At 74.0% G+C, this 54,722-nt stretch carries 59 protein-coding genes (2 of these 59 cut by a window edge); 27 read left to right on the top strand and 32 right to left on the bottom strand.

All coding sequences use genetic code 11. The annotated features are described in order from the left end of the window. On the top strand, nt 1–432 hold the 3' portion of the coding sequence (locus SHK17_RS20515) for a hypothetical protein (protein ID WP_322423580.1). The gene continues 201 nt to the left of window position 1, outside the view; 432 of the gene's 633 nt are visible here — the last part of the coding sequence; the start codon falls outside the window, past its left edge; it ends in the stop codon at nt 430–432. 1 nt (nt 433) lies between these two features. On the opposite strand, the gene SHK17_RS20520 is transcribed toward SHK17_RS20515, so the two are convergent. The 9 genes from SHK17_RS20520 to SHK17_RS20560 form a co-directional block, all read right to left on the bottom strand. Continuing rightward, nucleotides 434–1,651: a VWA domain-containing protein gene (locus SHK17_RS20520; protein WP_322920568.1), complete on the bottom strand. Its 1,218-nt coding sequence runs from the start codon at nt 1,649–1,651 to the stop codon at nt 434–436. Next, nucleotides 1,635–3,995: a DUF5682 family protein gene (locus SHK17_RS20525; RefSeq protein ID WP_322920569.1), complete on the bottom strand. Its 2,361-nt coding sequence runs from the start codon at nt 3,993–3,995 to the stop codon at nt 1,635–1,637. Before SHK17_RS20525 ends, SHK17_RS20520 begins: the two co-directional genes overlap by 17 nt. Before the next feature lie 10 nt (nt 3,996–4,005). After that, nucleotides 4,006–5,106: an ATP-binding protein gene (locus SHK17_RS20530; RefSeq protein WP_172267977.1), complete on the bottom strand. Its 1,101-nt coding sequence runs from the start codon at nt 5,104–5,106 to the stop codon at nt 4,006–4,008. Then, complete coding sequence (locus tag SHK17_RS20535) at nt 5,103–6,602, bottom strand: DUF5691 domain-containing protein (protein ID WP_322920570.1); 1,500 nt, start codon at nt 6,600–6,602, stop codon at nt 5,103–5,105. The genes SHK17_RS20530 and SHK17_RS20535 overlap by 4 nt, the downstream gene beginning before the upstream one ends. Further along, nucleotides 6,599–7,912, bottom strand: a complete 1,314-nt coding sequence (locus SHK17_RS20540) for an SWIM zinc finger family protein (RefSeq protein WP_322920571.1) — start codon at nt 7,910–7,912, stop codon at nt 6,599–6,601. Before SHK17_RS20540 ends, SHK17_RS20535 begins: the two co-directional genes overlap by 4 nt. Before the next feature lie 76 nt (nt 7,913–7,988). Then, a complete protein-coding gene (locus SHK17_RS20545; RefSeq protein ID WP_322920572.1) occupies nt 7,989–9,278 on the bottom strand; it encodes an HNH endonuclease signature motif containing protein in 1,290 nt (429 codons plus the stop codon). Between the two features lie 241 nt (nt 9,279–9,519). Then, nucleotides 9,520–10,041 (bottom strand): VanZ family protein, encoded by a 522-nt coding sequence (locus SHK17_RS20550; RefSeq protein ID WP_322920573.1) that lies wholly within the window; start codon nt 10,039–10,041, stop codon nt 9,520–9,522. Nucleotides 10,042–10,171: 130 nt separating this feature from the next. After that, nucleotides 10,172–10,441, bottom strand: a complete 270-nt coding sequence (locus tag SHK17_RS20555) for a hypothetical protein (protein WP_322920574.1) — start codon at nt 10,439–10,441, stop codon at nt 10,172–10,174. 48 nt (nt 10,442–10,489) lie between these two features. Beyond that, entirely contained in the window at nt 10,490–11,233 is a 744-nt protein-coding gene (locus SHK17_RS20560; RefSeq protein WP_322920575.1) for a thermonuclease family protein, read from the bottom strand. Between the two features lie 119 nt (nt 11,234–11,352). Here SHK17_RS20560 and SHK17_RS20565 point away from each other — a divergent pair, with 119 nt between their 5' ends. After that, complete coding sequence (locus SHK17_RS20565) at nt 11,353–11,628, top strand: excalibur calcium-binding domain-containing protein (protein ID WP_172268002.1); 276 nt, start codon at nt 11,353–11,355, stop codon at nt 11,626–11,628. A 29-nt stretch (nt 11,629–11,657) separates the two neighbouring features. Here SHK17_RS20565 and SHK17_RS20570 read toward each other — a convergent pair whose 3' ends face one another. Continuing rightward, a complete protein-coding gene (locus SHK17_RS20570) occupies nt 11,658–11,870 on the bottom strand; it encodes a hypothetical protein (protein ID WP_172268005.1) in 213 nt (70 codons plus the stop codon). A gap of 201 nt (nt 11,871–12,071) precedes the next feature. On the opposite strand from SHK17_RS20570, the gene SHK17_RS20575 reads away from it, so the two are divergent. Further along, nucleotides 12,072–12,425 (top strand): YciI family protein, encoded by a 354-nt coding sequence (locus tag SHK17_RS20575; RefSeq protein WP_253943032.1) that lies wholly within the window; start codon nt 12,072–12,074, stop codon nt 12,423–12,425. 23 nt (nt 12,426–12,448) lie between these two features. After that, entirely contained in the window at nt 12,449–13,735 is a 1,287-nt protein-coding gene (locus SHK17_RS20580; RefSeq protein ID WP_322920576.1) for an RNA polymerase sigma factor, read from the top strand. A 374-nt stretch (nt 13,736–14,109) separates the two neighbouring features. Here the strand turns inward: SHK17_RS20580 and SHK17_RS20585 are convergent, their stop codons facing one another. The 4 genes from SHK17_RS20585 to SHK17_RS20600 form a co-directional block, all read right to left on the bottom strand. Continuing rightward, nucleotides 14,110–14,535, bottom strand: a complete 426-nt coding sequence (locus tag SHK17_RS20585; RefSeq protein ID WP_322920577.1) for a VOC family protein — start codon at nt 14,533–14,535, stop codon at nt 14,110–14,112. A gap of 217 nt (nt 14,536–14,752) precedes the next feature. Next, nucleotides 14,753–15,169 carry a PRC-barrel domain-containing protein gene (locus SHK17_RS20590; protein WP_322423591.1) on the bottom strand — a complete coding sequence of 139 codons (417 nt, stop codon included), beginning with the start codon at nt 15,167–15,169 and terminating at the stop codon, nt 14,753–14,755. 90 nt (nt 15,170–15,259) lie between these two features. Then, on the bottom strand, nt 15,260–15,922 hold the full coding sequence (locus SHK17_RS20595) for an FMN reductase (protein WP_172268017.1): 663 nt from the start codon (nt 15,920–15,922) through the stop codon (nt 15,260–15,262). Beyond that, nucleotides 15,919–17,100 (bottom strand): LLM class flavin-dependent oxidoreductase, encoded by a 1,182-nt coding sequence (locus tag SHK17_RS20600; RefSeq protein ID WP_322423592.1) that lies wholly within the window; start codon nt 17,098–17,100, stop codon nt 15,919–15,921. Before SHK17_RS20600 ends, SHK17_RS20595 begins: the two co-directional genes overlap by 4 nt. 158 nt (nt 17,101–17,258) lie before the next feature. Here SHK17_RS20600 and SHK17_RS20605 point away from each other — a divergent pair, with 158 nt between their 5' ends. Together SHK17_RS20605 and SHK17_RS20610 are read left to right on the top strand one after the other, a co-directional pair. Then, nucleotides 17,259–17,645, top strand: a complete 387-nt coding sequence (locus SHK17_RS20605; RefSeq protein ID WP_172268046.1) for a tetratricopeptide repeat protein — start codon at nt 17,259–17,261, stop codon at nt 17,643–17,645. 2 nt (nt 17,646–17,647) lie between these two features. Then, on the top strand, nt 17,648–18,145 hold the full coding sequence (locus SHK17_RS20610) for a 4'-phosphopantetheinyl transferase family protein (protein ID WP_172268050.1): 498 nt from the start codon (nt 17,648–17,650) through the stop codon (nt 18,143–18,145). On the opposite strand, the gene SHK17_RS20615 is transcribed toward SHK17_RS20610, so the two are convergent. Then, nucleotides 18,111–19,430, bottom strand: coding sequence for a M1 family metallopeptidase (locus SHK17_RS20615; RefSeq protein WP_322920578.1), 1,320 nt, complete (start codon nt 19,428–19,430; stop codon nt 18,111–18,113). The genes SHK17_RS20610 and SHK17_RS20615 overlap by 35 nt on opposite strands. 1 nt (nt 19,431) lies before the next feature. Further along, complete coding sequence (locus SHK17_RS20620) at nt 19,432–23,316, bottom strand: Pls/PosA family non-ribosomal peptide synthetase (RefSeq protein WP_322423594.1); 3,885 nt, start codon at nt 23,314–23,316, stop codon at nt 19,432–19,434. Between the two features lie 141 nt (nt 23,317–23,457). Between SHK17_RS20620 and SHK17_RS20625 the strand changes: the two genes are divergently transcribed. Then, entirely contained in the window at nt 23,458–24,255 is a 798-nt protein-coding gene (locus SHK17_RS20625) for a glycerophosphodiester phosphodiesterase family protein (protein ID WP_216652064.1), read from the top strand. Between the two features lie 60 nt (nt 24,256–24,315). Here SHK17_RS20625 and SHK17_RS20630 read toward each other — a convergent pair whose 3' ends face one another. Continuing rightward, entirely contained in the window at nt 24,316–24,933 is a 618-nt protein-coding gene (locus tag SHK17_RS20630; RefSeq protein WP_172268059.1) for a response regulator transcription factor, read from the bottom strand. A 199-nt stretch (nt 24,934–25,132) separates the two neighbouring features. Here SHK17_RS20630 and SHK17_RS20635 point away from each other — a divergent pair, with 199 nt between their 5' ends. Genes SHK17_RS20635 through SHK17_RS20660 form a run of 6 tightly spaced genes read left to right on the top strand, consistent with a single transcriptional unit; the run spans nt 25,133 to nt 29,748 of the window. Then, entirely contained in the window at nt 25,133–25,435 is a 303-nt protein-coding gene (locus SHK17_RS20635; RefSeq protein WP_322423595.1) for a metal-sensitive transcriptional regulator, read from the top strand. Between the two features lie 44 nt (nt 25,436–25,479). Beyond that, nucleotides 25,480–25,686 (top strand): heavy-metal-associated domain-containing protein, encoded by a 207-nt coding sequence (locus SHK17_RS20640; RefSeq protein ID WP_322423596.1) that lies wholly within the window; start codon nt 25,480–25,482, stop codon nt 25,684–25,686. Further along, nucleotides 25,683–26,693, top strand: a complete 1,011-nt coding sequence (locus tag SHK17_RS20645; RefSeq protein ID WP_322423597.1) for a hypothetical protein — start codon at nt 25,683–25,685, stop codon at nt 26,691–26,693. The genes SHK17_RS20640 and SHK17_RS20645 overlap by 4 nt, the downstream gene beginning before the upstream one ends. Beyond that, a complete protein-coding gene (locus SHK17_RS20650) occupies nt 26,683–28,938 on the top strand; it encodes a heavy metal translocating P-type ATPase (protein WP_322423598.1) in 2,256 nt (751 codons plus the stop codon). Before SHK17_RS20645 ends, SHK17_RS20650 begins: the two co-directional genes overlap by 11 nt. A gap of 31 nt (nt 28,939–28,969) precedes the next feature. Further along, nucleotides 28,970–29,329 carry a hypothetical protein gene (locus tag SHK17_RS20655; protein ID WP_172268071.1) on the top strand — a complete coding sequence of 120 codons (360 nt, stop codon included), beginning with the start codon at nt 28,970–28,972 and terminating at the stop codon, nt 29,327–29,329. After that, on the top strand, nt 29,326–29,748 hold the full coding sequence (locus SHK17_RS20660; RefSeq protein WP_322423599.1) for a hypothetical protein: 423 nt from the start codon (nt 29,326–29,328) through the stop codon (nt 29,746–29,748). The genes SHK17_RS20655 and SHK17_RS20660 overlap by 4 nt, the downstream gene beginning before the upstream one ends. Before the next feature lie 41 nt (nt 29,749–29,789). Here the strand turns inward: SHK17_RS20660 and SHK17_RS20665 are convergent, their stop codons facing one another. Continuing rightward, nucleotides 29,790–30,980 (bottom strand): RimK family alpha-L-glutamate ligase, encoded by a 1,191-nt coding sequence (locus SHK17_RS20665; RefSeq protein ID WP_322423600.1) that lies wholly within the window; start codon nt 30,978–30,980, stop codon nt 29,790–29,792. Nucleotides 30,981–31,036: 56 nt separating this feature from the next. On the opposite strand from SHK17_RS20665, the gene SHK17_RS20670 reads away from it, so the two are divergent. From SHK17_RS20670 to SHK17_RS20680, 3 genes are read left to right on the top strand one after another with little or no spacing between them, the layout of a single operon-like run. Beyond that, entirely contained in the window at nt 31,037–31,522 is a 486-nt protein-coding gene (locus SHK17_RS20670; protein ID WP_322423601.1) for an ATP-dependent zinc protease family protein, read from the top strand. Then, nucleotides 31,522–32,469, top strand: a complete 948-nt coding sequence (locus SHK17_RS20675) for a succinylglutamate desuccinylase/aspartoacylase domain-containing protein (RefSeq protein WP_172268083.1) — start codon at nt 31,522–31,524, stop codon at nt 32,467–32,469. Before SHK17_RS20670 ends, SHK17_RS20675 begins: the two co-directional genes overlap by 1 nt. 21 nt (nt 32,470–32,490) lie before the next feature. Next, on the top strand, nt 32,491–33,696 hold the full coding sequence (locus tag SHK17_RS20680) for a cysteine desulfurase-like protein (protein ID WP_322920579.1): 1,206 nt from the start codon (nt 32,491–32,493) through the stop codon (nt 33,694–33,696). A 17-nt stretch (nt 33,697–33,713) separates the two neighbouring features. On the opposite strand, the gene SHK17_RS20685 is transcribed toward SHK17_RS20680, so the two are convergent. Continuing rightward, entirely contained in the window at nt 33,714–33,947 is a 234-nt protein-coding gene (locus tag SHK17_RS20685; RefSeq protein WP_172268089.1) for a hypothetical protein, read from the bottom strand. 186 nt (nt 33,948–34,133) lie between these two features. After that, the gene (locus SHK17_RS20690; RefSeq protein ID WP_322920580.1) at nt 34,134–34,841 is read right to left on the bottom strand and encodes an SPFH domain-containing protein; all 708 of its coding nucleotides are present in this window, start codon (nt 34,839–34,841) and stop codon (nt 34,134–34,136) included. Between the two features lie 422 nt (nt 34,842–35,263). Here SHK17_RS20690 and SHK17_RS20695 point away from each other — a divergent pair, with 422 nt between their 5' ends. Beyond that, nucleotides 35,264–36,319: a DNA polymerase IV gene (locus SHK17_RS20695; RefSeq protein WP_322920581.1), complete on the top strand. Its 1,056-nt coding sequence runs from the start codon at nt 35,264–35,266 to the stop codon at nt 36,317–36,319. A 90-nt stretch (nt 36,320–36,409) separates the two neighbouring features. Here the strand turns inward: SHK17_RS20695 and SHK17_RS20700 are convergent, their stop codons facing one another. Both SHK17_RS20700 and SHK17_RS20705 read right to left on the bottom strand, forming a co-directional pair. Further along, nucleotides 36,410–38,953, bottom strand: coding sequence for an ABC transporter permease (locus tag SHK17_RS20700; RefSeq protein ID WP_322920582.1), 2,544 nt, complete (start codon nt 38,951–38,953; stop codon nt 36,410–36,412). A gap of 2 nt (nt 38,954–38,955) precedes the next feature. Further along, nucleotides 38,956–39,753, bottom strand: a complete 798-nt coding sequence (locus SHK17_RS20705; protein ID WP_172268098.1) for an ABC transporter ATP-binding protein — start codon at nt 39,751–39,753, stop codon at nt 38,956–38,958. 133 nt (nt 39,754–39,886) lie between these two features. On the opposite strand from SHK17_RS20705, the gene SHK17_RS20710 reads away from it, so the two are divergent. Then, a complete protein-coding gene (locus SHK17_RS20710; RefSeq protein WP_322423607.1) occupies nt 39,887–40,489 on the top strand; it encodes a LysE/ArgO family amino acid transporter in 603 nt (200 codons plus the stop codon). A gap of 25 nt (nt 40,490–40,514) precedes the next feature. Here SHK17_RS20710 and SHK17_RS20715 read toward each other — a convergent pair whose 3' ends face one another. Next, entirely contained in the window at nt 40,515–40,709 is a 195-nt protein-coding gene (locus tag SHK17_RS20715) for a hypothetical protein (protein ID WP_322423608.1), read from the bottom strand. 48 nt (nt 40,710–40,757) lie between these two features. Between SHK17_RS20715 and SHK17_RS20720 the strand changes: the two genes are divergently transcribed. Then, nucleotides 40,758–41,390, top strand: a complete 633-nt coding sequence (locus tag SHK17_RS20720; RefSeq protein WP_172268107.1) for a hypothetical protein — start codon at nt 40,758–40,760, stop codon at nt 41,388–41,390. Here SHK17_RS20720 and SHK17_RS20725 read toward each other — a convergent pair. Beyond that, nucleotides 41,387–42,340 carry a helix-turn-helix transcriptional regulator gene (locus tag SHK17_RS20725; protein WP_322920583.1) on the bottom strand — a complete coding sequence of 318 codons (954 nt, stop codon included), beginning with the start codon at nt 42,338–42,340 and terminating at the stop codon, nt 41,387–41,389. The two genes, SHK17_RS20720 and SHK17_RS20725, sit on opposite strands and share 4 nt — an antisense overlap. Nucleotides 42,341–42,418: 78 nt before the next feature. Here SHK17_RS20725 and SHK17_RS20730 point away from each other — a divergent pair, with 78 nt between their 5' ends. Then, the gene (locus SHK17_RS20730; protein ID WP_322920584.1) at nt 42,419–43,150 is read left to right on the top strand and encodes an alpha/beta fold hydrolase; all 732 of its coding nucleotides are present in this window, start codon (nt 42,419–42,421) and stop codon (nt 43,148–43,150) included. On the opposite strand, the gene SHK17_RS20735 is transcribed toward SHK17_RS20730, so the two are convergent. Beyond that, nucleotides 43,147–44,115: a serine/threonine-protein kinase gene (locus SHK17_RS20735; RefSeq protein ID WP_322423611.1), complete on the bottom strand. Its 969-nt coding sequence runs from the start codon at nt 44,113–44,115 to the stop codon at nt 43,147–43,149. The genes SHK17_RS20730 and SHK17_RS20735 overlap by 4 nt on opposite strands. Before the next feature lie 188 nt (nt 44,116–44,303). On the opposite strand from SHK17_RS20735, the gene SHK17_RS20740 reads away from it, so the two are divergent. The 5 genes from SHK17_RS20740 (at nt 44,304) to SHK17_RS20760 (ending at nt 49,423) form a co-directional block, all read left to right on the top strand. After that, on the top strand, nt 44,304–44,717 hold the full coding sequence (locus SHK17_RS20740; protein ID WP_172268116.1) for an ArsR/SmtB family transcription factor: 414 nt from the start codon (nt 44,304–44,306) through the stop codon (nt 44,715–44,717). A 3-nt stretch (nt 44,718–44,720) separates the two neighbouring features. After that, nucleotides 44,721–45,209 carry an SRPBCC family protein gene (locus tag SHK17_RS20745; RefSeq protein WP_322423612.1) on the top strand — a complete coding sequence of 163 codons (489 nt, stop codon included), beginning with the start codon at nt 44,721–44,723 and terminating at the stop codon, nt 45,207–45,209. Between the two features lie 32 nt (nt 45,210–45,241). Beyond that, complete coding sequence (locus tag SHK17_RS20750; protein ID WP_172268122.1) at nt 45,242–45,793, top strand: dihydrofolate reductase family protein; 552 nt, start codon at nt 45,242–45,244, stop codon at nt 45,791–45,793. A gap of 69 nt (nt 45,794–45,862) precedes the next feature. Further along, on the top strand, nt 45,863–47,701 hold the full coding sequence (locus SHK17_RS20755) for a Na+/H+ antiporter (RefSeq protein ID WP_322920585.1): 1,839 nt from the start codon (nt 45,863–45,865) through the stop codon (nt 47,699–47,701). Nucleotides 47,702–47,761: 60 nt separating this feature from the next. Then, a complete protein-coding gene (locus SHK17_RS20760) occupies nt 47,762–49,423 on the top strand; it encodes an FAD-dependent oxidoreductase (RefSeq protein WP_172268128.1) in 1,662 nt (553 codons plus the stop codon). Nucleotides 49,424–49,564: 141 nt separating this feature from the next. Here SHK17_RS20760 and SHK17_RS20765 read toward each other — a convergent pair whose 3' ends face one another. After that, the gene (locus tag SHK17_RS20765) at nt 49,565–49,942 is read right to left on the bottom strand and encodes a DUF1304 domain-containing protein (RefSeq protein WP_322920586.1); all 378 of its coding nucleotides are present in this window, start codon (nt 49,940–49,942) and stop codon (nt 49,565–49,567) included. A 108-nt stretch (nt 49,943–50,050) separates the two neighbouring features. Here SHK17_RS20765 and SHK17_RS20770 point away from each other — a divergent pair, with 108 nt between their 5' ends. Further along, nucleotides 50,051–50,266, top strand: coding sequence for a hypothetical protein (locus SHK17_RS20770; RefSeq protein WP_172268134.1), 216 nt, complete (start codon nt 50,051–50,053; stop codon nt 50,264–50,266). 3 nt (nt 50,267–50,269) lie between these two features. Here the strand turns inward: SHK17_RS20770 and SHK17_RS20775 are convergent, their stop codons facing one another. The 6 genes from SHK17_RS20775 to SHK17_RS20800 form a co-directional block, all read right to left on the bottom strand. Next, nucleotides 50,270–50,500 (bottom strand): hypothetical protein, encoded by a 231-nt coding sequence (locus tag SHK17_RS20775; protein WP_172268137.1) that lies wholly within the window; start codon nt 50,498–50,500, stop codon nt 50,270–50,272. 1 nt (nt 50,501) lies between these two features. Beyond that, the gene (locus SHK17_RS20780) at nt 50,502–51,545 is read right to left on the bottom strand and encodes a WD40 repeat domain-containing protein (protein ID WP_322920587.1); all 1,044 of its coding nucleotides are present in this window, start codon (nt 51,543–51,545) and stop codon (nt 50,502–50,504) included. Further along, entirely contained in the window at nt 51,542–52,066 is a 525-nt protein-coding gene (locus SHK17_RS20785; protein WP_322920588.1) for a DUF4919 domain-containing protein, read from the bottom strand. Before SHK17_RS20785 ends, SHK17_RS20780 begins: the two co-directional genes overlap by 4 nt. Further along, entirely contained in the window at nt 52,063–53,124 is a 1,062-nt protein-coding gene (locus SHK17_RS20790) for a hypothetical protein (RefSeq protein ID WP_322920589.1), read from the bottom strand. The genes SHK17_RS20785 and SHK17_RS20790 overlap by 4 nt, the downstream gene beginning before the upstream one ends. After that, on the bottom strand, nt 53,121–53,441 hold the full coding sequence (locus SHK17_RS20795; RefSeq protein WP_322920591.1) for a hypothetical protein: 321 nt from the start codon (nt 53,439–53,441) through the stop codon (nt 53,121–53,123). Before SHK17_RS20795 ends, SHK17_RS20790 begins: the two co-directional genes overlap by 4 nt. Before the next feature lie 64 nt (nt 53,442–53,505). Further along, nucleotides 53,506–54,117: a mycothiol transferase gene (locus SHK17_RS20800; RefSeq protein WP_322920592.1), complete on the bottom strand. Its 612-nt coding sequence runs from the start codon at nt 54,115–54,117 to the stop codon at nt 53,506–53,508. Between the two features lie 95 nt (nt 54,118–54,212). Between SHK17_RS20800 and SHK17_RS20805 the strand changes: the two genes are divergently transcribed. After that, nucleotides 54,213–54,722, top strand: the start of a protein-coding gene (locus SHK17_RS20805) for a beta propeller repeat protein (protein ID WP_322920593.1). The gene runs 573 nt beyond the window's last position; only the first 510 of its 1,083 coding nucleotides appear in the window; the start codon lies at nt 54,213–54,215; the stop codon falls past the right edge of the window.

Genomic DNA, 54,722 nt, shown 5'->3' on the forward strand with positions numbered 1-54,722 from the left:
CCGTGCCGCGGCCCGCTCGGTCCGGAGCACGCGGCGAAGGTGGCGTGGAGCAACGAGCGCTGGATGCTCGAGCTGCTCGACATGCGCCTCCCGGTCGCCTTCATCCTCAAGCCCCGCGACCACCACGACCTCGCGGACCTACCCGACGACCTCGCCTCGGAGATGGGCCGGCTCATGGTCGCGGTCACCGCCGCCGTCGAGGAGCTGCCCAGCGTGGGGCGGTGCCACGTGGGCCGCTACGGCGACGGTGGGGCCCACCTGCACCCGTTCTTCTTCGGCCGGCCCGCCCGGATGCCGCAGCTGCGCGGGTCGACGCTGCTGGACTGGGAGGAGAACCTGCCGACCGTGCCCGAGGACGTACGCCGCGCCAACGCCGCGCACGTCGGCCACCGCCTGGTGGAGAGGCTCGGGGGCGACGGACCGGGCTGGTGAGTCAAGCCGGGCCGCTCCCGGTGGTCTCGTGCGTGGTGACGATGTCGTTGCTCGCGGCCCACTCGCCGATGTCGCGCCGCTCGATCGCCGCGGCCATCAGCTCGGGGAAGAGGTCCGGCGTGCACGCGAACGACGGCACGCCGACCTCCGCGAGGGCGGCCGCGTGGTCGGCGTCGAAGGACGGCTGGCCGGAGTCGCTCAGCGCCAGCAGCGCGATCATCGTCGCGCCGGAGGCCACCACGGACCGCGCCCGGCCCACCATCTCCTCGGCGATGCCGCCCTCGTAGAGGTCGCTGATGAGGACGAGCACCGTGTCGGCCGGCTGGGTGATCGCACCCTGGCAGTAGGCCAGCGCCCGGTTGATGTCGGTGCCGCCACCGAGCTGCACCCCGAAGAGCACGTCGACCGGGTCGTCGATCTCGTCGGTGAGGTCGACCACCTCGGTGTCGAAGACCACCAGCCGCGTCTCGAGCGAGCGGATGGAGGCCAGCACCGCCCCGAAGACCGAGCTGTAGACGATCGACTCGGCCATCGACCCGGACTGGTCGATGCAGAGGATCACCTGGCGCTCCACCTGCGTCGAGCGGCGGGCGTAGCCCACCAGCCGCTCGGGCACGACGGTGCGGTGCTCGGGGAGGTAGTGCATGAGGTTGGCCGCGACCGTGCGTCGCCAGTCGACGTCGCGCATGCGCGGGCGGCGGGTGCGCGCGGAGCGGTCGAGGGCACCGGAGACGGCCTGGACGGTCCGCTGCCGCAGCCGCTCCTCGAGCTCGTCGGTCACCTGCCGTACGACGGCGCGCGCCGTCTCGCGGGAGTGCTCGGGGATGACGCGGCCCAGCCCGATCAGCGTGCTGACCAGCCCCACGTCAGGCTGGACCGCCCGCATCATCTCCGGCTCGAGCAGCATCTGCCGCAGCCCGAGGCGCTGCATCGCGTCGCCCTGCATCACCTGCACGACCGACGACGGGAAGTAGGTCCGGATGTCGCCGAGCCAGCGCGAGACCCGGGGCGCCGAGCCGCCGAGCCCGCCGCGGCGCTCGCCGTCGTAGAGGGCCTCGAGCGCCTCGTCGCGGCGCTGGTCGTCGGCGGTGAGGCTCACGCCGGCGCCGTCGGCGCCGGTCAGGCCGTCGGCCTCGCCGCCGCCGAGGACCAGGCGCCAGCGGGTGAGCCGGTCGCGCGGCTGTCCCTCAGCGGTCGTCGGGTCAGGCTGCCCCGTCATGGTCGACCTCCTTCCACCCGACCAGCCGGGCCACGGTGCGCAGCGCCGGCATCGCCCGCGCCAGGTCGAGGACATGGTCGTCGGGCCGGCGCTCCGGGCCGCCAATGCCGGCCACCTGCTCGCCGATCGTGCGGCGCTCGGCGCGGCTGAACTGCGAGAAGGTGCGGCGCACCAGCGGCAGCAGGTCCTCGAACGCCGTCTCGTCGAGGCCGCGCACCCAGTCGTCGACCAGCCCGAGCAGGACCGGGTCGTGGACGAGCAGCACCGCGTCGCCGGCGAGGAACCCCGCCAGCCAGGAGGCCGCCTGGGGTGCGGAGGCGGTCAGGGAGAGGCGTCGTCCCATCCGGTGGGCCGCCGCACCGGTGTCGAGGTGGCCGGCGTCGAGGAGGATGCGGGTCGCGCGCCCGGCGACGGCCCCGGCGACGTGGTCGGGCGCGGACACGGACTCGAGGGCGCTGACCCAGGCCGCGTCGAGCTCGGCGTCGGCGAGCAGCGAGAGCCCGCGGTGGGCCGCGGCGATGGCGGTGACCATCTCGTCGGCGGCGTCCTCGTCGAGGCTGGCGCAGGCCATCGGCAGCCCGACGCAGGCGCGCACCGCCGTCGCCGCGAGCACCGCGCGGACGCGGTCGGTGTCGACGCCGCGCACGTCTCCGTAGCGGCACGTCCGCGCCAGCGGCTCGACCGTCGAGAGCAGCGCGGGCACGTCGTGCTGCACGGCGGCCCGCGCGTCGAGCGCGTCGAGGACCGCGTCGACACCGTCGGGCAGGTCCGCGGTCAGGCAGGCGCTGACCAGCGTCGCGAGCTCGGTCAGGTCGGCGGACCGCGCGGCGCGGTCGGCGGCGCGAGCCGCGGCGGCGACCGCCACGGTCGTGCCCCACACGCTGGCCTCGACGAGGTCCACGGCCAGCTCGGGGCGCCACTCGAGGGTCCAGGTCTCCTTGAACGTGCCGGTGGTGCGCCCGCCCTCGGTCGGCTCGCCCCAGCCGATGCCGAGCAGGCTGAGGCGGTGCAGCAGCACCGAGCGGGCCAGCGGCCGCTCCAGCCGGAGGTCGAGCTCGAGCTGCTGGGCCGACGCCGACGGCTTGAGCCGCAGGGACCGCTGCTGCCGGGCGAGGTCGGCGGCGAGCGGCACGACGGGCGCGGACTCGGGCACCGATCCGAGCTCCTGGCCGACCACGAGCCGCTCGTGGACGAGGTCGAGCGGCAGCCGGGACCCCTCGCAGAGCACGGTCTGCGCGGCGTCGTCGAGCTCGCTGAGCCCGACCGAGGGACGCCCGCGCACGGTGGCCAGGGTCTCGGCGAGCCGGGCGGCCTCGACGATCGAGGCCGTCGAGGCGTCCAGCCGCTCCTCGCGCAGCGTGCGGGCGACCCGCACCAGCCATGACGTCGCCAGGTCGCGGGGGTCGGGGTCCGGCTGCGTCATGTGGTCGAAGAGGTGCTGGTACCACCCCGGGGCGCCGACCCCGGCGCCGTAGCCGGAGGCGTAGCTGAGCCGTCCCGCGGTCCAGGGTGTCCACGCCGCCGCCACCTTGGTGCGCGGCAGCCTGGTCACGAGCTCGCGGTCGCGGGACACCGGCGGGAAGTCGTCCGGCACCAGCGCCGGTGCGTGCCAGGCGCCGCACACCACCGCGATCCGCGCCTCGGGCGCGGACTTGATCTCGGCGCGCAGCACCTTGCGCATCCAGGCCTCGCGGCGGGCGTTGGCGTGCACGTCCGGGTCGTCCGCGGGCCGCCGGTCGGCCTCGCGGACCGCCGCCATCGCGTCGCGGATTGCCGCGAAGCGCTCCGCGGGAGAGTCGTGGCGCTGCTCGACCGCGTCCTCCCACCAGCGCTCGGCGTCGTCGTAGCCGGCCGTCGCGGCCAGCGTGCCGATGGGGTCGAGCCGCTCGGGCGGGAGGGGGGCGGTCGACTCCTCCGGGGACTCCTCCGGACCGTCCGCCTCCGAAACGTCCGCCGCTGTGTCGGGAAGGTCGTCCGGCTCCGCAGCGGCGCCGGTCCCGGCTCGCGACTCCCGCTCCTGCGCGGCGAGGGCGAACGCGTGGGTCGCGGGCAGGTCGAGGAAGCGCACCGGCACGCCGCGCGACAGCGCCCACCGGGCGGCGACCCACTCGGGCGAGAAGCGGGCCAGGGGGTAGAACGTCGCCTGCCGCGGCTCGTCGACGGCGTACACGAGGCCGGCGACCGGCGGCACCATGTCGGCCTCCCCGAGAAGGTCGACGATCGCGTCGAGCTCGGGACAGCCCTCGATCAGCACCAGGTCGGGTGGGTGCTGGGTGAGTGCCTCCAGCACGGCGCGGGCCGAGCCCGGGCCGTGGTGGCGTACGCCGTAGACGTCGACGGTCATGCGAGCCGGCTCAGCCCAGGTCCCGGCAGGCGCGGTAGAGGTCGCTCCACTCGCGGCGGTTGCGGACGACCGTCTCGAGGTACTCCTGCCAGACCAGCTGGTCCTGCACGGGGTCCTTGACGACCGCACCGAGGAGGCTGCCCGCGACGTCCTCGGCCCGCACGGTGCCGTCCCCGAAGTGGGCGGCGAGGGCGAGGCCGTTGGTCATCACCGAGATCGCCTCGGCGGTCGACAGGGTGGAGCTCGGCGACTTGATCGTCGTGCGCTGGTCGGTGGTCACGCCGCTGCGGAGCTCGCGCATCACGGTGACGACGCGCTGGATCTCCGAGAGCGAGGCGAGGTCGGCGGGCAGCTCGAGCGAGGCGCCGAGCGCGGTGACCCGCGTGCGGACGATCTCGACCTCCTGCTCGAGGGTGTCGGGCAGGGGCAGGACGACGGTGTTGAAGCGCCGGCGCAGCGCGGACGACAGGTCGTTGACGCCCTTGTCGCGGTTGTTGGCGGTGGCGATGACGTTGAAGCCGGGCCGCGCCTGCACCTCCTCGTCGAGGTCCGGGATCGGCAGTGTCTTCTCCGACAGGATGCTGATGAGGGAGTCCTGGACGTCGGAGGGGATCCGGGTGAGCTCCTCGATGCGGGCGATGGCCCCCGTCTCCATGGCCCGCATGACCGGCCCCGGCACGAGCGCCTCGCGCGAGGGTCCCTCGGCCAGCAGCCGGGCGTAGTTCCAGCCGTAGCGCAGCGCCTCCTCCTGGGTCCCGGCGGTGCCCTGCACGACCAGCGTCGAGCGGCCGCTGATGGCGGCGGCGAGGTGCTCCCCGAGCCAGGACTTGGCGGTGCCCGGGACCCCGAGCAGGAGCAGGGCGCGGTCGGTGGCGAGGGAGGAGATGGCGACCTCGACCAGGCGCCGCTGGCCGAGGTACTTCGGCGTCACCACGGTGCCGTCGGGCAGCGCGCCGCCCAGGACGTACGTCGCCACCGCCCACGGCGACAGGTGCCACGAGGGCGGCCGGGGCCGGTCGTCGACCGCGGCCAGCGCGGCGAGCTCGTCGGCGTACGCGTCCTCGGCGTGCTGGCGCAGCACTCCCGCGGCGGGTGGCTGGCTGGTGGTCATCTGAAGGCCTCCGTGAGGGATGTGCGGAACGCGTGGAGCTGCAGGGTCTCGGTGAGGGCGCGGCGCAGGAACATGGCGTCGGCCGGGGCGCGCTCGAGGGCGACGCGGATCTCGGGCGTCAGCGACGGGGGGAGCGCCGCGGCCAGCAGCGGGGCCGCGGCCTGCTCGAGGAGCGGGTTGCCCCCCTCCCTGCGGAGGCCGGCGAGCACGGCGCGGCCCAGCTCGTCGGGCCAGGGCCGCGGCGCGCCCGTCAGCAGCGTGCGCAGGTCGCGCCCCTTGGGGGGCCGGGTCACCCAGGCGACGAGGAGGTCAGTGCGCTCCTGCTCGGGCAGCAGCCAGACCAGGCGCGGGTCGCTGACGCCGAGTCCGACGCAGGCGACGGCCCACTCCCGGTCGCGGTGCTCGACGACGGCATCGACGAGCCAGCCCCGCACGTCGTCGTCGCGCAGCATCTTCAGGGTCCCGGCCGCGGACCTGCCGGTGATGTCGGTCCACGTGCGGAGCGGCGCGGCCCGGACGACCTGCGCGAGCCAGGTGGTGGGGGCCACGGTCCCGGTCCTCGTCGGGGCGGTCAGGCCGTCGCGGACCCCGACGGCGTCGGGCGCGTCGGGGACGTCGACCTCGAGGTGGCGCACGATGGTGCCCCGGACCCGCACCAGGGAGCGGAGGCGCGCGGCCATCCGTGCGCTCCGGGCGCTGTCGGGCAGCAGCCCCAGCACGGAGGCCGCGACCTCCCGCACGCTGACGGCCCTGTCGTCGAGGCCGCGCTCGAGGAGCGGCTCGTCGGCAGGCGAGATCCCGTGGCGGAAGGAGCGCAGCGCCTCGGCGCGCACCTTGGCCGAGACGCTGTCCCACTGGGCGTCGAGGAGCAGACGCGCCGCGTCGGGGTCGGCGCGGCGGCCGGCGGCGAAGGCGGGGATCGCCTCGGCTGTCGGCAGCGTGGGCCACGCCGCCGTCCAGTCGTCGGCAGGCCCGTCCGCCACCGGTGCGTCCCCGGCCGGGACGACGAGCGACGCCCAGGCCGGGTTGAGGCCGGCCAGCCAGGTGCCGCGGGCACCGAGCGCCGTGGCGAGGGCGAGGGCGACGGGCCGTCGTCCGGCCGCGAGGTCCATGAGGCCGGGCAGCAACCACCACGGTGCCCGCTGCTGCGCCTCGGCGGCCAGCCGCAGCCACTCGAGCACCAGGTCGTCGCGCGCGCTGCCTGACACCGGCGGCTGGGTGAGGAGGAGGTGGAGCAGCTGGGCCGCGGTGTCGCTGCACGCAGGCAGGACCTCGGTCGGCGCGGTGTCGCCGCCGGCCCGGGGCTCGGCCAGAAGGGCGCCGGCCCGGGTGGTCACGTCGACCAGGGCGGCGCTCGCCAGCAGGCGCTCCTCGGCGGGTGAGCCGTCGTCCGGTTCGAGGCCGAGGACGGACGGAGCGACCGGTGGCTCGCGCCGCGCCGTACCGACCAGCGCTGCGGTGCCGACCTCGGTCAGCCACGTCCCGAGGCCGCTCACAGGCCCACCACCCGGTCCTCGAGCCACACCGACAGCGGGCGCAGGACGCCCGACTCGAGCTCGCCGAACACGTCGACCGGCTCGCCGCCGCTGAGCGCCAGCAGCATCCACACGGGCGCGCCCGCCGCGAGCGGCACCGATCCCGACGCGTCGCTCGCGTGCCACTCGCTGCCCTCGCCGCCCTCGCCGCCTCCTCCCACGATGCGCACGCCGGCGAGCGGCGCGGGGTGACGGTCGCGCCACGGCGCCCGCGCCAGCGCAGCCGCGGCTGCGGCGTGCACCTCGGCGAGGGACGTACGCCCGGGCAGCGCCGTCACCGGCTCGGCGCCCGCGGGCGGGTCGCGGAACATCGCACGACGGGGGTCGGACCCGGGGTAGCGCGACACCACGACGTCGAGGCGGGCGCCGCTGAGCTGCGGCACCGCCAGCGCCTGGCCGTAGCCCGCGAAGTCCAGCACGACGACGACCTCGCCGTCGTCGTGCGCCAGCCAGGTGCGCTGCTGCTGGAGGCGGCCGTCGTCGGAGCGGTGGGCGCCGAGCACGGTCCACGGCCCCGGCCGGGCGTCGCCGTCGCGGACCTCCTCGCTCGACTGCGCCCAGCCGACGGCGACCCGGACGTCGGCCAGCTCGTCGGCGTCGAGCCGGTCCCGGCCCTGCCACGCGCAGGTGATCGTCCACCACCGACCCACCTCGGCGAGCAGGTGGTGCGCCCAGTCGGGTCGCGCGTGGACGAGCGAACCGGCCTCGCGCACGCGCTCCGCCAGGGCCGGCACCTGGGCGTCGACCAGGCGCGCGGCCGCGTCGTCCCAGAACGAGTACGGCTGAGCCCGCGCCGCGGCGAGCCCGCTGCGGACCAGGTCGGTGAGCCACAGCCGGAAGTCCTCGATGCCGGCGTCCATCCGGGCCAGCCGCTGCTCGAGCCGCTTCGCCCGGGCGGCCGGGTCCGCCGGCTTGTCCGCCGCGGGCGCGGGTGCGCCTGCCCGCGCGGCGCGCTGCCCGGCCCACTCCTCGGCGAAGGCGGCGACCTGCCCGGAGTCGTCCATCCGCCCCTCGGACCACAGCATCAGCAGGGCGAGGGCGTGCTTGCAGGGGAACTTCCGGCTCGGGCAGGAGCAGCGGTAGGCAGGCCCGGTGAGGTCGACGCTCACCTGGTAGGGCGTCTTGCCGCTGCCCTGGCACTGGCCCCAGACGAGCACGTCGTTGCAGCCGGTCTCGCGCCACGGTCCCGGCACCGCCAGCTTGCGCCCGGCCGCCAGCGAGGCGGCGTCGGGCGCGACCTCGGTCACCTGGCTGGCGGTCCATCGGCTCATGGCGCTGCCATCCAACCACCCGGTGCTGACAGGCGAGGGGCGTTTGGGTGCGGCGGCTCTCCGCCGGCCGTGGGCCCTATCTGCGTGGGTGGAAGCGGAGGTCTCCGTTGGGGAGGCGGTCGGGGCGGTGTGCGGTGTGGTGGGCTCGGTGGTGGTGGTGTGAGCAGAGGAGCACGCCGTTGGTGAGGTCGGTGGGTCCGCCGGTGTGCCAGGGGTGGAGGTGGTGGGCCTCGCACCAGGTGCCGGGGATGCCGCAGCCCTCGGCGCGACACGTGCGGTCGCGGACCAGCATCGCCTTGCGTTGGGCCGGGGTGAACAGGCGGCGGGTGCGGCCGAGGTCGAGGGGAAGGCTGTCGCCGCCGAGGACCGCGGGGAGGATCCGCGCGGTGCAGGCCAGGCGTCGGGCTTCGGCGGCGGTGATGCGGTCGCCGGTGAGGTCGTCGCCGGGCACCAGACCGGCGCCTGTGAGGTCCGCGGTCCACAGGTCACTGCGCAGGGCGGCGAAGGGGATGGTGACGACCACGGTGGTGGCGTCGCCGCCGTGGACCGGGAGGCGGGTGGGGTCGATCGCCTCGAGGAGCTGGCACAGCGCGTGGCCGAGCCTCTTCGGGTAGGCGGTGCGGGTGAGCGGGTCACCGCTGGGCGTGTCCCCGTCGGCTTGGTGGAGGCGGGGGTTGGTGAACGCTTCGAGGTAGGTGGCGAGCCGGGTGCCGACGGCGTCGGGCACGCGTCCGGTGATGCGGGTGGTGCCGTCCCCGACCCGGCGCAGGGTGAGGCGGGTCTGGTCGGTGGCGTGGGCCTCGAGAGCGGCGAGGCGGGCGGCTTCGGCGGCGTCGGCGATGTCGGGGGCGACGACGTCGAGGATGCGGCGTCCGATCCGGCCCAGCTCCTTGGGTCCGAACGTGGCGGCCTGCTGCACGAGGTGTTGCTCAGCACGGTCCACGGCCTCGGCGTCGACGCTGGCGGGTAGGGCGTCCAGGGTCTGCAAGGCGCGGTGGATGACGTGCGATTGAGCGAGCGTCGCGGCGCCGTCGCGCATCGCGGCCGCGAGGACCGGACGCTCCCGCTCCAGCGCGGTGGCGAGGGCCAGGTCGGCGCGGGCGTCGGCGTACCGCGTCCGCGTGACCTGCGCCAGCCACCCCGCTGCGTCCCTCGCAGCGGTGGCGTCAGCGAGGTCGCCGGCGTCGGCCAGGATCCGCAGCCGCAGCTCCGCCAGCTGCGCCTCCGCAGCGACCAGCTCGGTCAACGCCGTCGCCTTGTCGGCCGTGGTCATGAACGTCGGGTTCGTGTCCGCCACCGACTTCAGCACCGACCGAACGTCGGTGGCAGCGGCCACGATCGGGTGCGTGGTGCTGGGGTGAGTCACCGTGGGGCTCCTTCCGACGACGGTCCACGCCACGCGGCATGCGTGACGGACAACGGTCGTCGCTCCTGGAGGCCCGGCTTGGCGGACTATTACTCACCCTCGCAACTCGTCCACATCAGAACCGGGAAGGCGCACCCCTCGAGAGCTGGTGGCCCGGAGCCTCGCGGACGTACCACCCAGCGTACGCCCTCTGAGTTGTATTCGCAAGGGTGTTCGAACGCCGGGAGTCGGCCGGCGCGCCTCACGCCTGTGCGTCCACCGTCGCTCGGTCAGAGGACTCGCCACTGCGGTCGACGTACGAGCGGAGCCACAGCGCCGCCACGGCCAGGCCCGCCCCCAGAGCAGCGCCGAGCGTGTTGGAGAGCCAGTCGTTGGTCGAGCAGGACCGACCGAGGCCGGTCAGGAACGCCTGGGCGAGCTCGATCAACGCGGACACCGCGCTCGCCCCGACGAGCACGGCGATCGGGCGTCTCAGCGCCACCCCGAGGAGAAGGGCCGGCGGGACGAAGAGCACGAGGTTGGCCATCGGCTCCACCGCTCCGAGGCTCGGCATGGCCCACTCCACGGCGCAGCCGACCGCGAGGTCACGACTCGTCGGCATCAGCGTCAGCGCAGCAACGGGCACCAGGCTCAGCAGCGCCGCCGCTCCTGCCAGACGGGGCCGGTCCGTCAGCCAGTAGCCCACCGCGGGACCCAGCACGACCAGCAGCACGAGCGCGGTCGTCGTCAGCCATCGGTGCTCGACGAGGACGGTGGTGATCACCCGGACATCATCTCGGCCGGCGTGGGTGCCGGCCTCGTCCGCGAGTACCGACGTGCCGTCCTCGGGTGCCGAGCCAGCCTGCGCTGCTGGCAAAGCTGGGGCAGGCGCGACAGTCGACCCTCACCCACGATCACTCCGGAGCGGGTTCTGCCTTCCCGACCTGCCTGCGGTCCGCTGCCACGCGCACGAGGAAGATGCACGCGACGAGCCAGAAGGCGCCGTCCACCTGAACGAGCAGCAGCGACAGTGCAGACAGGCCGAACACCAGGTCGAAGACCTGCCACGCCAGCTCGACCCTGCTCCGCCCGCCCGGGGTGCGCCTCCCGACGACCAGCATCATCAGCGAGATGGCCACGAACAGCGCGATCAGCGCCGCAGCCAGCCACTCGAGTGCGTTCACGGCCCCCATTCTGCACGGCCGAACCGCCGGGGCGGCGAGCACGGCCCCCTACCGCCAGCAGGTCCCCCACGACCCCCGGTGGTGGGTGCGGGCGCTGCGCTCGACCCGCTCGTAGCCGGCGGTGCGGCGGAACGGCGTGCGGTCGTAGACGTACACCTTCGCCTGCCCGAGGTTGACCTGCGCGCGACCGACGTCCTTGCCGCGTCGCTCGACGTAGCGCAGCAGGCGGCCGTAGCGGTCGCGGTCGTCCTGGCTCGGGTCGCTCAGCAGCGTGACGGTGGAGCCGACCGGCGCGAGCTCGCGCATCCGCTGGCTGGCCCTCCGGCCGCCGCACTGCGCTCCGCCGTACACCTCCGGGGTGTCGATGCCGATGATCCGGACGTCGCGGATGCCGATGCCGCGGACGCGCACCTCGAGGGTGTCGCCGTCGGTGACCTTGACGACGTTGCCGACGTTGCGGCGTACGACGTCGGTGCCGGACTGGGCGCCGGAGTGGGAGCCCGACTGCGAGCCCGACTGGGAGCTCTGCGTGCTGCCCGGGCCGACCAGCGGCTGCGGCGCCGTGGTGCCGCAGGGGCACGGGTTGGACTCGCAGGCCCGCCCGTCGTCGTCGCTCCCGTCGAGGCCGTGCGGGTCACCCGGTCCCGAGGCCAGCATGAACGCCTGGGCCGCCGCCTGGGTGGCGAAGTCACCGCAGTCGCGGTCGACGATCGCGTGCGCGGGGGCGGCGAGCGTCGTGAGGCCGATGGCGGCCAGGAGGAGCGAGAGGGCGCGGGCGACGTGCTGGATCATGGTGGAACCCCGTGGTGGTGGTGACGCTGACCGGGCCACGATTTCACCGATCCGTGCAGCTCGTGCGCGATTCGGGGCTTTCCCTGCGCGGGCCGGCGGGCGCGACATACGGTCCCGGCATGACCAGGACCTTCCGCGGAGCGCTCGCCGCTCTCGCCCTCGCCGCTCCCCTGCTGACCATGACCCCCGCCGAGGCGGCCGCCCCCGTCTTCCGCTCCTGCGACGCCCTCACCGCCAAGTGGCCCAACGGCGTGGCCAAGGGTCCCGCGGCTGCCGCCAAGGCGGTCCGCGACGGCTACTCCCGCCCGGCCACCACCAAGCTCGCCGTCCAGGTCTACTGGCAGAACGACGGCATGCTCGACCGCGACAAGGACGGCACCGCCTGCGAGAACTGACCACGAGGCGTGGTCGACGCGCGACGGACCTAGCGCTGCAGCTCGGCGATCCGCGCCCTCAGGTCACCCTCGGCCTGGCGCCAGAGGGTGGCCGAGTGGGCGTGCAGGTGGTGCACGCCGGTGCCCGGGCGGGCACGGTCGCGACGGGCCTCCTGCGACTCGGCGCGGGCCGCGAAGTCGTCCGCGGCGCACACGAGCGCGCTGAGGACCGATCCCCGCTCGTCGACACGCACCGCCGTCATGTCCAGATGTTGCCTCCGCGACCGCGGCAGGTGCAGCCTGCGGCGGAGATGTGACCAATTTTCGGCGTACGACCGGCCGGGCCGAAAAAAGTTCGCGCGACGATGTCGAGGAACCCGGCAGCCGATCGACGTACGGGCGAGAACCAACCACGCCAACCAGCAGGAGTGATCGACATGCCGCGTTTCATGGGATTCGTCAGGATGGAAGAGGGCATCGGGATGCCCCCGCAGTCGCTGTTCGACGCGATGGACGTCTACATCGGCGAGCGTGCCGCCAACGGCACCTTCGTCGACGGTGGCGGCCTCTACGGCACCGAGGACGCCGTGAACTTCGTCGTCCGCCAGGGCGAGGTCACCCGCGTCGACGGACCGTACGCCGAGGGCAAGGAGGTCGTCGGCGGCTGGTCGCTCCTGCAGTACGACAGCCTCGAGGAGGCGGTCGCCGACCAGCGTGAGTTCGCCGAGCTGCACGCCAAGCACTGGCCGGAGGCGACCGTGGTGGCGACGATGCGCCAGATCTCCGAGGCCCCGGACATGGAGACGCCGAGCGCCTGAGCACGGCTCACTACGCTGGCCACGTGCCGGCAGATTCCCGTGCGGACGACCCGGTCGAGGCCGTCCACGCCGCGTGGCGGGCCGAGGGGGCCCGCCTCGTCGGCGCCCTCACGCGGATGACCCGCGACGTCGAGCTCGCGGCCGACCTGGCGCAGGACGCCCTGGTCGCCGCGCTCGAGCGGTGGCCCACGACCGGCGTCCCCGAGAACCCCGCCGCGTGGTTGATGACGACGGCGAAGCGTCGCGGCGTCGACCACTTCCGGCGCGCCGACAACCTCCGCCGCAAGGTGGCGGAGATCGAGGGCTCGAGCCGCGGAGAGGAGGCGCAGGTGCCGGACCTCGACGGACAGGTCGACCACATCGAGGACGACGTCCTGCGCCTCGTCTTCCTGTCGTGCCACCCGAGCCTGACGCCCGAGTCGCGGGCCGCGCTGACGCTGCGGCTCGTCGGCGGTCTGACCACGGCCGAGATCGCCCGCGGCTTCCTCACCACCGAGTCCACCATGGGCCAGCGGATCTCGCGGGCCAAGAAGACGCTCACGGCGGCCCGCGCGGAGCTGGAGCTGCCCACCGGCGCGGAGCGGACCGCACGCCTGGACGACGTGATGGCCGTCATCTACCTCATCTTCAACGAGGGCTACACCGCCACCGCGGGCGAGGACTGGATGCGTCCCGACCTGGCCGCCGATGCGACGCGCCTGGCCCGCATGCTCGCCGCGCTCGCACCCGACGAGCCCGAGGTGCTCGGTCTCCAGGCCCTGCTCGAGCTGCAGGGATCCCGGACCGCGGCCCGGGTCGACGCGCACGGCGCACCCGTCCTCCTCGACGACCAGGACCGCTCCCGCTGGGACCGGCTGATGATCCGCCGCGGCCTCGCCGCCCTGCACCGCGCCGAGGTCCTCGCGGCGACCGGGATCCCGGTGGGCAGGTACTTCCTCCAGGCCTCGATCGCCGCGGAGCACGCCCGCGCACCCCGCGCCGAGGACACGAGCTGGCCCCGCATCGCAGGTCTGTACGACGTCCTCGCCGGCGCCGCGCCCGGGCCGGTCGTCGAGGTGAACCGGGCGGTCGCCCACGGGCGGGCCTTCGGACCCGACGCCGGGCTCGCCGTGCTCGCCCGTGTCGACGCCGCTGCCCTGGGCGACTCGCCCCTCGTGCCGAGCGTGCTCGGCGACCTGCTCGAGCGCGACGGGCAGCACCACGCGGCGAGCGAGGCGTTCGCCGACGCCGCCGCCCGCGCCCGCAACGAGGGCGAGCGGGGTCTCCTGCTCCGGCGGGCGGAGGAGAACCGGGCGGCCGCGGCCGGGTGAGTGACCGCACGAGGCGGGCGCGCCAGCATGCCCCGGAAGGCCCGCGGACCCCGCCGCCATGGTGGCGGCACACCGCAGGTCATAGGCCTGTCGGGGGGCAATCTGCCGCCACCCCCACCGACCCCGCCCCACGTGGCGGCACATCGCAGTTCGTAGGCCTGTCGGGGGGCAATCTGCCGCCACCCCCACCGACCCCGCCCCAAGTGGCGGCACATCGCAGTTCGTGGGCCTGCCGGGGGGCAATCTGCCGCCACCCCCACCGACCCCGCCCCAAGTGGCGGCACATCGCAGTTCATAGGCCTGCCGGGGGGCAATCTGCCGCCACCCCCACCGCTTGCGCCGGCACCAAGAACCGGGGCGCCCGCGGCTCAGCCTCAGCCCGCAGCGGCCCCCGCCACGTTGACCATCCAGCTGACCCCGAAGCGGTCCACCAGCATCCCGAACTCGTCGCCCCACGGCGCGGCCTCGAGCGGCTGGCGCACCTCGCCGCCCTCCGACAGCGCGGCGAACCAGCCGCGGAGCTCCTCGGCGTCCTCAGGACCGCCGGACAGGCTCACCGACATGCTGTCGCCGAAGGTGACCTGCACCATCTCGGGCGGGGCGTCGGCGCCCATGAGCACGAGGCCGGCCGGCGTCTCTAGCTGACCGTGCATCACCTGCTCGGCCAGCGGGCCCTCGGTGCCCATGTCGCCGAACGTCATCACGCTGAGCTCACCGCCCAGCACCGACTGGTAGAGCTCCATCGCCTCCCGCGCCCGGCCGTCGGGGAAGCTGAGGTAGGGGTTCAGGGTGATCGTCATGGGTCGCTCCTCGGGCGCGGGGACGGGTCGGTCCCAACCTAGGAGCAGCGCGACGGGTCGCGGAAGGACCCGGATGGGGACGAGGGGCCCGGACGAGGGAGTCCGGATCAGCGGCCCAGGTTGAGCAGCACGGTGAGCAGCACCGACAGCACCACCGAGACCAGGATCATCATCAGGCAGCCGATCCCACCGCCGAGCGGGCGGATCCGCACGGGGCTCATCGCTCGCCCACGTTCCCGCCGGCTCCCTCGCCGGTCGACCAGGAGCCTCCGGGAAGGTCCTCGCGGTTCTCGTGGCCGGTGCGCTGCGTGTAGTGCTCGGCATGGAGGCCGCGGGCCTGCTGGTCCCAGGTGTCCTCGTCGTAGTCGGGCGCTTCCTTGACCTGGTCCTTGCTGACGTTGACGATGATCCGCTGCCCCTCGTGGTCCATCCCGACGACGGTCCCGGCGGGGATCACCCGCTTCTTGCCGAAGATCCAGAAGCCGGTGTCGACGACCAGCCACGCCCCGTCGGTGTCGGCCGTGGCCTGGTCGACCTTGCCCAGCGAGCCGTCCTCGCCCTCGACGTCGTAGCCCACCAGGTCGTGGTCCTCGGCCCACTCGCTGTCGCGGTAGCTCCAGACGATGTCGCTCATGGTCTCCTCCAGGGTTGGCGGTGCGGGACCTGTCGACGCAACCACGCCGTCACGCCCGCCCGCCACCCGCCTCGGGGTGGTGAGGGGCGGTCAGTCGGTGCCGGAGTGACCCCGCAGCAGGTCGCCGAAGGGCGTCACCTCGACCTCGACCTGCGTGCCGGACGTACGCCGCGGGCGCGCGGCCAGGTCGGGTGCGAACCCGCCCACGCCGTAGCCGCCCTGGCTCAGCACCGCGGCGGCCAGCTCGGCCGCGGCCCGGGTGATCCGGTCGGAGAGCCCGTGGCTGCCGAAGTCCTCGGTCGCCGCGAAGACCCCGGTGGGGACGACGACCGCGCGGAGGTAGGCGAAGAGCGGGCGCATCGCGTGGTCGAGGACCAGCTGGTGCCGCGCGGTGCCGGCGGTCGCCGCGATCAGCACCGGCGTACCGGTCAGCGAGTCCGGGTCGAGGGCGTCGAAGAACATCTTGAACAGCCCGCTGTAGCTGCTGTTGAACACCGGCGTCACGGCGATGAGGCCGTCGGCCGCGGCGACCTGCTCGCGCAGCTCGGTCAGCCGCGGCGTCGGGATGCCGCCGGTGACCATGAACGTGGCCAGCTCGCCGGCGACCTCCCGGAGCTCGACGAAGTCGACCTCGACCGACTCGCCGCGGGCGGTCACCTGGGTCGAGGTGGCCTCGGCCAGCTGGTCGGCGAGGAGCCGGGTCGACGACGGGACGGTCAGCCCCGCCGTCACGACCACGATGCGACGGGTCATGCCGAGACCTCGGCGGCCTGGGAGGAGGCCTGCGAGGCACCCTGGGCCGCCTGGGCCGCCTCGACCAGCGCGCGGGCCGGCTCGACGAGGTGGTGCGGGGCGTCCGGACCGGCGGCCACGAGCGAGGCGTGGGTCGGCGGGTCGCTCGGCACGTGGGCCGGGCGGCGGCGCTCGAACTCCGCGCGCAGGACCGGCACGACCTCGGTGCCGAGCATCTCGACCTGCTCGAGCACGAGCGAGGTGGGCAGGCCGGCGTGGTCGACGAGGAACATCTGGCGCTGGTAGTCACCGACGTAGTCGGCGAACCCGAGCGTGCGCTCGATGACCTGCTCCGGCGTGCCGACGGTCAGCGGCGTCATCTTCGTGAAGTCCTCCAGCGACGGGCCGTGGCCGTATACCGGGGCGTTGTCGAAGTAGGGGCGGAAGACCCGCTTGGCCTCCGCCTCGCTGCCGGCCATGAACACCTGGCCCCCGAGCCCGACGTAGGCCTGGTCGGCGGCGCCGTGCCCGTAGTGCTCGAACCGGCGACGGTAGAGCTTCACCATCTGCTCGGTGTGCTCCTTGTTCCAGAAGATGTGGTTGTGGAAGAACCCGTCGCCGTAGTAGGCGGCCTGCTCGGCGATCTCGGTGCTGCGGATCGAGCCGTGCCACACGAAGGGCGGCGTGCCGTCGAGCGGCGCCGGCGTGGAGGTGTAGCCCTGCAGCGGGGTGCGGAACTGGCCCTGCCAGTTGACGACCGGCTCACGCCACAGCGTGCGGAGGAGGTGGTAGTTCTCCACCGCGAGCTTGATCCCGTCGCGGATGTCCTTGCCGAACCAGGGGTACACCGGGCCGGTGTTGCCGCGGCCCATCATCAGGTCCACGCGACCGCCGGAGAGGTGCTGGAGGAAGGCGTAGTCCTCCGCGATCTTCACCGGGTCGTTGGTGGTGATGAGCGTCGTGCTGGTCGAGAGCAGCAGCTTCTCGGTCTTCGCCGCGATGTAGCCGAGGTGGGTCGTGGGCGAGGACACCACGAACGGCGGGTTGTGGTGCTCGCCGGTGGCGAAGACGTCGAGGCCGACCTCCTCGGCCTTCAGCGCGAGCGCCGTCACCGAGGCGATCCGCTCGCCCTCGGAGGGGGTGCGTCCGTCGGTCGGGTCGGGGGTGACGTCGCCGACGCTGAAGATGCCGAACTGCATGGTTCCTCCGGTGCTAGTTGAAGTTTGTATCACCTTCAACGGGGCTGGTGCCCCCAGTATTCCGCGGAATCGCCGGGCGACGTACGGCGTTGGGCCGTCGTCCGGGCGCACGCTCGGAAGAACACCACCTTCGGCACAGCTTCCTGAGAGGAGCGACGATGACCGACTTCACCCCCTTCGAGGACCTGCTGCGCGGACACGCGGGCCTGCTCGAGGACTCCACCCACGACCGGTGGGTCCGGGCGCAGGCGCTGTTCGAGGAGCGCGCCTACCGCGAGGCCGCCGTCCTGCTCACCGAGCTGCTCGACGACCCCGGCGACGTGGTGCACGAGCTCACCGACGTACGTCTGCTGCTCGCGCGCTCGCTCTTCCACTCCGCCCAGCTGGACGGGACCATCCGGGTCGCGACCGAGCTGCTCGAGCACGACCCCAACGAGCCCTACGCCCACCTGCTGCTCGGCCGGTCCCTGCAGCGCAAGGGCCGCCGCGAGGAGGCCCAGCCGCACCTGCGCCTCGCCGAGCTGCTGGGCGGCTACCGCACCTGACGATGTACGACGTCCGCTGGCACGCCGCCGGCACCGGCGCGGCCCGGGCGCTCGAGGTGCACGCCGCCGACCACCTCGGGGTGCCCGCCCGGGCCGTGACCAGCGGGCGCCTGTGCCCGCGGTGCGGGTCGTCGGCCCACGGGCGTCCCTGGCTGCGCGCGGGTGGCGCGGCGCTCCACGTGTCGCTCTCCCGGTCGGGCCCGCATCTGGTCACCGCGGTCGCCGACGGCCCCGTCGGCGTCGACGTGGAGTCCGTGGCGGCCGTGGCGCGCGGGTGGGACGCCGCGCTGGTGCTGTCCGCCGGCGAGACCGCCGACGACGACCTCGCCCGGGCGCGCGCCTGGAGCCGCAAGGAGGCGGTGCTCAAGCGGCGCGGCACCGGCCTGGCCACGCCGATGACCGAGGTGTCGCTCGACCGGGAGCAGTGGCACGACCTCGCCGCGCCGGCGGGCCACGTCGCCGCCGTCAGCTGGGCAGGTCCGGCAGCGCCGGCTCCCTGAGCCACGCGTCGAAGAGGTCGGTGCGCTCCTCGCCGGTGACGGCCGCGACCACCGCCTCGAAGTCGGCCGTCGTCACGCTCGCACCGGTGTGGTCGGCCACCCAGGTGCGCAGGACCTCGAAGAAGTCGTCGTCGCCCACCACCGAGCGCAGCGCGTGCAGCGTGAGGGCTCCGCGCTTGTAGACGCGGTCGTCGAACATCAGCTCCGGTCCGGGGTCGGCCAGCAGGAGGTCCTGGTCGAGCCCGGCCAGCCGCTCGTGGTGGTGGTGCGCCCAGTCGTCGGCGGAGCGGTCCCCGGCCTCCTCCGACCACAGCCACTCGGCGTAGCAGGCGAAGCCCTCGTGGAGCCAGATGTCCTTCCACTCCGTCAGCGTCACGGCGTTGCCGAACCACTGGTGGGCCAGCTCGTGCGCGACCAGGCGCACGGCGTCCCAGTCCTCGGAGGCGAAGTTGCGGCCGAACGTCGACAGCGACTGCGACTCCAGCGGGATCTCGAGGTCGTCGTCGGTCACCACGCAGGTGTAGGTGCCGAACGGGTAGGCGCCGAACCGGTCCTCGAAGAACCTCATCATCGCCGGCTGCTGCGCGAAGGAGGCGTCGTACGCCGGGCCGGTGAGGTCGCCCGGCGCCACCACCACGACCCGCTCCGCCAGCTCGCGCACCGTGTAGCGGCCGATCTGGCACGTGGCGAGGTAGGGCGCCATCGGCGTGGTCATCTCGTAGGTCCACTCGACGCCCGACCCGCGCCGGCGGCGTCCGGCGAGCTCGCCCGACATCGCGACGTGGTAGTCCTGCGGGGCCAGCACGGTGGCGCTCCAGGTGGCCTTGTCGCTCGGGCGGTCGTTGCAGGGGAACCAGGTGGGGGCGCCGTGCGGCTGGGCGGCGACGATGACGCCGTCGGCGAGCTCCTCCCACCCGGCGGTGCCGAGGTGGCGGGCCCGCAGCGGCCGCGGGCTGCCGCCGTAGGCGACGCGGACCTCGAACTCCTCCCCCGCCGCGGCGACGACCGGGACGGCGAGCCGGTCGCGCTTGTGGGTGAAGCGGACCTGGACGCCCCCGACCCACACCTTGGCGACCCGCAGGTGGGCCAGGTCGAGCTCGATCGAGCTGACGTCCTCGTGGGCGACGCAGGTGAGCCGGGCGTCACCGTCGAGGCGGTTGCCCACGACCTTGTAGGCCAGGCCCAGCGAGTAGTGGCGCACGCCGTAGGAGGCGTCGCCGTGGCCGGGCAGGTAGGGGTCCGTCGTGGGCTGCGGCATGGTCGCCGCAGGATAGTCGTCGCTCACCTCACACCTCCCACGGGCCGATGGGGTTGCCGATCCAGCACGTGCGCGCCGGGACCGCCTCGCCCCGCATGACCAGGGAGACCGGGCCGACCGTGGTGTGCTTGCCGATCGACGCCGCCGGCAGGATCACGCTGTTGGGACCGAGCGTCGCGCCGGCGCGCAGCACCACCTCGTCCATGCTCAGCACCCGGTCGTGGAAGAGGTGGGTCTGCACCACGCAGCCGCGGTTGACCGTCGCCCCGTCGTCGAGCCGGACGAGGTCGGTCTCGGGCAGCCAGTAGCTGTCGACCCACACGCCGCGACCGATCCGCGCCCCCATCGACCGGAGCCAGACGTTGAGCGCCACGGTCCCCTGCGCGGGGGCGGCGAACCACGGTGCGGCGACGACCTCGGTGAAGGTGTCGGCCAGCTCGTTGCGCCACACGAACGACGACCACAGCGGGTGGTCCCCCACCGCGTGACGCCCGACCAGCACCCACTTGGCGAGGGTCGCGACGGCGGCCGCCACGACGCCGGCGAGCAGGAGCACCGGCCCGGCGAGCAGGACGGCAGGCCACAGCCCCTGCTGCAGCAACCACCCGAGAGAGACCGCGACCCCGACGACGAGGAACGCCAGCACGAGCATCGGCACCACCCGCATCAGCTCGACCGCACCCCGCGCGACGCGCAGGCCCGTGGGCGGGTCGTAGGTGCGGGAGTCGTCACCGCCTGCCGCGGCCCGGCGCAGGCGCGTCGGCGGGCTGCCGACCCACGACGACCGCGCCCTGGCCTCGCCGCGGGACGGGGCGGCGGAGAGCACCGCGACCAGCGACTCCTTGGGCACCTTGCGGCCGGGCGCCGCCATGCCGGAGTTGCCGACGAAGGCGCGCTTGCCGATCTTGACGTGCGCCACGCGCATCCAGCCGCCGCCGAGCTCGTAGGAGCCGACGAGGGTGTCGTCGGCGAGGAACGCGTGGTCGCCGATGGTGGTGAACCGCGGGATCAGCAGCACGGTCGAGGCCTCGACCCCGGTCCCGACCCGCGCGCCCAGCAGCCTCAGCCACGACGGGGTGAGGGCGCTGGAGTAGAGCGGGAACAGCCAGGTCCGCGCCTCGTCGAGCACCCGCAGCGTCCCCCAGATCCGCACGCCCGTGCCCGACCGGACCGGCACGTGGCCCTCCTGCATGCCGGCCCCGAGGGCCCTGACCAGCACGAGCACCAGCAGCGCGAGGACGGCGTAGCCGACCAGGGTCGCCGCGGGCAGCCAGGGCCAGCTGGAGGCGACCGCGTCGCCCAACGACCCGGCGTCGCGGACGGCCGGCAGCAGCACCAGGGCCCCGCAGGCGATCGCCACGGCGGGCAGCGCCGCGATGAGCCAGGCGAGGGCGCCGTACGCCCCGAGCCACACGCCGTCGCCGCTGGAGGCCTCGCCCGTCCACGGCCCGCGCGCGCGGTCGGACTGGCGCTCCGCGGGCGCGCCGGACCAGTACTCGCCGGCCGGCACGACACCGTCGACGTAGGACCCGGGCGCGACCTCGGCGTCCTTGCCGACCACCGCCCCCGGGGCGAGGGTGCACCGCGCGCCGACCCGGGCACGGGCCCGCACCGTGACGGGACCGACGTGCAGCACGTCCCCGTCGATCCAGTGCCCGGCGAGGTCGACCTCCGGCTCGATCGCGGCACCGTCGCCGACGGTGAGGAGGCCGGTGACGCTGGGCAGGGTGTGCAGGTCGACGCCCGCGCCGACCCGGTTGCCGAGCAGCCGCGCGTAGGCGGGGAACCACGGGGCGCCGGCCAGCGACGTGGCCGCGAGCTCGTCCTGGATCCGCTCGGCGAGCCAGATGCGGAGGTGCACCTTGCCGCCGCGGGGGTGCTCGCCCGCCGTCACGCCGCGCAGGACCCCGCGGGCCAGGAGGGCGGCCAGGGTCATCCGCCCCGGCGGGACCAGGAAGAACCAGCCGAGGACGACCAGGGCCCACGCCGGGTACGTCGGCAGCCAGGCCAGGTCGAGCACGCCGTGCGCCAGGGTGCTGCCGAGCATCAGCCAGGTCAGCCACCGCATCCCCGCGAGGGCGCGCAGGGGCAGGAACGCCAGCAGCTGGCCGACCTGCGTCTTGCGCCGCAGCGGCACCACGTCGCGGTCGGTCTGCGTCGCACCCGTCGAGGTCCGCGGCAGGGCCGCGGCGAGCCCGCCGATCGTCGGGTGCTCGTAGACGTCGCCGACGACGACCTCGGGATACTGCTCCCGGATCCGGCTGACCACCTGCGCGGCCGTCAGGGAGCCGCCACCGTAGGCGAAGAAGTCGTCCTGCGGACCCGCCACCTCGGCGCCGAGCACGTCGGACCAGATCTGGGCGAGCCAGGCCTGCGTCGGGTCGAGCCCGCCGTCGGTCGAGCCGCCGGCGCCGCCACCTCCGGAGCCCCCGGAGCTTGCGGCCCCCGGCAGCGGCCACGGCAGGGCGTCGCGGTCGACCTTGCCGCTGGTGCGGGTGGGCATGTCGTCCACGACCGCGAGCCGGGGGACCAGCGCCGCGGGCAGCCGCTCGCGGAGCAGGTCCGCGGCCGCGCCGGCGTCGTACGACTCGTCGACGGTGAGGTAGCCGAGGAGGAGCTTGTTGCCGGACCGGGTCGCGCGCACGGCCGCAGCGGCGGACACGACGCCCGGCAGCCGCAGCAGCTGGTCGTCCAGCTCGCCGAGCTCGATGCGGCGGCCGCCGACCTTGACCTGGTCGTCGGCACGGCCGCCGAAGACCAGCCCGTCCGGGTCGTTGCGGACCACGTCGCCGGAGCGGTAGGCGCGGTCCCAGCCGAGCGAGGGCATCGGCGCATAGGCCTGCGCGTCCTTCTCGGCGTCGAGGTAGCGCGCCAGCCCGACGCCGCCGATGATCAGCTCGCCGGACTCCCCCTCGGCGACGGGGTCCCCGTGGGCGTCGACGACGGCGAGGTCCCACCCGGCCAGCGGCAGCCCGATCCGGACGGGGTCCGAGCCGTCGAGCAGCGCGGCGCAGGCCACGACGGTGGCCTCGGTGGGTCCGTAGGTGTTCCACACCTCCCGGCCCGGCTCCTCCAGCCGCGCCGCGAGCTCGGGCGGGCACGCCTCCCCGCCCATGATGAGCAGCCGCACCCGGGCCAGGGAGGACGCCGGCCACAGGGAGACGAGCGTCGGCACCGTCGAGACGACGGTGATGTCGTTGGCGACCAGCCAGGGGCCCACGTCGACGCCGGAGCGCACCAGCGACCGCGGGGCCGGGACCAGGCAGGCGCCGTAGGCCCACGCCAGCCACATCTCCTCGCAGCTGGCGTCGAAGGCGACGCTGAGCCCGGCCATCACCCGGTCACCCGGGCCGATCGGGGCGTCCTGCAGGAAGAGCCGCGCCTCGGCGTCGACGAACGCCGCCGCGCTGCGGTGGGTGACCGCCACGCCCTTCGGCGTGCCGGTGGAGCCGGAGGTGAAGATGACCCATGCGTCGTCCTGCGGCGTCGGGTCCCGGCGCTCCCGGGCAGGCCGCTCGCCGGTCGGGGTGAGCGCCAGGTCGTTGCCGACCACCGCGACCGCGCCGGACTCGGCGATGACGACCCGCGCGCGCTCGTCGGGGTCGTCCGCGTCGATCGGGACGTAGGCCGCGCCCGACCACAGCACCCCGAGCACCGCGACGTAGAGGTCGGTCGTCCCCGACCGCACCCGCACCGCCACCTTCGCGCCCGGCCCGGCGCCGAGCCCGGCCAGCTCGTCGGCGAGCGCGTCGGCCGCCTCGACCAGCTCGGCGTACGTCAGCACGGCCACGCCGCTGTCGACCGCCGGCTCGTCGGGCCAGTAGGCCGCCACCTCCCGGACCACCTCGACGAGGGTGCGGGGCGCCGGGGCCCGGTCGCCGGCCAGGAGGGGAGGAAGGAGGGGGTGCGGCACGGCGGGAGTGTGGGGCACCCGAGCGACCAGCAGGTGAACGGGCGGCCGGCACCCGGACCGGGCGACGAAGGCTCGGTGAACACTCGCCCGGCCGGGCACTTCCCGCGCGACAGGGCGACGGCGCCACCTCATGCTGAGGTCGTGACCAGCTACGGCGACCACACCGGCCCGCTCGCCATCGCGCACCGCGGTGGCATGGCGCTCGCCCCCGAGAACACCCTGGCCGCCTTCGCGCGCGCCACCGCGCTCGGCCTGACCTACCTCGAGACCGACGTGCACACCACGCGCGACGGCCACGTCGTCTGCTTCCACGACGCGAGCCTGCGCCGGGTCACCGGGCACCCCGGCCGGGTCGCCGACCTCGACCTCGCCGACCTGCGGCGGCTCCGCGTCGACGGCACCGACCAGATCCCGACGCTGACCGAGGCGATGGCGACGTTCCCGCGGGCGCGGTTCGCCATCGACCTCAAGGACGAGGCGTCGATCGGCGCGATGGCGCGGCTGCTCCACGCCCACCCGGGGTGGGCGGAGCGGATCCTCGTGGCCGGCGCCTGGAGCCGCTGGCTGCGCCGCCTCCAGGACGAGGCCCCCGGCGTGACGACGGCCCTCGGCTGGCGCTCGCTCACGACCCTCATCGCGTGCTCGCGCGGCGGCGTACGTCCTCCCGGCCTGCGTCCCGGCACGGGCGCCGCCTTCGCGCACGTGCCGCTGCGGCTGGGCCGGATGCCGATCCACTCCGAGCGGGTGATCGCCCGGGCCCACGAGCTCGGCATCCGCGTGGTCGTGTGGACCGTCGACGACCCGGCCACCATGCGGGGACTCCTCGACATGGGGGTCGACGGGATCATCACCGACCGGCCCGACGTGCTGCGCGAGGTGCTCATCGCCCGGGGCGAGTGGACGCCGCTGCCGCAGCTGCGCGCCGACGTCGTCCCCTGAGCGGTGGTCGTCCGGGCACCGCCTGGACGACCACCGAGCGCTCCGTGAGCGGCGCGGACCTCAGACCCGCTCGAGCACCTGCGCGTTGAGCCCGTGCGAGACGGCCCAGAGGACGGCCTGGCTGCGGCTCTGCACCCCGGTCTTGCGGTAGGCGCTGCGGATGTAGGACTTCACCGAGTTGAGCGAGATGCGCATCTCCTGCGCGATCTCGTCGTTGCTCCGACCCGTCGCGATGAGCGCGAGGGTCTCGCGCTCGCGGGTGGTGAGGTGGTCGACGTCGTTGAGCGAGGCGATGTCCTGCTCGCGCCGGCCGAGGTGCGCCGGCGCGACGACCAGCTCGCCGTCGTGGATGGCGCGGAGCGCGCGGCCCAGCTGCGGGGCGGTCAGGCTCTTGGCGAGGTAGCCGGAGACGCCGCTGCGGACGACCTCGTTGACCAGGCCGGGGTGGTGGTTCCAGGTGAAGACCGCGACGCGGCGGATGTAGGGGTCCGCGACCGCGCGGGCCACGGTGGATGCGTCGGTCGACGCGCCGTAGGTCTCGACCAGGGCCACGTCGATGGGACGCGCCTCACGGTCCTTGACGCTGCAGAGCTCGAAGCCCCCCAGCGTGCTGAGCATGCCCTCGAGGCCACGTCGTACGAGCTCGTCGGCCCCGAGAAGGGCTACACGGATGATCATGGAGGGTCCTCACAGTCACAGGGGACCGCATTCGCATGTCCCCAGACGCCCCCCCAGGACCGTCATCGTCACTGTAGGACTCCGCGGAGACGCCGGGGCGACCTCCACGCTCCCGTGAGCGCAAAACAGGGCCGAAATACCACCCCCCGGGGTGGGGGTGGCCTTGTCCTCGATACCCCCTGGGGGTATGGTTTCGAGCATGAGCGACATGCACGGACACCTCGAGGGCAACGCCGACGCCGTCCAGGCCCACCTCAAGCGGCTGCGCCGCATCGAGGGCCAGGTCCGCGGCATCCAGCGGATGGTCGAGGACGAGAAGTACTGCATCGACATCCTCACCCAGGTCTCCGCGGCCACCAAGGCGCTGCAGGCGCTGGCCCTTTCGCTGCTCGACGACCACATGGCGCACTGCCTCGTGGACGCCGCCCGCCAGGGCGGGGAGGAGCAGGAGCTCAAGCTCAAGGAGGCCTCCGAGGCGATCGCCCGCCTCGTGAGGTCATGACCACCCACCCGGACCAGTCACCCCGACCAGCAGAGGAGCACCCCATGAGCGAGACCCGGACCTGGACCGTCACCGGCATGACCTGCGGCCACTGCGCCGCGTCGGTCACCGAGGAGATCTCCGAGATCGACGGCGTCGAGGACGTCGCCGTCGTCCTCGACACCGGAGCCGTCACCGTCACCAGCACCGCGCCCCTCGACGACTCGGCCGTCCGCGCCGCCGTCGAGGAGGCCGGCTACGCCGTGGCATGAGCACACCGACGCGCGTCGCCGCCTTCATCACCGCCCTGGCGGCGGCCTTCGCGCTCGCCTGGGGCGGAGGCCGCCTGGTCGGCCCGATCGAGGCAGCGCCGGCGCCGGTCGCCCACGAGGGCGGGACCGGCGGACACGACGACGAGACCGGCGACGAGACCAGCGGCGAGGCGGGCGGCGAGGACGCGGGCCACGGTGCCCACGACGCGACCGAGGCGGTGGCCGACGCCACCGGCCTGACCGCCCGCGCCGACGGCTTCACGCTCGCCCTCGCCGACCGCGAGGTGCGCGCGGGTCGTACGCGCCTCGACTTCCGGGTGCTGACCAGCAGCGGTCGCCCGCTGCTGGACTACACGCGCGAGCACGAGAAGGACCTGCACCTCATCGTCGTACGCCGCGACCTGACCGGCTTCCAGCACGTGCACCCGCGGCTCGACCGGGCGACGGGCACGTGGTCGGTGGACGTGCGGCTGACGCCGGGGGTGTGGCGGGTGGTCGCCGACTTCACGCCCGCAGGCTGGGACGGCCTCACCCTGGCCGATGACGTGGCCGTCGCCGGCGACTTCGCGCCGACGCCGATGCCCACCGACGACCGCACCGCGCGGGTCCGCACCGAGGCGGGCACCTACACCGTCACCCTCGAGGGCGACACCGCGCCGGGCTCCGCGACCACGCTCACCACGCGCGTCGAGCTCGACGGCGCGCCGGTGACCGACCTCCAGCCCTACCTCGGCGCCTTCGGGCACCTGGTGGCGCTGCGGGCCGGCGACCTGGGCTACCTCCACGTCCACCCCGAGGCGGGCGAGCCGGGGCCGGGCATCGAGTTCGCGACGGCGTTCCCGACGCACGGGACCTATCGCCTGTTCCTCGACTTCCGCCACCGCGGTGCCGTGCACACGGCCGCCTTCACGGTGGACGCGGGCGGGGTGCCGGGCGGCGACTCGACCGACGGGGTCGGCGACGACGCGCACGAGCAGGGTGAGGAGGGAGAGGGCCATGACCACTGACGCCGCCACCGGACCCGTCAGCGACGTCGAGCTGGCGATCACCGGGATGACCTGCGCCTCGTGCGCCAACCGCATCGAGCGCAAGCTCAACAAGCTCGACGGCGTCACGGCCTCGGTCAACTACGCCACCGAGAAGGCCAAGGTCACCTACCCCGTGACGGTGTCCACCGACGACCTGCTCGCCACCGTGGAGGCCGCCGGCTACGCCGCCGCCCTGCCGACGCCGCCGGGTGCCACCGACACCACCGAGGCGGGGCCGGAGCGCGACCCGCTCCTGCAGCGCCTGCTCGTCAGCACCGCACTCACCGTCCCCGTCGTCGCGATGGCGATGGTGCCCGACTGGCAGTTCACCTACTGGCAGTGGGCCTCGCTCGCGCTGGCCGCGCCGGTCGTGGTGTGGGGCGCGCTGCCGTTCCACCGCGCCGCGTGGACCAACCTGCGCCACGGCGCCACCACGATGGACACCCTGGTCTCGGTCGGCGTGCTGGCCGCGTTCGGCTGGTCGCTGTGGGCGCTCTTCCTCGGCACCGCCGGCGAGCCCGGCATGACCCACCCGTTCCGGATCTCCGTCGACCGCACCGACGGGGCGGGCAACATCTACCTCGAGGCCGCCGCCGGGGTGACGACGTTCCTGCTGGCCGGGCGCTGGCTGGAGCACCGCTCCAAGCGGCGGTCGGGAGCGGCCCTGCGCGCGCTCCTCGAGCTGGGCGCCCGCGACGTCGCCGTGCTGCGCGACGACGCCTCCGGCGCCCGCCGCGAGGTGCGGGTGCCGGTCGACCAGCTGGGCGTCGGTGACGTGTTCGTGGTCCGACCGGGCGAGAAGGTCGCCACCGACGGCGAGGTCGTCGAGGGCACCTCGGCGGTCGACGCCTCGATGCTCACCGGCGAGTCCGTGCCGGTCGAGGTGCGTCCCGGTGACGCGGTGGTCGGCGCGACGGTCAACGCCGGCGGCCGGCTGCTCGTGCGGGCGACCCGCGTGGGCGCCGACACCCAGCTCGCCCAGATGGCGCGGCTCGTCGAGGACGCGCAGAACGGCAAGGCCGAGGTCCAGCGCCTCGCCGACCGGGTCTCGGGCGTCTTCGTCCCGATCGTGATCGGTCTCGCCGTGGCGACGCTCGGCTTCTGGCTGGGCGCCGGCGGCGGCACGACCGCGGCCTTCACCGCGGCCGTCGGGGTGCTGATCATCGCCTGCCCGTGCGCGCTGGGCCTGGCCACGCCGACCGCGCTCATGGTCGGCACCGGACGGGGCGCCCAGCTCGGCATCCTCATCAAGGGCCCGGAGGTCCTCGAGTCCACGCGCCGGGTCGACACCATCGTGCTCGACAAGACCGGCACGGTGACCACCGGCGAGATGACCGTCCACGAGGTCGTGGCCGCCGACGGCGGGTCCGTCGACGACGTACGCCGCCTCGCCGCCGCCCTCGAGTCGGCGTCCGAGCACCCCATCGGCCGGGCCATCGCCGCCGACTGGTCCTCGGACGGGCTGCCCGCGGTCGAGGACTTCGCCAACCGCGAGGGCCTCGGCGTGCAGGGCGTGGTGGACGGCCACGCGGTGCTCGTGGGACGCCCGCGGCTCCTCGCGGAGTGGGCGCAGCACCTCGCGCCCGAGCTGCGTGCGGCCGTCGACCGCGCGCAGGGCGAGGGCCTCACGCCGGTCGCCGTCGGCTGGGACGGCGCGGCCCGCGGCGTCATCGTCGTCGGCGACACCGTCAAGCCGACCTCGGCCCGTGCGGTCGCCGAGCTCCGCGGCCTGGGACTCACCCCGGTCCTGCTGACCGGTGACAACGAGGCGGCCGCCCGCCACGTCGCCGACCAGGTCGGCATCGAGACGGTGGTCGCCGACGTGCTGCCGGCCGACAAGGTCGCCGAGGTGCAGCGGCTCCAGGCGGCTGGCAAGGTCGTGGCGATGGTCGGTGACGGCGTCAACGACGCCGCGGCGCTGGCCCAGGCCGACCTCGGCCTCGCGATGGGCACGGGCACCGACGTCGCCATCGAGGCCAGCGACCTCACGCTCGTGCGCGGCGACCTCCTCGTCGCCGTCGACGCCATCCGGCTCGCGCGGCGCACGCTCGGCACGATCAAGGGCAACCTGTTCTGGGCCTTCGCCTACAACGTCGCGGCCCTGCCCCTCGCCGCGGCCGGGCTGCTCAACCCGATGCTCGCCGGCGCGGCGATGGCGTTCTCGAGCGTCTTCGTCGTCACCAACAGCCTGCGGCTGCGGGGCTTCCGCTCGTCGGTCGGCTGAGCCGCGCGGGGCTCTGCGAGAATCCACCCTCGTGGACGGACCGCTCCCCCTCGCCCTGATCATCGCCTCGCTCGTCTTCGCGGCGGTGGTGCTCGGCTACGTCGCGCTCGACCGCACGCCCGACTGGGGACTGCTCGGCTTCGCCGGCCTGATCGAGGCGGGCACGCTCGTGCTGCTGGTGGTCGCGGCGTTCCAGGTCGGCGACGTCGACCTCGCGGGCGGGTCGGCCGTCACCTTCTTCGGCTACCTCGTCGCCGGGCTGGTGCTGCTGCCGATCGGCTTCGTCTGGTCGCTCGCCGAGCGGAGCCGCGGCGCGACCGCCGTCCTGCTGGTCGCCGGCCTGACGCAGGCCTTCGTGGTGCTGCGCGCGCTGCAGGTGTGGCCCTCGTGAGCGGGGACCGCCGCTCGGCCGGCACCGGGACCAGCACCGGGGCGGGTCGGGTGCTCGTCGCGGTCTACGGCGTCTTCGCGCTCGCCGCGACCGCCCGCTCGCTCGTCCAGCTGCTCACCAAGGCCGACGAGGCGCCCGTGGCCTACGGGCTCTCCGCCCTGGCGGCGCTGGTCTACGTCGCCGCGACCCTCGGCCTGGCCGAGGTCGGCCCCGACCCGCGCCGGCTGGCCTGGGCCGCGGTCGGCTTCGAGCTGGTCGGCGTGCTCACGGTGGGCACGCTCACCGTCCTCGACCCGGAGCTGTTCCCCGACGCGACCGTGTGGTCGTCGTACGGCGCCGGCTACGGCTGGCTGCCGCTGCTGCTTCCCTTCGCCGGCATCGCCTGGCTCTGGCACACCGGTCGAGCGCGCTCGACGTAGTCCCCGACGCGGGCCCGTCGCACCCGACCGCACCCGACCCGCTACTGGTTCTCCGGCGGCAGGTGCTTCTTCATCAGCCGCTTGACCCGCTTCTGCTTGCGGTCCGGGATCATCGAGCGCATCTCCTCCAGCTTGCCGAAGCACAGCAGCCGGTCCTCCGCCTCGAGCACGGTCTTGTTGCGCGGGTTGGGGATGACCTGGTGGCCGCGGTGCAGCGTCAGCACGGTGATGTCGCGCTCGTCGAGCCCGGAGTCGCCGAGCTTCTTGCCGACCATGTCGGAGCCGGCGTGCACCCCGATCTCGGCGACGCCGTAGCCGGTGGAGACGGTCAGCCGCTGGCGCACGTCGATGTCGGGGAACGCCACCTGGTTGTCGATGTAGTCGATGATCGCGCCGGCGACGTCGAGCTTGGTCGCCGACTCGATCCCCTCCAGGCCGGGCGAGGAGTTGACCTCCATCACCTGCGGCCCGTTCCGGCCCTCGAGCATGTCGACGCCGGCCACCCGCAGGCCCATGATCTGCGCCGACCGCACGGCCACGCGCTCGAACTCCTCGTGGAGCTCGACCGGCTCGACGCTGCCGCCGCGGTGCACGTTGGAGCGGAACTCGTCGCCCTGCGCCACCCGCCGCATCGCCGCCACCACGCGGTCGCCGACCACGAGGGCGCGGATGTCGCGGCCCTTGCTCTCCTTGACGAAGCGCTGGATCAGCACGTTCTGCCGGGTGCTCTGCAGCGTCTCGATGATCGCCTCGGCCACCTTGATCGTCGGCGCGAGGATGACGCCGATGCCCTGGGTGCCCTCGAGCAGCTTGATCACGACCGGCGCACCGCCGACCCGCTCGATCGCCGGGATCACGTCGGCGCGGTCGCGCACGAAGGTCGTGGCCGGCATCGGGATCTGGTGGCGCGAGAGGATCTGCGTCGCGCGCAGCTTGTCGCGGCTGTTGGCGATGCCGTAGCTGGTGTTGGGCGTGTAGACGTCCATCTGCTCGAACTGGCGCACGACGGCGGTGCCGAAGTAGGTGATCGAGTTGCCGATGCGCGGCAGCACGGCGTCGTACGTCGAGAGCTGCTTGCCGCGGAACAGCAGGTCGGGGTCCTCGCCCGAGAGGTCGATGCCGAAGCGCAGCGTGTTGAGCACCTTGACGTCGTGTCCGCGCTCGACGGCGGCCGTCCGGAGGCGCTGGGTGCTGTAGGAGCGCGGCGCGCGGGAGAGGATGGCGAGCTTCACGCGGCACATGAAAGCACGCCGCCGACGCGGCCGGACCACCTGACAAGATGGTGCTCGTGTCCTCCCCTGCCCCACCCGACCCGGACCGGGTCGTCGTCGGCTGGCGCGAGTGGGTGGGCCTGCCGCAGGCCGACCTGCCGTGGGTCAAGGCCAAGATCGACACCGGCGCCCGCTCCTCCTCGATCCACGCCTTCGACCTCGAGGCGTTCGAGGCCGACGGACGCGAGTGGGTCCGGTTCTCCATCCACCCCTGGCAGCGCTCCGACGAGGACCGGACCGAGCTCACCGTGCCGGTGCTCGACCGCCGCGAGGTCCGGTCCAGCAACGGCCAGGTCGAGCAGAGGTACGCCGTCGCCATGGACGTGGTCCTCGCCGGTCGTCGCCTCACCACCGTGATGACGCTCAGCAACCGCGACGAGATGGGCTTCCGGATGCTGATCGGTCGCGAGGCCCTCGAGCGGGGGTTCCTCGTCGACGCGTCGCTGTCCTACGCCGGCGGCAGGCCCAGGCGCGCCGTACGTCGCAAGAACTGGGGGAAGTAGTGGCGCGCGAGTCCTTCGCGATCGGCGGCGTCCGGATCCGGTCGGGCACCGCGCGGGCGCTGGAGCTGCCGATCACCCGGCTGGTCACCGGCGCCGACGTGACGCTGCCGGTGCGCGTGGTCCACGGCCGCGAGGACGGGCCGCGGATCTGGATCGACGCCGCCATCCACGGCGACGAGGTGGCCGGCATCGAGATCGTCCGGCAGGTGATGGCGGGCCTCGACCCCAAGACGTTCCGCGGCACGCTGGTCGCGGTGCCCATCGTCAACGTCCTCGGCTTCATGAACGGCGACCGCTACCTGCCCGACCGCCGCGACCTCAACCGCTCCTTCCCCGGCTCGGCGCGCGGCTCCCTCGCCGGGCGGATCGCGCACCTGTTCATGCGCGAGATCGTCGCCGGCTGCGAGGTCGGGATCGACCTGCACACCGGCTCGGACCGCCGCAGCAACCTGCCGCAGGTCCGCGCCGACCTCGACGACGCGCGCACCCGCGAGCTGGCCCAGGCCTTCGGCGCCCCGGTGATGCTGCACGCCCGGATCCGCGACGGGTCGCTGCGCCACGCCGCGGGCGAGCACGGAGCCAAGGTGCTGCTCTACGAGGCGGGCGAGCCGCTGCGCTTCGACGCCTATGCCGTCGACGCCGGCGTGGTCGGCGTACGACGCGTGCTGGCCGCGCTCGGCATGACCGAGCCCGTCGACGAGCCGGTGCCCGAGCCGAGCCTCGAGTGCCGCGCGAGCGGGTGGGTGCGGGCGCGCCGCACCGGCATCCTGCACCTCGACGTCGCGCTCGGGCAGAAGGTCAGCGACGGCGAGCGGCTCGGCACGCTGTTCGACTCGTTCGGCAAGACCCTGCGCGCGGTCTACGCCAACCGCGACGGCATCGTGATCGGCCGCACCGAGGCGCCGCTCGTGAACTCCGGCGACGCGGTGGTGCACATCGCCGGCTGAGCGTCTGGTTGAGTGCGGCCCATGTCCTTCGACGTGGCCGGCTTCCGCGCCGGCTTCCCCTCCCTGGCCTCCGGCATCGCGCACTTCGACAACCCCGGCGGCACCCAGACGCCCGCCGTGGTGGGCGAGGCGATCGCCCGCACGCTGACCGGCCCGCTGTCGCAGCGGGGCGCCGCGACCGTGAGCCAGCGCAACGCGGAGGCGACGGTCGCCGGGTTCCGCTCGGCCGTGGCCGACCTCGTCGGCGGCGTGCCGCAGGGAGTGGTGCACGGCCGCAGCGCCACCGCGCTGACGTACGACTTCTCCCGCACGCTCGCGAAGGGCTGGTCGCCCGGCGACGAGGTCGTTGTCTGCGAGCTCGACCACGACTCCAACGTGCGCCCGTGGATCCAGGCCGCGGAGCGGGCGGGCGCCACGGTGCGCTGGCTCCGGCTCGACCCGGCCACCGCCGACCTCGACCTGTCCGACCTCGACGAGGTCGTCACCGGGCGCACCCGCCTCGTCGCGCTCACCGCCGCGTCCAACCTGCTCGGCACACGGCCGGCCGTCGCGACCGTCGCCCGCCGGGCGCACGAGGTGGGAGCGCTCGTCCACGTCGACGCGGTGCACCACGCCGCCCACGCCGCGCCCGACATCGCCGCGCTGGGCGCGGACCTGCTGGTGTGCTCGCCCTACAAGTTCTTCGGCCCCCACTGCGGCGCCCTCGTCGCCGACCCGGCCCTGCTCGAGACGCTCTGGCCCGACAAGCTGGTGCCCTCCACCGACGTGGTGCCGGAGCGCTTCGAGCTCGGCACGCTGCCCTACGAGCTCCTGGCCGGCACGACGGCGGCCGTCGACCTGATCGCCGGCCTGGCGCCCTCGGGCGGCACCCGCCGGGAGCGGCTGGTCGCCGCGTTCGCCGAGGTCCAGCGGCACGAGCTCGGCCTGCGGCTGCGCATCGAGGAGGGGCTCGCCCCGTTCGCCGACCAGCTGACGCTGCACTCCCGCGCGGCGGACCGCACCTCGACGCTGTTCCTCACCCTGCACGACCGCTCGCCCGCCGACGCGTACGCCTTCCTCGCCGAGCGCGACGTGCTGGTGCCGGCCGGCACCTTCTACGCCCACGAGACGTTCCGCGCGCTGCGGCTGCCCGTCGACTCAGGGCTGCGCATCGGGCTCGCGGCCTACAACGACGACACGGACGTCGACCGGCTGTTGGACGGGCTGGCGGCCTTCCTCCAGTCCTGACGCGAGTCCCTGGCCCGTCAGTCCCCGCGGACCTGCTCCGCGACCTCCTCGGCGCCGGGGCCCTGCTCGTGCGCGCGGGAGTCGACGCCGTCGGTGTCGACCATGTCGCCGACGGTGGCGTTGCCGGCGGGCTCGGCGTCGAGGGCCGCCTGCCGCTCCTCGTCGCTGACCCTCTCACCGGCGCCGGGGAAGGCCGACACCTCGGGGTGCGGCGCGTAGGGGTCGGGCTCGGTCCGGTCGTCGCTGCTCATGCCTCCGACCGTACGCCGCCGGCGTACCGCCCCGGCCCGCCCGCAGAGGTGTGGGCGCGCGGGCGCGGTGAGTGGGACAGGTTCCACGACGTCGGAACCTGCCTCACTCACCGCTCAGTCGGCGGACCGCGCGGCGGCGGTGAGTGGGACAGGTTCCACGACCTCGGAACCTGCCTCACTCACCGCTCAGTCGGCGGACCGGTCGGCGGCGCGGCCGGGCTGCACCAGCTCGACGCGCGAGCCGGGCGGCAGCGCCTGGACCAGCCGCAGCTGCGCGAGCGACGGGTGGTCGTCGAGCAGCTTGGCGCCGTTGGCCAGCGACCGCAGGGCTGCGGTCTCGGCGCGCGCCGCCTCGAGCTGGGCCTGGGCGCGGTGCCGGCCGACGACCAGCTCGGCATAGGCAGCCCGCAGGTCGGCCGGCAGCACGACGTCCTTGACGACGACGTCGACGAGCCGGATGCCGACCTCGGCGGCGGTGACGGCCGCCCGGTCGCGCACGCCGTCGGCCAGCCGGGTCCGCGGCGAGCGCACCAGCGACTCGGCGTCCTGGCCCGCGAGCACGTCGCGGAGGCCGAGCTGCACGGCGAGGTAGACCGCACCCACCGGGTCGCGGACGCGCTCGGTGTGGGCGATCGGGTCGGCCACCGTCCAGCGGAAGACGGCCGAGACCTTGGCCGACACGCCGTCGGCGGTCAGCACCTCCTGCACCGGCACGAGGTCGATGCGCTCACGGAGGTCGACGACCTGGAGCTCCGCCCGGCGGCGTACGACGTGCCGGCCGGGACGCAGCACCACGGTGGGCTCGCCGTCGCGGCGGAGGAGGGCGACCTCCCACGGCTGGACCGTGTGGGTCGGCAGGAGCAGGTGCTCGAGGGACGTGGGGACGAGTGACATGGCGAACCTCCTTCGCGGAGCGCGGTCGGTGGACAGGACGGGTGGAGCGGTGGAGCAGCCCCGGGATGGTGGCCGGCGACCACAGCGGCGAGCGGGGACCGGACCCGTCGTGCTGACCGGGGCCGCCTCAGGGCTCGGCGCTGAGCGTCGTCACCGGCCACCACCTGCAGGAGGGTGAGAGTCGAACTCACAGGAGTGAACAGCTCCGATACCAGTGCCCGGGGGCAGGTGGCGAGGTACGACGCGCGGGACAGGGCCCGGAACTCCGGCCCTGCCGCTGATCTCGCCGTGAGCGACTCTAGGTGCGCGGGGCGCGGCAACGCACCCGGTTTTCCGGGCGCTGCTCGGGTGGCCCCGGTGTCGGTGGGCATGTCGGTGGGCATGTCGGTGGGCGTGTCGGTGGGCTCGGCCACAATGGCCGGGTGAGTCAGCCCGCGCGCCGGCCCTGGGTGCTCCACGTCGACATGGACCAGTTTCTCGTCGCCGTCGAGCTGCTGCGCCGACCCGAGCTGGTGGGGCTGCCCGTGGTGGTCGGCGGGCGCGGCGACCCCACCGAGCGGGCCGTGGTCTCCACCGCGTCCTACGAGGCGCGCGCCCACGGCGTACGCAGCGGGCTGGCGCTCAAGCTGGCCCAGCGGCGCTGCCCCGAGGCGGTCTTCCTCCCCGTCGACTTCCCGGTCTACGAGGAGGCGTCCGCACGCGTGATGCAGACGCTCAAGGACTGGCCCGGCGCCGTGGTGGAGGTGCTCGGGTGGGACGAGGCGTTCGTCGGCGTCGAGACCGACGACCCGGTCGCGACGGCGCGCGGCATCCAGGCGGCGGTCCTGGAGGCGACGAGCCTGCACTGCTCGGTCGGCATCGGCGACACCCTCGTGCGGGCCAAGATCGCGACCGACTTCGGCAAGCCCCAAGGCACCTTCCAGCTCACCCGCGACAACTGGATGGAGGTCATGGGCGAGCGCCCGACGACCGCGCTGTGGGGTGTCGGCACCAAGATCGGCGGACGGCTGGGGGTGCTCGGGATCCGCACCGTCGCCGACCTGGCGGGGGCCGACGAGGACGCGCTCGTCGCGGCGTTCGGACCCACCAACGGCCCCCACCTCGCCCGGCTCGGCCGCGGCGGTGGCCGCTCCCGTCCCGACGCCACCCCGTGGGTGGCGCGCGCCCACGGCCGTGAGACGACCTACCAGTCCGACCTCACCACGTCGGAGGAGGTCCGCGCCGCGCTCACCGAGCTCGCCGTCCGCGTCGTCGACGACGTGCGCCGGGAGGACCGCCCGGTGCAGCGGGTGCACCTCAAGGTCCGGTTCGCGCCGTTCTTCACCTTCACCCGGATCCGCAAGCTCGCCGAGCCGACCTACGACGTCGAGGTGATCGCGGGCACCGCCCACGACCTCTACCTCGCGCTCGACGACAGCCGCCCGGTGCGGCTGCTCGGCGTGCGCGGGGAGATGGTGCCGCCCGAGGGTGGCTACTGAGCGACCGGTCCGAGCGCCGACCCCCGGGTGGAACCCCACCCGGGAGTCGGTGCCGTGGAGGCGTTCCCTGTCAGGCCACGGGCCCGGTGGTCACTCCGTGGCGATGGCGTCGAGCACCTTCATCCGTGACGCGCGGACCGCCGGGACGATGGCGGCGAGCACACCGAAGACGACGGCGATCACGAGGAACACCACCAGCGAGCCGAGCGGCAGGGACAGCACCGTCAGGTCCTCCTTGAGCGACTCGCGCAGCGCGACGCCCACCAGCAGGCCGACGACCAGCCCGAGCACGGCGCCGAGCACGGCGATGGCGATCGACTCGAGGGTGATCATCGTCCGCAGGCGTCGGCGGGACAGGCCGACCGCGCGCAGCAGCCCCACCTCGCGGGTGCGCTCGATGACGCTGAGGCCGAGCGTGTTGACGATGCCGATGACCGCGATGATCACCGCGAGGGCGAGCAGGCCGTAGATCATGAACAGCAGCTGGTTGACCTGCTGCTTGATGAGGTCGGCGAAGCCCTCCTTGTCCTGGACGGTGACGATCGGGGTGTCCTCGACCACCGCGTCCAGGGCGTCGTGGACCTCCTCGACGTCGGCGCCCTCGCTGACGTTGATGCTCAGCATGCTGTCGTTGCGGCGCAGCCCGGCGTCCTCCAGGACGCCGATCGGCAGCGTCACCCCGTTGGTGATCGGGGTGTCCTCGAAGATGCCGACCACCTCGAGCTCGACCTCCTCCCCGCCGGGGAAGGCGAGCGGCAGCGAGGTGCCGACCTCGGCGTCGAGGTCGCCGGCCGAGCTCTCGCTGAGGATCGTCTGGTCGCCGGTCATCTGCTGCGTGCCGTCGCGCATGTCGAGCTCGTAGATCTCCGCGAACGCCTCGTCCACGCCCATCACGAAGCTCTGGTCGTCCTTGACCAACGCGACCGAGCCCTGCATCCGGGAGACGACCTCGACGCCGTCGACCTCCGCCATGTCGTCGCCGATCCTGGTGGGGAAGCCCTGGAAGCTCGGCGACTGCACGAGGAAGTCGCTGCGGAACTCGCGGTCGACCAGCTCGTCGTTGGTGGCGCTCAGCGACGAGGCCAGCACGCCCACCGCCGACACCACGGCGAGGCCGATCATCAGGGCGGACGCGGTGGCACCCGTACGCCGCGGGTTGCGCAGCGCGTTCTCCCCGGCGAGCTTGCCCGCGGTGCCGAAGAGCCTGCCGAACACCGCGCGGCACGCCAGCAGCACGGGGTGGCCCAGCACCGGGGCCATCACCGCGACGGTGATCACCCAGATGACCGAGCCGGCACCGATCCAGCCCGCGTCGGCACCGGGCGCACCGACGAGGCCGGCGCCGATCAGGGCGGCACCGACGAGCAGCGCCAGGCTGCCCAGGACGATGCGGCGGCGTCCGAGCGCCTTCTCCTGCACCACGAGGTCGTCGCGCAGCGCGGCCACGGGCGGCACCTTGGCGGCACGCCGGGCCGGCACGAACGCCGCCACCATGGTCACCGCGATGCCCACGACGTAGGCCGCGATGACGGTCGAGGGCGTCAGCACCAGGACGTCGCTGTCGATGTCGAGGCCCTGGGAGCGGAAGATCGCCGCCAGCCCGCGGGCGAGCCCGAGGCCGAGCAGCAGCCCGAGCGTGGAGCCCAGCAGGGCCATGAGGAACGCCTCGATGAGCACCGACCGGGTGACCTGCTTGCGGCTGGCGCCGAGGGCGCGCAGGAGCGCAGACTCGCGCACCCGCTGCGAGACCAGGATCGAGAAGGTGTTGAAGATGATGAAGGCGCCGACCACGATCGCGATCACCGCGAACGCGATGAGGAAGTAGCCGATGACGTCGATGAACTGGCCGATCTGCTCGTCCGACTCGTCGATCACCTTCTGGCCGGTCACCGCGGTGAAGCCGTCGGGCAGCACCGCCTTCGCCGCGTCGGCCAGCTCGGTCTGGCTGACGCCCTCGGCCGCCGTGAGCGACACGGTCGTGTAGGCGTCCTCCCCGTCGAGGAACACCTTCTGCGCCTCGCTGGTCTCGAGCAGCGCGATGGTGGCACCGGCGGTGCCGCCGCCGTTGAAGTTGGAGGTGCCGACCAGCTCGAACTCCTGGCGCAGGTCACCGGTCGGCAGCAGGAGGGTGACCTGGTCGCCGATCGCATAGCCGCCGCGCTCGGCGGAGGACGCGTCGAGGTTGATCTCGCCCGGTGACTCGGGCCACGCGCCGGACTCCAGGATGAGGATCGGGTCGCCGTTGACGTTGACCCCGTCGAAGTAGTTGAACGCCAGCGTGGGGGCACCGGTCCCGCCGACCAGCTTGCCGTCCTCGCCGAGGAGGTAGGCGCCGACGCCGTCGACGGAGCCGTCGGCGGCGGCGACCTCGGGGAGCTCCCCCAGCCGGTCGACGACGTCGGGCTGGACCAGCCGGGTGGTGCCGGCGCCGGAGGCCTGGAAGGACACCTCGCCCTCGGTGCGGACGACGGCGTCGGAGGTGGAGCCCTCGATGATGTTGTCGAAGGTCGCGCCGAGGCCGTGGCTGAAGGTGAGCACCCCGCCGAGGAAGCCGATGCCGAGCACGATGGCCAGGGTGCTCATGATGAGGCGGACCTTGCGGGCCACCAGGTTGCGCCAGGTGAGGCGGAACATCGTCAGCCCGCCTTCTCGTCGAGCCGGCGCTCGGCCGCCTTGGCGGCGTCGTGGAGCCGGCCCATGCGCTCGAGGATCGCGTCGCGGTCGGGGCGGCGCAGCTCGTCGACGATCTTGCCGTCGGCGAGGAAGAGGACGCGGTCGGTGTACGACGCCGCGACGGGGTCGTGCGTCACCATCACGACCGTCTGGCCGAACTCGTCGACGCTGCGGCGCAGGAAGCCCAGCACCTCGGCCGAGCTGGTCGAGTCGAGGTTGCCAGTGGGCTCGTCGGCGAAGACGATCGAGGGCCGGCTCACCAGCGCGCGGGCGCAGGCGACGCGCTGTTGCTGCCCGCCCGACATCTCGCTCGGGCGGTGGCCGAGCCGCGGGCGCAGGCCGATGGCGTCGATGACCGCGTCGAACCACGCGGGGTCGGCCTTCTTCCCCGCCAGGTCGAGCGGGAGCAGGATGTTCTCCTTGGCCGTGAGCGTCGGGACCAGGTTGAACGCCTGGAAGACGAACCCGATCCGGTCGCGGCGCAGGTTGGTCAGCGCCTTGTCCTTGAGCCTGCTCAGCGGCGTGCCGTCGACGATCGCCTCCCCCGAGGTCGGGGTGTCCAGTGCTGCCAGGCAGTGCATGAGCGTGGACTTGCCGGACCCCGACGGCCCCATGATGGCGGTGAACTCCCCCGTCATCAGGTCGACGGTCACCCCGTCGAGGGCGCGGACCTGCGCCTCCTCCGACCCGTAGACCTTGATCAGGTCCTGCGCACTCGCCGCGACGCCCTGCGTCGCCTCCCCCGCGGAATTCTCAGTCATGGCTCGAAGTCTGGCAGGGGTCGCGACAGGCGGGCCATGGGATAAGACCCGCAGGCGACCCTGACATGTGTCAGGGGTGGGACCGGGGGTGGGTGGGGCGTGCGCGCGTCGTCGGCACCCCTAGGTTGGGCGCGTGGGAGACCTCGTCGCCGGCCTGCTGACGGGCCTGTCCCTGATCGTGGCGATCGGCGCGCAGAACGCCTTCGTGCTGCGACAGGGCCTGCGCCGCAGCCACCTGGGCCTCGTCGTCGCGGTGTGCGCGCTGTCCGACGTGGTGCTGATCGTCGCCGGGGTCGCCGGCATCGGCGTCGTGGTGGACCGCGCGCCGTGGGCCGTGGAGGCGATCCGCTGGCTCGGCGTGGCCTTCCTCGTCGTCTACGGCGTCGGCTCGCTGCTGCGTGCCCGGCGCCCGCAGTCGCTCGCCGCCGGCGACGCGGTCGTCGAGCGCCGCGCCGGCGTGCTGGCCCGGGCCGTCGCGCTGACCTGGCTCAACCCGCACGTCTACCTCGACACCGTCCTGCTGCTCGGCTCGATCGCGGGGACGCACGGCGAGCCGGGGCGGTGGTGGTTCGCCCTGGGCGCGTGCGTCGCGAGCGTCCTGTGGTTCGCCGGGCTCGGGTACGGCGCGCGGCTGGCCGCGCCGCGGCTCGCGGACCCGCGGGCCTGGCAGGTGCTCGACGTGGTCATCGGCCTGGTGATGCTCGGGATCGCGCTGCGCCTGGCCCTGGGCGCCTGAGCGGCGTACGGCCCGCCGGGGGCGGTCAGTCGCCGGGGCGGGTGTCCTCGGGCTCGCTGTCCCCGGCGCGGGAGACGGCCTCGTCGTGGCGGGCGTGCAGCCGCTCGCGGATCTCGTCGGCGTCGTAGTGGCGGCGTACGCGCTCGTCGCGGGCGACGGCCGCCCCGGTGGCGACACCGGCGAGGACGCCGGCGAGGCCGAGCCACTTCCACGCGCGCATGCCGCGAGCCTAGGGCACCACCGTCGGTGATCCGGCAGACTGCCGCGCATGGCACCGGCCCTGACCCTCGACCAGGCGGTCGACCTGACCCGCAGCGGCGACATCTGGTTGTTCCGCGGCCGCCGGGCCCCCGACCGGGCCATCCGCGCGGTGACGAACTCCCCGGTCAACCACGTCGGGATGGCGGTCGTCGTCGACGACCTCCCGCCCCTCATCTTCCACGCCGAGCTGGGCCGCAAGCAGGTCGACATGTGGACCGGCGCGCACCACCGCGGCGTCCAGCTGCACGACCTGCGCGAGGCGGTCGGGCGGTGGCAGGACGAGTACGGCCAGGACGCGTGGCTGCGCCAGCTCGCGCCGGAGATCGGCCGCGACGAGGAGGACGGGATGCTCCGGACCATCGCGCGCCTCGACGGCGTGTCCTTCCCGAGCCTGACCCGTCTCGGCGCGCGGTGGCTGCGGGGCCGCGACGCCTACGTCCCCCGGCGCCACCGCGTCCGGCGGGTCACGCCGGAGGCGGCGTTCTGCGCCGAGGTCGTGGCGTCCTGCTACATCGAGATGGGCGTCCTGCGCGACGACCGCCGGGCCACCTGGTACGACCCCGGCACGTTCTGGAGCGGCGACTACCTGCCCATCTCCCCCGGCTGGACCCTCGGCCAGGAGGTCGCCGTCACGCGCTAGGGCACCGACCGCGCCAGCCTCGCGGCGACGACCCCGACCGCGGCCCGCAGCTCCTCGCCGCCGACGACGGTGAGGTCGAACGGGATGCCGGCCAGCCACTCCCCGGCGTAGGCCTCGGGGTTGCTGGTGCTGCCGACGAGCTCGCACCGCCCGTCCGGCAGCGCCCGCAGGTCGCCGGTCGTGGGCCGGATCCACGGTCGCACCTCCTCGAAGGGCGCGTGGAACACCACGTGCGTCTCGTGCTCCCACCCCTTGCTGAGGTTGGCCTCGAGCTCGGCGGCGGGGTCGAGGTCGGCCGGCACCTCGAAGGTGCCCGCGAGCACCTCGACCTCGGTGATCCGGTCGATGCGGAACGTGCGCAGGGCCGCGGCGTGGTGGGAGTGGCACAGCAGGTACCACCGGCCGTAGCGCACCACCACCGACCACGGGTCGACCTCGAACGTGCGCGGGTTGCCCGCCGCCGTGCGGTAGCCCAGCCGCACCTGGCGCTGGGCGGCCACCGCGGCGACGAGCTCGGTGGTCACCCCGGGGTCGGGCTTGGCCGGCACCCTCTCGGGCACCGACCGGGCGGTCTCGCGGAGCATGACCGCCTGCCGGGCCACGTTGGTCGGCAGGACGCGGAGGATCTTGCCGAGAGCCGAGCCGACCGGGTCGTCGGGATCGGCCGCCGCGTGCTGGGAGTCCAGCGCCGCCATCACCAGCCCGAGCGCCTCGGTGGCCGAGAAGACGAGCGGCGGCAGCCGCAGCCCGCGCCCGAGGGTGTAACCGCCGTAGGGCCCGCGGGTGGACTCCACCGGGATGTCGGCCTCGCGCAGGATCGCGACGTAGCGCCGAGCGGCGCGCTCGGTGACACCGAGCCGCTGGGCCAGCTCGGCGGCGGTGATCCCGGGGCGTCCCTGCAGCACGTCGAGGGCCCGCAGGGCCCGCGCGGTGGGGCTGATCTCGCTCATCCACCGATCTTGGCAGGAGTTCCGGACGTGGAGCGTCCGGAACCGGACCTAGCGTGGACGACGAGGGTCGACACACCGATGAAGGAGAAGCTGATGGACATCGTGCTGATCGCCGGGCTCTGGCTCGACGGGACCGCCTGGGACGACGTGCTCCCCGAGCTCGAGGCGCTCGGCCACCGCGGCATCCCCCTGACGCTGCCCGGTCAGGGCGACGGCGCCACCTCGGCGTCGTACGACGACCAGGCGGCGGCCGTGGTCGCGGCAGTCGACGCGGCCGAGGGCGCCCCGCTCGTGGTCGGCCACTCGGCCGCGAGCACGCTGGCGTGGGTGGCGGCGGACCGCCGGCCCGACGCCGTGACGGGGGTCGTGCTGATCGGCGGGTTCCCGACCACCGACGGCCAGGCCTACGCCGACTTCTTCCAGACCGACGGCGACGCCGTCGCCTTCCCGGGCTGGGAGACCTTCGCCGGCCCGGACTCCGACGACATGTCGCCCGAGCTCAAGGCGGCGGTGGCCGCCGGGGCGCACCCGGTCCCGGTCGGCGTCACCACGGGCGTCGTGCGCTGGAGCGACGAGCGGCGCCACGACGTCCCGCTCACGCTCGTGTGCCCGGAGTTCGGGCCGGAGCAGGCGCGCGAGTGGATCGCGTCGGGCGACGTGCCGGAGCTCGCGGACGCCACGGCGCTCGAGCTGGTCGACCTCGACTCGGGGCACTGGCCGATGTGGACCCAGCCGGCGGCGCTCGCCGCGCTGCTCGACCAGGCGACCCGCCGGTCCGCCGACGCGTCGGCCCGGACCTCCGTGCGCTAGTCGAGCCGCGGGTCCAGCAGCTCCTCGACCGCAGCCGGCCCGGTCGGGGCAGGCTCCGCGAGGGGGCCGGTCGGCCCGTCCGACGCGACTCCCGGCGCCACACCTGACGCCAGACCCGACGCCACACCGGCCGCCCGGCCGACGTGGAGCCCGGCCAGCTCGCTGGTCTCGACGCCGAGCATCGCCGCGACGGCGTGGGCGTTGGCCGGACGCCGGGCGGGGTCCTTCTCGAGCAGCGTCGCGACGACCTCGCGCAGGTCTCCTGGCACCTCGGTGCCCAGCGGCGGTGGTGGCTCGTGCACGTGCGACATGGCCGTGGCGATCGGCGTGCCCCGGTCGAACGGCCGGGTGCCGGTGAGCATCTCGTGGGCCACCACGCCCAGGGCGTAGAGGTCGCTGGCGCCCGTCGCGCGGCCGCCGACCGCCTGCTCGGGGCTGAGGTAGTTGGGCGTGCCCAGCATCTCGCCGACGCGGGTGTGGCCGATCGCGTCCACGGCACGGGCGATGCCGAAGTCGGTCAGCTTCACCACGCCGTCCTGGCGCACCAGGATGTTGGCCGGCTTGACGTCGCGGTGGACCACCCCGGCCTCGTGGGCGGTGCCGAGGGCGAGCGCTCCCTGCGCCAGCACGGAGCGCACCGTCGCGGGCCCGAGGGCGCCCTGGTCGCGGATGACCGCTGACAGGGGGAGCCCCACCACCAGCTCCATCACGAGGTAGGACAGGTGGTCGTCCTCGCCGTAGTCGAACACCGTGGTGATGTTCGGGTGCAGCAGCGCGGCCGAGTGCCGAGCCTCGTCGCGGAAGCGCTCGGCGAACACCTCCTCGTTGTCGGGGTCGGCGCGCATGACCTTGACCGCGACGACCCGCTGCAGCACGCCGTCGAGGGCGCTCCAGACGTCGGCCATGCCACCGGAGGCGATGCGCTCCCGCAGGACGTAGCGCCCGCCGAGACGGAGCCCTGCCACGAGTCTGTGCACCTGCCGTGCCCCGCTCTCTCGCCGATGTCTGCGCCGGTGCGGCCCGGGTCCGGGACGCACGACACGCGGGCAGCCGTTCCCCGCGAGACCGCTCTCCATGCGCCCGCCCCACCCCTGGGAACTTCCTCACGCCGACCCCTTGACAACGTACAACCGTTTGGTTGTACGTTAGTCCCATGACCGAGAGGGAGCGCGACGAGCAGGAGGACCGGGCCGACGCCTGGTTCCACGCGCTCGCCGACCGCACCCGGCGCGACATCCTGCGCCGCGTGCTGGCCGGGGAGCACTCCGTCTCGGCGCTGGCGCAGGGCTACGACATGAGCTTTGCGGCCGTCCAGAAGCACGTCGCCGTGCTGGAGCGGGCCGGCCTGCTCACCAAGCGTCGGCAGGGTCGCGAGGCCCTGGCCAGCGGCGACCTGGAGGCGGTCCGGTCGGTGGGCGCCCTGCTCACCGAGCTGGAGTCCCTCTGGCGCGGCCGCATCTCCCGCATGGACGAGCTCCTCGCCGGCGCGCTCCAGCCCGACAACCAGTCGGACAACCAGCCAGACCCGCACAACCAGCCCACCCACCCCACCCACCGAACGGATTGAGCCATGCCTGTCACCGACGTCCAGCACGACCTCGACGCCCGCACCCTGACCATCACCGCCGACTTCGCAGCGCCCGTGGAGCGGGTCTGGGACGTCTACGCCGACGCGCGCCAGCTGGAGCGCGTCTGGGGTCCCCCCGGCTACCCCGCCACGTTCGTCGACCACGAGCTGGCCCCGGGCAGCCGCACGACCTACTACATGACCAGCCCCGAGGGCGAGAAGTACTACGCCTACTGGAACGTCGAGAGCGTCAGCGCCCCGACGGGCTTCACCTTCACCGACGGCTTCGCCCTCGACGAGAGCTTCACCCCCAACGAGGAGATGCCCGAGTCGTCGCAGGTCTTCCGGTTCACCGGGACCGACGCCGGCACCCGGGCCACCTTCGTGGCCACCTACGCCGACGCGGAGTCCCTGCAGAAGGTGCTCGACATGGGCGCCGTCGAGGGCTCGACGCTCGCCATCAACCAGATCGACGACCTGCTCGCCTCCTGACGGCGAGCCACCCCACCACGAGAGGACCACGCATGCGCCCCATCGTCGTCACCGAGTTCATCACCCTCGACGGCATCATCGACTCCCCCGGCGGCGGGGACCACCCGCACGCGGGCTGGACGTTCGAGGACGTCGAGTTCGACGAGGCGGCCTACGAGATCAAGGGCCGCGAGACCGAGGCCGCCACCGCCCTCCTCCTGGGCCGGCAGTCCTACGACGAGTTCGCCCCGGTCTGGCCGTCGATGGAGGAGTTCGCCACCTACAACGCGATGCCCAAGTACGTCGTCTCGAGCACGCTGCAGGACCCCGAGTGGAACAACACCTCGGTGCTGCGCTCCCTCGACGAGGTGGCCGAGCTCAAGCAGACCGACGGCGGCGAGATCCACGTGCACGCCAGCGCGCGCCTCGCCCAGGGCCTGGCCGCCGCCGGCCTGGTGGACCGCTACCACCTGCTCGTGTTCCCGGTCCTGCTCGGCAGCGGCAAGAGGCTCTTCGCCGAGGGCGACAAGACCCGGCTCGCCCTGGTCGAGCACGCGGCCTACGGCAACGGCGTCACCCTCCAGCGCTACGACGTGGTGCGCTGACCTGATGCACGCGGTCCCCGCCGGTCGAGACCGGCGGGGACCGCTGCGTTCCTCTGCCAGACTCGAGCAGTGGAACTCGCCCTGCTCCTCGTGTCGATGGCCGCTGTCGTCCTGGCCGGCGCCGCCGTCAGCGACCGCCTCCACGTCCCCGCGCCGCTGCTGCTGATCGTGGTCGGCGCCGCGGCGTCGTACGTGCCGATCGTCCCGACGATCCACCTCGAGTCCGAGGTGGTCCTGCTCGGGCTCCTCCCGCCGCTGCTCTACTCGGCGGCCATCCAGACCTCGCTCGTCGACTTCAACGCCAACCGCGGGACCATCCTGAGGTTGTCGGTCCTGCTGATCGTGGTCACCACCGCGGCCGTCGGAGCGGTCGTGCAGTGGCTGGTGCCCGGCGTGGGCTGGGCCGCCGCGATCGCGATCGGCGCGGTCGTCGCCCCGCCGGACGCGGTGGCCGCCACGGCCGTCGCACGCCGGATCGGGCTGCCGCGCCGGGTGGTGACGATCCTGGAGGGCGAGTCGCTGTTCAACGACGCCACCGCGCTCGTCGCCCTCCGCACCGCCGTCGCCGCGCTCGCGGGCGGGGTCGCGCTGGCGGAGGTCGGCGTCGACTTCGTCCGGGCGGCCGGTGGCGGGCTGCTGATCGGCATCGGCGTCTTCCTCCTCGTGGCGTGGCTGCGCAAGCGGATCACCGACCCGCTGATGGACACCGCCATCTCGTTCCTCACGCCCTTCGCGGCCTTCGTCGCGGCCGAGGAGGTGCACGCGTCCGGCGTCATCTCCGTGGTGGTCGCCGGCCTGCTGCTGGGGCACAAGGCGCCGATCATCCAGACGGCGCAGTCACGGATCACCGAGCGGATCACCTGGCGCACCGTCGCCTTCGTCCTGGAGAACACCGTCTTCCTCCTCATCGGCCTCCAGCTCGACTGGATCCTCGAGGACGTCAGCGAGTCGACCCTGCCGACCGGGCGCATCGTGCTGGTCTGCGCGGCCACCCTCGTCACCGTCGTGGTCGTCCGCCTCGCCTACATGCACACGACCTGGCTGCTGCGCCGCCACGACCCCCTCCCGCCGAGCTGGACCTTCCTCATCGGGTGGGCCGGCATGCGCGGCGTCGTGACGCTGGCAGCCGCCTTCATCATCCCCGAGGACGCACCCCACCGTGAGGTGCTGCTCCTGATCGCGTTCACGGTCGTGGCGGGCACGCTGCTCATCCAGGGGCTGACCCTGCCCCTGCTCACCCGGCTCCTCGGCGTACCCGCACCCGACCCCGCCGAGGACGCGCTGGCCCGCGCCACCCTGCTGCAGCAGGCCGCCGACGCGGGGTTCGGCCGGCTCGAGGAGCTCGACTACGAGGACCACCACGGCGTGGCCGCGACCATCCGGTCGCGGCTCGACCAGCGCACCTTCGCGGCGTGGGAGCAGCTGGCCACGACCGTCGACGAGGAGACGCCGTCGGAGCTCTACGCCCGCATCCGCGGGGAGATGATCGAGGCCGAGCGGGCCAAGGTGCTCAAGGTCCGCAGCAACGGCAAGGTGCCGTCGGAGGTGGTGAGCCAGGTGCTCGGCATGCTCGACATCGAGGAGTCGATGCTCGACGCCGGCAGCGCCGCCCGCGAGGGCGTACGCACCGGCAGCCTCGCCTTCACCGGCGGGCGGCAGTGCGACGACCTCGTCGAGCACCCGGTCGTGGAGACGGCGCCCGACCCGGGCTGCGAGGAGTGCCTGGCCGACGGCACCCGCTGGGTCTCGCTGCGCCAGTGCCTGGAGTGCGACCACGTCGGCTGCTGCGACTCCTCGGTCGGCAAGCACGCCACCGCGCACTTCCACGAGACGCTGCACCCGGTGGTCCAGTCGGCCCAGCCCGACGAGTCGTGGCGCTGGTGCTACGTGCACAACCTGACCGGCTGACCGGCTGACCGGCTGCCGGACCCCCCTCCCGGGTTGGCACCGCCCCACTACGCTTCGCGCATGGGAACGCCCGCGATCGTCATCGCCTCGGCCCACCACGCGGACGTGCTGGCCGAGGCCTTCGGCCGCTACGACCGGGAGTACGACGTCCGCGTCGTCGGTGACGAGGTCGCGGCCACGGCGACCGCCAAGGAGCTGACCGGCTCCGGCAAGCAGGTGGCGCTGTTCGTCGTCGACACCGACCACGACCAGGACCGGCTCTACGCCCTCATCGGCGGCACCCGCAAGGTCGTCCCGACCGCGCGGCGGCTGATCGTGACCCACGTGAGCCGGTTCCGCGACGACAACCGCACCTTCCGCCACGCGGTCGCCGCCGGCAAGGTGGACGCGCTGCTGCTGATGCCGCAGGGCCCGCGCGACGAGGAGTTCCACGGCGCGGTCGGCGAGCTCCTCAACGAGTGGAACGCCACCGTCGCAGCGCCCGTCATCGAGAGCGTCCGCATCATCACCCCCGAGAAGGACGCGCTCACCCGCGAGCTGCTCGACTACCTCGGCCGGGTGGGGATGCCCGCCGGCGTGCACCACCCCGACAGCGAGATCGGCCGCGCGGTGCTGGAGCAGTGCCCCGAGGACGAGGGCCGCTGGCCCGTCGTCTCCTCGATGGTCGGATGGTGCGGGCACTGCCCGAGCGTGCGGGCGCTGGCCAACCAGCTCTACGGCCGTCCCGACGACATCGAGGTCGACGAGGTGGTCGACCTGGTGGTGGTCGGCGCCGGTCCCGCCGGGCTCGCCGCGAGCGTGTACGCCTCCAGCGAGGGCCTCTCCACGATCTGCCTGGAGGCCGAGGCCATCGGTGGGCAGGCCGGCACCAGCTCCATGATCCGCAACTACCTCGGCTTCCCGCGCGGCATCTCCGGCATGCGGCTCGCCCAGCGGGCCCGCGGGCAGGCGCTGCGCTTCGGCACCCGGTTCTTCACCGGGTGGCCGGCCACCGGGCTCACCCCGGCGGTCGACGGCGGGCCCCACGTCGTCCACACCGACGGCGGCGACGTCCACGCCCGGGCGGTGCTCGTGGCCACCGGCGTGAACTACCGCCGGCTCGGCGTCGACTCCCTCGAGGAGCTCGTCGGTCGCGGCGTCTACTACGGCGCCGCGATGGCGGCTGCTCGCGAGCTCGCCGGTGACCACGTCGTGGTCGTCGGCGGCGGCAACTCGGCCGGGCAGGCCGCCATCCACGCCGCTCGCTTCGCCAGCAGCGTCACGATCGTGGTGCGCCGACCCGACCTGACGGCCACCATGTCGTCGTACCTCATCGACGAGATCGAGTGGAACCCGCGCATCACGGTGCGCGGGTCCTCACGCGTCGTCGACGGTGGTCCCGACGACGTCGGCCAGCTGGCGTGGCTCGACGTGGAGGACGTCACCACCGGCGAGCACGAGCGCGTCGAGGCGCGCGGGCTGTTCCTGCTCCTCGGTGCCGCGCCGGAGTGCGGCTGGCTGCCCGACGTCGTGCTGCGCGACGAGCGGGGCTTCGTGCTCACCGGGCGCGACATCCCCTCCGAGCAGTGGGTCGAGGACGTGCCGCCGGAGGACCTCGCCACGACGGTGCCCGGCATCTACGCCGGCGGCGACATCCGCGCGGGCTCGATGAAGCGCGTCGCCTCGGCGACGGGCGAGGGCGCCTCGGTGGTGTCGTCGGTCCACGCCTGGTTGGGCCAGTAGGCCTCGCCCGGGCGCGGACGTCATGGCAGGCGGCTGTCCGCGCGACCGACGCCCATGACGTACGGAGGCGACGTCATGGCGGGCGGCTGCCCGAGCGACCGACGCCCATGACGTACGACGGGCGCCGCCGGCCGACGTGCCTCAGAGCTGCAGCAGCAGGAACAGCACGGCCAGCGCCGGCAGCGTCCCCTGGGTGAGCGCGGCGCGGAGCATCGAGCGGTCGTGGGTGACGAGCACCAGTGCGGCGGCGAGCATCGATCCGGTGCCGGCGAGCGCGAGGGCGGTCCCCGTGCCGTGCTCCGACCCCATCAGCGCCAGGCCGACCAGCGTGATGACCGCCAGGAAGAGGTTGTAGAACCCCTGGTTGTAGGCCATCGGCGCCAGCACCGGTGCGTCGGCCTCGGAGACCCCGAAGGTGCGGCGCGTCGACGGCTCGGTCCACCGGAACGACTCGAGCACCCAGATGTAGACGTGGAGCAGGGCGGCGCCGGCCGCCAGCACCACCGCGATGATCTCCATGGGCCGACCCTAGGGCCACCGGCACCCCTGGGTGGGTGGCACGGGCGGACCCGGCGAGCAGATACTCCACCCGACGGCCACCCGGCCGGCTGACCCGAGGAGGTCCCCGTGGGACGACTGATCGGCATCCTGATCGTGATCTGGCTCGTCATCGGCGCCTTCGCCGCCTACCAGCGCGGCTACTTCGACGACACGCGGACCAACTGCTCGGAGGCCAGCGACATCGCGCTCAACATCGTCGCGGGTCCGCTCAACTACACCGGGCTCAACCCCAAGGTGTCCTGCGCCGACGTCGACGTCGACGTCCCGGAGCCGTCGGAGTAGCGCTCAGCGGCCGCTGTTGCGGGGGTGGTCCTTCGCCGTCCGCTCGTTGCCCCGCCGGTAGTTGCCGGTGACGCGCGCCATCAGCTCCTGGTCCGTGTCGCCGTCGCCGTCCTCGACGTCGGCGAGGAAGCGCGCCGCCGCCCGGCCTCGCAGCACGGTCGCGCGCCGGCCGTGGTGGCTGATCACGACCTCGTCGCCGCGGACGTCGTAGGCGAAGCCCTCGGGTGCCGGCACGTCACTCCACGGGCTCGAAGACGGTGGGCTCGCCGCCGTCCACGTCCCAGGCCAGCACCCCGTCGCGCGGGCTGACGGCGAGGACGCGGTCGGCGGACGCCACGACGGCGCGCGGCGGATCGGTGGCCCCGGCGAAAGTGCGTACGTCGTCGCCGGCCCAGTCCCACCGCACGACGTCGAGCTGGTCCTTGACGCCCAGCACCAGCGCGTTGGAGCCGGGCGTGAAGGCGAGGTGGTGGCCGGCGCGGGGAAGCGCCGCCACCTCGTCGTAGGAGTCGGCGTCCCAGACGGTCGTCGCCGCCGCGTCGTCGAGCGCGAAGGAGGCGGTCGCGATCGACGCGCCGTCGTCGCTCCAGGCGACGTCGCCCTGGGCCGGTCCCGCGAGGGAGCCGACCGGCTCGCCGGTCGCGGCGTCGTGCACGGACACCGCCGCGTCGGAGGACGCCACCGCGACACGCTCGCCGTCGGGTGAGAAGGCCACCGCGACGCCGTCGCCGGTGCCGGTGACCTCGACGACGTCCGCGAGGTCAGCGGGCCACAGCCGGACGACACCGTCGCCGCCGACCCCGGCCAGGGTCGAGCCGTCGGGGGCGAACGCCAGGTCGCGCAGCCCGCCGCCGGCGCCGTCCTGCACGTCCTCGGCCCGGTGGGCCTCGGCGGCGGCGACCTCCCTGCCGGTCGTCGGGTCGAGGACGATGACGTCGACGGACCCGTCCTCGACGCGGTCCGTGGCCACCCGGTCCGCGGCTCCCCAGGCGACGACCGCTCCGCCGTCCCACTGCTCCTGCAGCGAGCCGTCGGCGGTCGACCACACGCACAGCTGCCCGTCGCACGGGACCGCGAGCCGTGCCCCGTCGGGGCTGAGCGCGGCCGCGTCCCCGTCGAGGAGGACGCCGGGCACCTCCACGAGGTCGCCTTGCTCCGCGCCTTGCCCGCCGTCTCCGCCGGCGCTGCCCTCGTCGCGTCCGCCCTGGGAGGACGAGCAGCCGGCCAGCACCAGGAGCACGGCGACGGCGGACGCGAGGCGGGCGCGCCGGAGCCTCACGCGCGCACCAGCCGGCCGACCTCGAACCACGCCTCGCTGCCGTCGTCGCACAGGTGCCGGTCGAGGGACCTGCCGTCGACGGTCAGCAGCGCCTGCTCGCGCGAGGTGCGGCGCGTGGCGCGCAGGACGTCGTACTCGTCGCTGATGCGGATCACGGTCCACGGCCGCTCGCGGGTGCCGTCACCGGTGCTGCGGATCGACTCCAGCGCGAGCGCCTGCAGCCGGCGCTCCGTCGTCGCCCGCGCGGCATCGCCCATCCCGGCGTGGGCCGCGGCCAGCGCTGCGTGCGCCGACGGCGAGAAGAAGGCTCCCGGCATCAGTGCCGCGACGACCGAGGCGGCCTCGCCGTGGGCGCCGCGGGCGAGGGCGGGCGACACCGCTGCGACCACGTCGAGCCCGACGTCGAAGCCGGGCGAGGCGCGTACGGCGTCGCGCAGCGCCCTCAGGTCGGCGGGTGCCCGGGTCGCGGCCCAGGTGGCGGCGAGGTCGCCGAGGGACGGCTCGGTCGCGTGGGCGGTCATCGTGCCTCCTCCCGGATCCGCTCGAGGTCGTCGGCGTCCAGGTCGTCGAGGTAGTCCCCACCGGCCTCGCGCGCGTCGCGCTCGACGGGCTGGTCACGATACGCGTCGAAGCCGTCGTCGTCGGAGGTCTTGTAGTCGTCGAAGTTCTCCTCCCACGCCTCGACCTCCTCCTGGCTGACCCCCGGCGGGCCGTCGAAGTCCTCCCACGGCCACCACGGCAGGTCGTCGATCGCCTTGTGCTGCTCGGCATGGCGGACCTCGTGCGCCACCGTGGCGATGATGGTCGGGTCGTCGAGGTTGCCCTCGTCGATGCGCAGCACCCGGTCGTCCTCGCTCCAGCTGCCCCGGGAGTCGGTGCTGGGGTCGTCGTCCGTGCCGTCGCCGTCCTCGTCCTCGAGGTCCTCGACCCGCACCTCGAAGTCGTCGACGCCCGCCTCGCGGGCCTGCTCCTCGGCGATGTGCTCGATCACCCGGCGGCGCTCCTCGTCGGACATCGTTGCCCACTCGCGCTCGACCGCGGGGTCCACGACGTAGTCCGGGCCGTCGTCGCTGAACGAGCCCTGGGGCCGGGCGGCGACCAGCGCGGAGTCCACCGCGTAGGCCTGGTCGAGCACCGCAGTCATCCGCGCCACCAGGGCGTCCCGCTGGCTGCGGCGGCCCTCTTGGTGCTCCCGGCGCTCGAACTGGTTGTCGAAGGTCTGCGGCGGCGAGGTGTCGCTCACCGTGCCCGAGGAGTCGATCGAGAACTGCTGCGCCGAGGCGTCGTTCTCGATGTCGACCACGGCGCGCTCGATGGTCGTGACGGGCCCGACCTGCGCGTAGACCTGCCGCTCGAAGTCGGCGAGCCCCTCGATGTGCGTGGTCATCCGCCCGACGAGGGTGGCCTGGCGCGCGACGGCGGCCGCCCGGGCCAGGCCGGTCCACGCGGCGGGGACCCCTTCGTCGGCCACCGCGTCGCGCGCCTTCTCGAGGGCGAGGACGTCGCGTCGCACCTCGTCGCTCGCCGAGGTCACGCCCGCGGCCCGCCACGACCTGAGGTCGCCCCACGTGATGCTCACGACCCGTCCCCCAGCCACTTCTCGAGCCAGGCCTGGAACGCGGCGGCCCGCGCGTCGGCGGCCTCCGCATCGGCGGCCGCTGCGTCGAGGCCCTCGGCGAAGTCGTCGACGGCACCGGCCCAGTCGTCGATGCCGTCGTCCCAGGCCTGGGCGAACTGCGGCAGCACCGAGGCGGTGCTGCTCCCGGGGAGCGCACTGCCGAGTCCGGCCACGGCGTCGGAGGCGTCGGCCGCACGGGCGCTGGTCGCCGCCGACCGCAGCTCGGCGGCGCTGGCCCGGAGCTCGTCGGGCTCCAGCTCGTAGGTCGACATGGTCACCGGATGCCCCGTCCGTCACCGGCCCAAACGCGCGCGACGGGACGGTCGCCCGACGAGCGGCCGGTCAGCGACCGGCTGGGGGCTGCCAGTCGTCCGGCGGGTCCTCCCCGACCCGGCCGTCGACGGCCTCCCGCAGGAGGTCGGCGTGGCCGGTGTGCCGGGCGTACTCCTCGATCATGTCGAACAGCAACCGGCGCAGCCGCGGGTGGTTGCCGTTGCCGTCGTCGACGTGCGCGACCAGGTCGAGCCCGCCCTCGGCGAGAGCCTGCTCGATCCGGGCGTCGTTGCGGCGGACCGCCTCGTCGTACGCGTCGTACACCTCGGCGGCGCTCAACGACTCGGTGGTGAACTCCCACTCGTCGGTGCCGTCGTGGCCGAGCGAGCGCCACGGCTCGACGAGCCGCTCGCCGCGCAGCTTGGTGACGAGGTAGTAGTCCTCCCCCATCGCCAGGTGCAGCAGCAGCCCGCCCAGGGAGAGCTGCGAGGAGGGGAGGCGGTGGCGCAGCCCGGCCTCGTCGAGGCCGTCGGCCTTCCACCGCGCCGTGGCGCGCTGCCGGCCCAGGGCGCCGAGCAGGTGCTCGACCTCGGTGCCGTCGAGCGGGGGCTCCCAGGGCGGCGGCACCCAGACGTCCGTGGCGTCGGTTGCGTCCTCGGCGGTGCTGTCGTCGATGCTCATGTCGCCGAGGCTAGACCGGGATCCGGACACTCCGCTTCCGGTTGCCCCTCCCGACGGGTCTGGACAGGCTGGAAGCGCCGGAGCAGGGTGGCCGCATGCGACGACTCGGAGTCACCACCTTCATCCCTGCCCTCATCCCAGCGCTCGTCCCCGCCCTCCTGCTGCTCCCGTCCTCGGCGACCGCCGCGCCGGCCCCCGGACCCGACCCCTTCGACGACTGGCGCGAGACCGTCGTCGACGCCGACCAGAACTTCCGCGGCCTGGTCGCGGTGAGCAAGCGCGAGGCGTGGGTCACCGGCGAGAGCCTGAGCGACGGGGCCGCGCGGGTCTACCGCACCACGGACCGCGGGACGACGTGGCTCGACGTCAGCCCTCCGGCGAGCGAGGGGCTGTCCTTCCGCGACGTCGAGGTCACCGGCAGCGTCACCCACGTCCTGGCGATCGGCCCCGGCGAGGCGTCACGGATCTACCGGTCGGCCGACGGCGGCGCGTCGTGGACCGAGTCCTTCCGCAACACCGACGAGGACGCGTTCTACGACTGCATGGCGTTCTACCCCGGCGGTCGCAGGGGCCTGGTCCTCGGCGACCCGGTCGACGGCAAGCTG

Origin of the sequence: Nocardioides renjunii, from assembly GCF_034661175.1 — a bacterium.
Lineage (GTDB): Bacteria > Actinomycetota > Actinomycetes > Propionibacteriales > Nocardioidaceae > Nocardioides > Nocardioides renjunii.

Excerpts from the sequence above, each read along its gene's own strand:
- SHK17_RS20575 (WP_253943032.1), top strand. The coding sequence starts at position 12,072 with ATGGAAGAGGGCATCGGGATGCCCCCGCAGTCGCTGTTCGACGCGATG.
- SHK17_RS20605 (WP_172268046.1), top strand. The coding sequence starts at position 17,259 with ATGACCGACTTCACCCCCTTCGAGGACCTGCTGCGCGGACACGCGGGC.
- SHK17_RS20610 (WP_172268050.1), top strand. The coding sequence starts at position 17,648 with ATGTACGACGTCCGCTGGCACGCCGCCGGCACCGGCGCGGCCCGGGCG.
- SHK17_RS20685 (WP_172268089.1), bottom strand. The coding sequence starts at position 33,947 with ATGAGCAGCGACGACCGGACCGAGCCCGACCCCTACGCGCCGCACCCC.
- SHK17_RS20650 (WP_322423598.1), top strand. The coding sequence starts at position 26,683 with ATGACCACTGACGCCGCCACCGGACCCGTCAGCGACGTCGAGCTGGCG.
- SHK17_RS20585 (WP_322920577.1), bottom strand. The coding sequence starts at position 14,535 with ATGACGATCACCCTGAACCCCTACCTCAGCTTCCCCGACGGCCGGGCG.
- SHK17_RS20750 (WP_172268122.1), top strand. The coding sequence starts at position 45,242 with ATGCGCCCCATCGTCGTCACCGAGTTCATCACCCTCGACGGCATCATC.
- SHK17_RS20705 (WP_172268098.1), bottom strand. The coding sequence starts at position 39,753 with ATGACTGAGAATTCCGCGGGGGAGGCGACGCAGGGCGTCGCGGCGAGT.
- SHK17_RS20740 (WP_172268116.1), top strand. The coding sequence starts at position 44,304 with ATGACCGAGAGGGAGCGCGACGAGCAGGAGGACCGGGCCGACGCCTGG.
- SHK17_RS20730 (WP_322920584.1), top strand. The coding sequence starts at position 42,419 with ATGAAGGAGAAGCTGATGGACATCGTGCTGATCGCCGGGCTCTGGCTC.
- SHK17_RS20640 (WP_322423596.1), top strand. The coding sequence starts at position 25,480 with ATGAGCGAGACCCGGACCTGGACCGTCACCGGCATGACCTGCGGCCAC.
- SHK17_RS20530 (WP_172267977.1), bottom strand. The coding sequence starts at position 5,106 with ATGACCACCAGCCAGCCACCCGCCGCGGGAGTGCTGCGCCAGCACGCC.
- SHK17_RS20725 (WP_322920583.1), bottom strand. The coding sequence starts at position 42,340 with ATGAGCGAGATCAGCCCCACCGCGCGGGCCCTGCGGGCCCTCGACGTG.
- SHK17_RS20760 (WP_172268128.1), top strand. The coding sequence starts at position 47,762 with ATGGGAACGCCCGCGATCGTCATCGCCTCGGCCCACCACGCGGACGTG.
- SHK17_RS20690 (WP_322920580.1), bottom strand. The coding sequence starts at position 34,841 with ATGTCACTCGTCCCCACGTCCCTCGAGCACCTGCTCCTGCCGACCCAC.
- SHK17_RS20595 (WP_172268017.1), bottom strand. The coding sequence starts at position 15,922 with ATGACCCGTCGCATCGTGGTCGTGACGGCGGGGCTGACCGTCCCGTCG.
- SHK17_RS20590 (WP_322423591.1), bottom strand. The coding sequence starts at position 15,169 with ATGAGCGACATCGTCTGGAGCTACCGCGACAGCGAGTGGGCCGAGGAC.
- SHK17_RS20560 (WP_322920575.1), bottom strand. The coding sequence starts at position 11,233 with ATGATCCAGCACGTCGCCCGCGCCCTCTCGCTCCTCCTGGCCGCCATC.
- SHK17_RS20540 (WP_322920571.1), bottom strand. The coding sequence starts at position 7,912 with ATGAGCCGATGGACCGCCAGCCAGGTGACCGAGGTCGCGCCCGACGCC.
- SHK17_RS20635 (WP_322423595.1), top strand. The coding sequence starts at position 25,133 with ATGAGCGACATGCACGGACACCTCGAGGGCAACGCCGACGCCGTCCAG.
- SHK17_RS20745 (WP_322423612.1), top strand. The coding sequence starts at position 44,721 with ATGCCTGTCACCGACGTCCAGCACGACCTCGACGCCCGCACCCTGACC.
- SHK17_RS20765 (WP_322920586.1), bottom strand. The coding sequence starts at position 49,942 with ATGGAGATCATCGCGGTGGTGCTGGCGGCCGGCGCCGCCCTGCTCCAC.
- SHK17_RS20520 (WP_322920568.1), bottom strand. The coding sequence starts at position 1,651 with ATGACGGGGCAGCCTGACCCGACGACCGCTGAGGGACAGCCGCGCGAC.
- SHK17_RS20645 (WP_322423597.1), top strand. The coding sequence starts at position 25,683 with ATGAGCACACCGACGCGCGTCGCCGCCTTCATCACCGCCCTGGCGGCG.
- SHK17_RS20680 (WP_322920579.1), top strand. The coding sequence starts at position 32,491 with ATGTCCTTCGACGTGGCCGGCTTCCGCGCCGGCTTCCCCTCCCTGGCC.
- SHK17_RS20800 (WP_322920592.1), bottom strand. The coding sequence starts at position 54,117 with ATGAGCATCGACGACAGCACCGCCGAGGACGCAACCGACGCCACGGAC.
- SHK17_RS20525 (WP_322920569.1), bottom strand. The coding sequence starts at position 3,995 with ATGACCGTCGACGTCTACGGCGTACGCCACCACGGCCCGGGCTCGGCC.
- SHK17_RS20570 (WP_172268005.1), bottom strand. The coding sequence starts at position 11,870 with ATGACGGCGGTGCGTGTCGACGAGCGGGGATCGGTCCTCAGCGCGCTC.
- SHK17_RS20630 (WP_172268059.1), bottom strand. The coding sequence starts at position 24,933 with ATGATCATCCGTGTAGCCCTTCTCGGGGCCGACGAGCTCGTACGACGT.
- SHK17_RS20720 (WP_172268107.1), top strand. The coding sequence starts at position 40,758 with ATGGCACCGGCCCTGACCCTCGACCAGGCGGTCGACCTGACCCGCAGC.
- SHK17_RS20565 (WP_172268002.1), top strand. The coding sequence starts at position 11,353 with ATGACCAGGACCTTCCGCGGAGCGCTCGCCGCTCTCGCCCTCGCCGCT.
- SHK17_RS20785 (WP_322920588.1), bottom strand. The coding sequence starts at position 52,066 with ATGACCGCCCACGCGACCGAGCCGTCCCTCGGCGACCTCGCCGCCACC.
- SHK17_RS20700 (WP_322920582.1), bottom strand. The coding sequence starts at position 38,953 with ATGTTCCGCCTCACCTGGCGCAACCTGGTGGCCCGCAAGGTCCGCCTC.
- SHK17_RS20715 (WP_322423608.1), bottom strand. The coding sequence starts at position 40,709 with ATGCGCGCGTGGAAGTGGCTCGGCCTCGCCGGCGTCCTCGCCGGTGTC.
- SHK17_RS20600 (WP_322423592.1), bottom strand. The coding sequence starts at position 17,100 with ATGCAGTTCGGCATCTTCAGCGTCGGCGACGTCACCCCCGACCCGACC.